Here is a 57,671-nt window from a genome sequence, read left to right on the forward strand (position 1 = left end):
CGAGCGACGCGCCGATCTCCACCAGGGACTACTCGACCTCGCCTGCAGCATCATCTGCCTCCGGCGCCTTCGAAAGTCATTCTGAAACGATCAGTTAGTCTGCGCCTCTGGTCATCTCGCACAGACACGGGTGAGCGGCCTGGGACCAGGCCGTGACGCCGGCCCTTTGCGGGTGAGCCGCCGAAGCATGATGCCAACCATCGCCCAACGGATCATAGTCTCCGAGTGAGCAGGGCTGGTCTCGTAGTCCTTCGCCAGGCGCCGGTGGGCGGTGAGCCACGACAGCGTGCGCTCTACCGCCCACCGCTTCGGCTGGACATGGAAGCCGCGCTGACCGGGGTCCTTGCGGACGATCTCCAGGTCACGGCCGAGGATTTGCGCGACCCAGTCGACCAGGCGGCCGGCGAAGCCCTGATCGGCCCAGATCTTCTGGACGCTTGGGTGGTCGAGGCGGGTCCACAGCAACGGGCGCCTCGCGCCGTCGCGGTCCTGGATGTTCGCCGCGACGACATGGACGGCTAGGAGAAGGCCGAGGGTGTCGGTGACGATGAACCGCTTGCGGCCCTTGACCTTCTTGCCCGCGTCGAAGCCCCTGGTGGTGGCCGGGACGGTGTCGGCGGTGCGGACGGACTGCGAGTCGATCAGCCCCGCGCTCGGATCGGCGTTGCGGCCATCGGCTGCACGGACCTGGTCCCTGAGGGCATCGTGGATCCGCTCGACCGTGCCATCGTCGTGCCACCAGGTGAAGTACCAGTACACGGTAGGCCACGGTGCGAAGTCCTTCGGCAGTTGCCGCCAGGCGCACCCGGTCCGCACCACGTAGAAGACTGCATCCACGATCCGCCTCCGCGGATGCTTCTCCCGCCGCCCACCCTTCGGCCCCACTCGCGCGTGCGGCAGCAACGGTTCCACCAGCGCCCACTGCTCATCCGTCAGGTCCGACGGATACCCACCCCCAACACCGCTCACAGGATGCTCAACGACTCCGCCAGCCCCGGGGAACGGCAGATCTCAAACACGGTCTCAGCTTGTCGTTTAACCTTTTGTGGTGGTTCGTCGGGGTTTGGTGCCCTTCTTGTGGTGCGCGGGCCGGGCGTACGCCTCTCCGGTGGCCAGGACTCTGCCGACCTCGTAGCGGGCGGCGGGCCGCTGGTTCTTTGAACCGGGCGGCCGACCCGGGCCGGGGCGGGTCGGTTTCGGCGCACGCGCTGGTGAGGGGGCCTTCGTGTGCAGGTTCCGGAACCCGCGCCGGACGCGGGCGGGGGTGAGCTTGTTCGGTTCCGCTGGCTTCTCCCAGGGGTGGCGGAGGTCGGCGACAAGCGGGCGGGCGAGGCGGAGCTGGGTATGAGCGGCGATCACCAGCCAGGTCCAGCGATCGGCCGCGGCCGAGTCGCGCAGGCGCGGGCGGGTCCAACCGAGGGTCTGCTTGAACAGGCGAAAGGTGTGCTCCAGGTCGAAGCGACGGAGGAACGACTGCCAGCAGCGGTCCACGTCAGCCGGGCTGGCGCCGGTGCGCGACCACCAGAGCCAGACCGGCCGGTTCACCCCGCCGCTGGGCAGCGTCTCGACAGCGAGCCGGATCACCGTGCCTTCGAGGAGCGGCAGTTCGCCGTCGTGGTCCAGCCAGGCCGCGCGGCGGGTCAGCCTCGGGTGGAGCCGGTCCCAGGCCCGGACAGTGGCGGTGCCGTAGCGGCGGGTCGCGGTGCTGGTGACCACCCGCTCCTCGCCCCAGGTGGCGGGGTCGCCGAACACGAACTCGCCGCCGTGCTTGGGCGGCCGGCCACCGGCCGGGTTCGCCGCCGCGAACTCGGCGCGGCTGGGCGCCGGGCGGCGCATCACCCGGTCCGAGCGGAGCCGACCGAGGACCTGCACCGGCAGGTCGCCAAGTAGGTGCGCGATCCGCGGGGCGTCGTAGCCGGCGTCCATCACCACCAGCACCTCCGGATCGCCCGCCGTCCACTGCCCCGCGCCGATCAACCGGGCCACCACGTCGCGGAGTTGGGCGGCGGTGATAGCCGCGACGTCGGCGCCGGGCTCCAGCCGCACCACGTCCAGCACCGCCGTCCACGACGTTCGCCCGGTCTCCAGCGCGACCACGAAGGAGTACGGCCAGCCCGGGACCATCTGGTGCTTGGCGTCACCGCGGCCGAAGGTGTGGCAGAACGAGCGATCCGGGCATGTCTGCGCGTCCGGCCGCAGCCACGGCGAGACGTCCACCGCCAGCACCAGGCGGCCGTCCGCGGCCCGCGGCAGTGGCAGGCCGGCCAGCTCCAACCGCAGTCGATCGACGTCCACCCGACCCCGGTTCAGCGCACCGTACAGGGCACCGTGCCCACGCCGGTGCTCAGGTGCGAGCGCCAGGCCGACCAGGGTCTTCACTGGCCCGTCGCTGCACAGCACCGCGTCCGTCAGCTCGAACAGCGCGTCGCGCCGCACGGTCAGGCAGTTGTAGAAGACCCCCCGGAAGCGTGACAGTTCCGCGAACGGCTCGCCCCGCATACCCTGCTGCACCACACTCATCACTGCGGCCTTCGCGTCAAGTCCTGTACCTCTTAAGCCGAGTTCAGGATCACGTGAAGGCTATGCCCACGTCCCGGAGACACCCGAACGAGTGATCACCGGGTCCGCTTGTTCGACGCCGAACGTAGGTGAGCATCTGCTCTCGCCGTCAGGGTAGCGGGGCCCACGGGTCGTCGTACTCCATCGGGTCAGGCTGTTCGGGGTGGAGCATCGTACGCAGGCAGCGCCGCAGCCCCGTCTCGCCGGATCCGCCAGCGGCGGCCATCCAGGGCAGGTCGTCCATGGTGCGGGCGCGCTCGTCGGTGGCAAGGCGGTCGACGGCTGCGCGCAGGTCGTCGGGAGCGGTTTCGTCGGTGAGGCAGAGCCATCCGATCGCGGCGGCCAGCCGGACTTCGGGGGCTCGGGTGTGGTCCTGCCAGTACTCGCGCAGCAGGACAGTGGTCGGCGAGTGGGGGCGGGCACGGGTGATTTCGGCGGTGGCGAGGAGCAGTGCGGCACAGACGTCCGAGGCCGGCTCGGCGGCGAACCGGGCGCGGAGGGCGGTGCGGACCGTGCCGTCGAGGTCGGTGACGGTGGCCAGGGCGTAGGCGGCACGGATCCGGGTCGCCGGGACGGGGTCGTGCAGGAGGGGCAGGAGGAGGGCGGCGTCGGCGGTGATCGTGGCCCGGGCCGCGGCGACCGACCAGCCCGCCGGGTAGCCGGTCACCTCGGAGCCGTAGTCGTCGTAGTCGTCCTGCCGAGGCCCAGCGCGGTGGAGCAGCAGTTCGGCGCGGGAGGCGACTCCGAAGTAGCGGGCGCGGGCCGGGGCGGGTACCTCGGCGAGCGCGGCGATGCGGTGGGGGTGGTGTGGGTCGGCGGCGATCCGGATCAGGAACGCAACGGCGAGTGCGGCAGCCGCCCGCATGTCGTTGGCGCACATGCCGCTCACCACACCCGCGCCAGCGGGGACGGGCGACCCACCGGCGCGGAGCAGGCAGACGGCCTCCCGGACATGGTCCCCCTGCGGGAAGTTCTCCCAGGGGACTTCGTCGAGCAGGAATCTGTCCTTGGCCTCGGGCCGGACCGCAGCCGCCACCGCGCGCACGTCGAACGGCCCGTCCGCGAACGAGGACAGCTCCGCCCCATTCACCAAGGCCCGGCACATCGCGTATGTCGGGTCAGTCCGCCAGTCGCTCATGCCCTGTCTTCCGCCGTCGAGTCCGATTGGAGCAGATCATGCCCGAACGGACCGACATCGATGGCACGGTACTTCCCTGGCACCGCTCGGGAACGCGGTGCTTCCCCGAACGGACCGCGCGAACGCGTGATCGTCAGGCTCACCAGTTCGTAGCTGGACGTTAAACGACAAGCTCAGAGCCGTCGATGCGCAAGATGCAGTTCCTGGCCCAAGAGGAGAACGTGGACCAGCCCTGGCCAACGGGCTTCCGGTTCGCCGACCGGACCCGGGCCCGTCACGCCGAGGTGCACACCCTGCTTGCCGCGGGCCACGGCAGACGCGCCGTCCAACGGCAGCTCGGCATGACCTACCGCACGGTCAAGGCCCTGGCCGACGCCGCGAACCCGGAGGAGCTCTTCCAGGGTCAGTGGCAGAACCGCCCATCCGTCCTCGACGACTACAAGCCCTACCTCGACGACCGCTGGAACGACGGCTGCACCAATGCCTGGAAGCTCTGGGAGGAGATCGTCCCGCTCGGCTGCAAGGGCAGCTACCAGCGCGTCAATGCCTACCTGCGGCAGAAGCGGACCTCGCCACGGCCGGTGACCGCCCAGCCGCCGTCGCCCCGTACCGTCGCCGGCTGGATCTTCCGGCGGCCCACGGCGCTCTCCGGGGTCGAGCAGCTCCAGCTCAAGACGGTCCTGGCCGGCTGCCCCGAGCTGGACGTCCTGACCCGGCACGTCCTCACCTTCGCCGTCATGCTGACGGAACGCCAGGGCGAACGGCTCCTGGAATGGCTCGCCGCGGTCCGCCAGGACGACCTGCCCAGCCTCTACACCCTCGCGTGTCCGAGACAGCAACCGGCGGCGTGGGCGCCGCCGGCGACAGGCCCGGTTCGGGAGCACCGCGGGTGGCCCTGGTCACCGGCGCGGGGCGCGGCCTCGGCGCGGCGATCGCCACCCGACTGCACGCGATTGGGCTGCGGGTCGCCTTGCTCGAGCGCGACGGAGACGCCGTGGCCGAAGTCGCCCGAGGGCTCGACCCCGGGCTGGGCAGCGCGCTGGCGCTGACCGTCGACGTGGACGACACCGCGGCGGTGGAAGCGGCGCTGGGGGAGGTCGAGGGCAGGTGGCACGCGCCCGACATCCTGGTCAACAACGCCGCCCGCACCGTGCCGGGATCGGTCTGGGACATCGCACTGGACGAGTGGGACGCCGTCATGACGACCAACCTCCGCAGCGTCCTCGTGCTGACCCGGCTCTGCGCGGCGCCGATGCGGCAACGCGGCTGGGGTCGCGTCATCAACCTGTCCTCCCTGGCGGGCCAGCAGGGCGGGACGCTCGCCGGCGCGCACTACTCCGCGGCCAAGGCCGGCGTCCTGGCGCTCACCAAGGTCTTCGCCCGGGAACTGGCCCCCTACGGGGTCACCGTCAACGCCGTCGCGCCTTCGGCCGTCCTCACTCCGGCCGTGGACGAACTCGGCGCCGCGGCGGTGGCCGAGGCGGCGAAGGGCATCCCCGTCGGACGCCTGGGCAGGCCGGAGGAGGTCGCCGCCCTCGTGGCCTACCTGGCGGGCGAGGACTCCGGCTTCGTCACCGGCGCCACCTTCGACATCAACGGCGGGACACACATGCGCTGATGACCTGAGGGGCGTGGCTGGGTATTGGGGTGGAACACCCCCGTGGCAGACCGGGACGGCCACCGGACGGCCAGCCGGTCGGTGGCCTCCCGGGGCGAGACGGCAACGGGAGAGGGCTCACCGGCTCCGATCCGGGAGCAGGGCCCGTACAGCAGGTGAGGCGGTATGGCCGCGCGATGTTGGCCCGACCGGATGGCGGCTGTTCGCCGTTCGGCGTGCCGGGTCGTCGGCGGACCGGGCGGGTCCCGGTGCGCGGGTTAGGTTCGGGCCCGTGACCGGCAACGACGCGGTCCTGGCGTTGATGGTGGTCACGGCGCTGGGCTTCGACTTCACCAACGGCTTCCACGACACCGGCAACGCGATGGCGACCTCGATCGTCACCGGCGCGCTCCCGCCGCGCGTCGCGGTCGCGGTGTCGGCGGTGCTGAACCTGGTCGGCGCGTTCCTGTCGACCGCTGTGGCGGCGACCATCGCCAACGGCCTGGTCGCCAGCGGGCAGGTGACCCTGACAGTGGTGTGCGCCGGTCTGACAGGCAGCATCCTGTGGAATCTGGCCACCTGGTTCCTCGGGATCCCCTCCAGTTCCTCGCACGCGCTGATCGGCGGGGTGGTCGGGGCGACGGTGGCGGCGGCCGGGGTCTCGGCGGTCAAATGGCAGGGGCTGGTCTCCAAGGTGGTCGTGCCCGCCGCGCTGTCGCCGTTCATCGCCGGCGGGGTGGCCGTGGCCGGCACCCTTCTGGTCTACCGCCTCACCCGTGGCGTGCCCGAGGGCCCGCGCGGGCGCGGGTTCCGGCTGGGCCAGATCGGCTCGGCCTCGATGGTCTCGCTCGCCCACGGCACCAACGACGCGCAGAAGACCATGGGCGCCATCACCCTGGCCCTGATCGCCAATGGCACCCTGCCGACCGGAGCGCGGGCACCGGACTGGGTGGTCGTCTCCTGCGCGGTGGCGATCGCCCTGGGCACCTACGTCGGCGGCTGGCGGGTGATCCGCGCGCTGGGCAAGGGGCTGGTGGAGATCGAACCGCCGCAGGGGATGGCCGCCGAGTCGGCCTCGGCCGCCGTGATCCTCTGCTCCACCGACTTCGGCTACTCGCTGTCCACCACGCACGTGGCCACCGGGTCGATCCTGGGCTCGGGGATCGGCCGGAGGGGCGCGGCGGTTCGTTGGCAGCTGGCCCGCCGGATGGCCACGGCCTGGCTGCTCACCCTCCCGGCCGCCGCGGCGGCCGGCGCGGTGGCCTACTGGGTCGCGAACGGGATCGGCGGAACGGCCGGGGTGGTGGTGATCCTCGTCGTGCTGGTGCTGGCGTCGACCGCCTTCTTCGCCGCCTCCCGCTACCCGCCGGTGACGCCGGAGAACGTCAATGCCGCATGGACCGGTTCGGTGGCCCCGGAGCCGGTCAAGGCCAAGGACGAGGTGGGCCCGTGAACTCCTGGGTCAACCTGGACGCGCTGTGGCGGATCGTCGTGGTGGGGCTGCTCACCGGCGCCGGCCTGCCCGCGCTGTTCGCCCTCGGCCTGCGCCTGCTCAATCCGACCCGTGCGGAGGGTTCGGCCGACCGGCCCACCGCCGGGGCGGTCGGCTACGCCCTGGCCGGACTGGTCTTCGCGGTGGTGCTTGCGGCGATCGGCTGGGGCATCTCCGTCATCGTCAACCACCGCTGACCGCCCGACGCCCAGGCCGTCGCCGGGCAGTTCGGTGTAGCGGGTGTTCCGGCCGTCGCCCGGGCGGATGCGGGCGACGCGAAGCGTGTTCATCAGGCTCCGTGAGACGTAGAACTCCTGTTCGGCATCCCAGTCGGGCCGGAAGTGAGGTACAGGGAGCCGGGGACCCTGTTCCAGCCGGACCACCGGTTGGAGTTCCGGTCCAAGAGGAGGTTGTAGTAGGCGTGGCCGTCGTCGCCGACGCGGAACATGACCAGGCGCTGGGTACGGGCGTCCACGTCGCCGACCGCCAGCGTGGGCGGGAGGCGGGTGCGGGCGTTGCCCGGCATCTGCCGCCAGGTGCCGTCGCCGTGCCGCCACCAGATCCGGTCGTCCTCGCCGCGGGTGGCCTCGTAGGTCCCGTTGTCGTGTCAGAGAGCACGGGGACCGCGCGGGGCCGCCCTCGTTGATCCAGCCGCCTTCGGTCGCCGCTACGGCGGGTGAGGCCGAGAGTCCGACCGCCAGGCCGAGTCCGGCCAACACCACTCCCGCCACGCGGGGTGCGCGAGCGACTGCGGCGCGGAGGACGGGCATGCGTTGCGATCCCGCACGCTGGCGCCGCCGGAGGCGTGCGGCGGTGCCGTGAGCGCACGGAGGCCTGCCTGCGGATGAACGCGACCGACCGGCCGGCCCGCCGGTCGGCTCCCGGGGTGTGGCTACCCGGCCGCGGCCAGGTGGGTGCCGAAGAAGTCGGCCAGTTTCGCGATGGCGGGGGCGACGTACCGCTCCTTGTCGTAGAGGTCGAACCGACTTCGGCGCACTCGCCCACCGGGAGCGCAACCTGATCCGCCTCACCTTCCTCTACGACGCCTACCGTGCCCTGTACGCGGACTGGCCCCGCGCGGCGCGCGACTGCGTCGCCACGCTGCGCATGGAGGCCGGGCGGCACTCCGAGGATCGTGAACTCGCCTCATTGATAAGTGAGTTGATGAACCGTGACGCGGACTTCCGGAAGTGGTGGGCCGACCATCGGGTGTGCGGCCCCCGGCAGCTCAGCAAGACCTACGTCCACCCGGTGGCCGGCCCGCTGACCCTCGATGTCCAGCAGTTCACCGTCGACACCCGGCCCGACCAGCAACTGATCGCCTACACCGCGCCTCCCGGCTCCCCGGCCCACGAGGGGCTGCGGTCCCTCCTCCAGCGGGTACCGGTTCCGCACGGATGACGTCGGAGCACGGAGCCCCTGCGGAGACGTTGTTGGAAAACGCCTATCCGGCAACGCCTACATCGGCCCGGACGGGCTCGGCAGCATCAAGGGCTGCCACCCCACGGTGCGTCGGCCCGGCAGAGCCGGTCTGGACGAGGCCAAGGCCAAAAACGTGTGGCGGGCGACCGACGGGCTGACCGGAACCAGCCGATGAACCACCTTGAAGCGGCCGCATGCCCGGGCTGCGGCGGGCATGCGGATGCTCCTGTCCGTCGGCGGCGCGGCAGGATGCCCAGGGTCCGGCCGGCCCGGTGGGGTAGTGCTCCATGTGTGCGACTTTCCGTGACGCCGAGAACTCGTACAGCAACTGCGTCCCTGTGTGCCGCCGAGGTCTTCCAGTCCCCGGATGCCGAGCGCATTCTTGGTGAGCTGCCGACAACGGCGTGGGCGGCGGAGCGGGGGCGATCATGGACTACCGTGCTGTGCTCGAAGAGGTCGCCGCCACGGCCCGGTCGGCTGCCGGGGTGGGAAGGGTCGCCGAATACATCCCGGCCCTGGCGGCAGCCGACCCGACGGCGTTCGGCTTCGCGGTCGCCGACCTCGGTGGGCAGGGCGGCGTCGACGGTGTCGGTGACTGGGAGGCCCCGTTCTCGATCCAGTCCGTGTCCAAGGTCTTCACGCTGGCGCTGGTGCTGGCGGCGGACGGAGAAGGCCTGTGGGCCAGGGTCGGCAAGGAGCCGTCCGGCTCCCCGTTCAACTCCCTCGCCCAGCTGGAGCGCGACCGGGGCGTGCCCCGCAATCCCTTCGTCAACGCCGGCGCCCTGGTGGTCACCGACCGCCTGCAGGACCTGACCGGCGACGCCAGCTCGGCCCTGCGCGACTTCCTGCGCGCCGAGAGCGGTGACCCGCGAGTCGACTTCGACCGGGGCATCGCCGCGTCCGAGCTCCGTCACGGCCACCGCAACGCCGCTCTCGCCCACCTGCTCGCAGACCACGACCGCCTCGCCAACCGGGTCCGTACCGTCCTGCACCACTACTACCTGCAGTGCTCGATCACCATGAACTGCCGGACCCTCGCGCTGGCCGCACGCTTCCTGGCCCGGCACGGACTGCGCGCCGACGGCACCCGCCTGCTCACCCGCAGCGAGGCCAAGCGCGTCAACGCGGTCATGCTCGTCGGCGGAACCTACGACGAGGCGGGTGAGTTCGCCCACCGCGTCGGCCTGCCCGCCAAGAGCGGCGTCGGCGGTGGCATCCTGGCCGTCGTCCCCGGCCGCTGCACCCTGTGTGCCTGGGGCCCGGCCCTGGACCCGCACGGAAACTCCACCGCCGCACTCGCCGCACTCGACGCCTTCACCACCCTCACCGGCTGGTCGGTCTTCTGAGGTCCGCGTCTGCGGGGCTACACCCGGTGGTACGGCTCACCGAGTGCGGTGCAGACTGCCGCCTGCGCCAGGGCCTGTTCGGCGGCGGCCGCTGCGGGGCGGCCAGCCCGAAGATGGTGGGGACCAGGATGGTCACCGGCCCCGCCCGGCCGCGTCGGTGTAGGCCACGCTGCTGTAGCCGGCGGCCTGGCCGTCGTGGCCCCACACGGTGCCGCAGGGGAAGACGGCCTTGCGCAGATCGAGCCCGTAGCCGTTCCCGGACGGGTCCTTCGGGTCCTCGGGGACGGTGGTCCTCATCTCGGCGAGCTGGGCGGCGGGCAGCAGTCGGCACGGACAGCAGGGCCTGGTCGAAGCCCGCTCAGTCGGCGGCGGTGGACACGATCCCGCCCGCGGCCCAGCATCCGCACGGTGATCGCGCTGCCGCCCGGGGCCAGGCCCGGCGGCCACCGGTCCACGCGAGCGCCCGGCGGGGTGGGGAATTGACGGCAGCACTGACAGCTGCCCTTGCTATCGGCACGGAATGCCCGATCTGCGTGGGATCGCGCGACGGTGGGTGGGTGGAAGGGCACCGAGAGGCCGGTGACGCGACGCGATCAGGGGCCGGGCGGCCCATCAATTACGGTGCGCATCACCGGCATTCGACAGCTGGCGCCGGCGGGCTTTCAGTCGCTGCTGACGATCCGGCGCAGGAATGTGACGGCTCTCGTGCCGGGCCGTGGGGCTACTCCGGTGCCGTCCGGACCGTCAGGGCGGCCTCGCGGACGTCCGGGTGGGGGTGGCGGCGCAGGGTGCGGAGGGTGGCGCGCCAGTGGGGGTGCCAGTTGGTGCGGGGGCCCAGGGCGTGGGTGAGGGCGACGGCGAACAGGCCGTGGACGCAGGTGGCGTGGGCGGTGAGTTGTTCGACCACGCGGTGCAGGACCGCCGGGTCGCCGGGGCGGCGGGTGGCGTTGAGTCGGTTGCGCAGGGCCTCGGCCGTGCGGGCGGCGGGTAGCGGGCGGTCGGCGTGGAGCGTGGCCAGCGCGTCGAGCTCGGTGAGCAGGCGGTCGTACGGCGCGTCGAGGTCCAGGGCGGCGGCCCGCAGGTGGAGGGCGAGGGGTGCGAAATCGGGGGCTGTGGACAGGAGTTCGGCTGCCTCCCGGGCCGCTGCCACGGCTGCCGCGGTGGGGCGGTCACCCACGCCCACGCCGAGTCGGGTCGCCAGGAAGTCGATCCGTTGCCGGGCCGGCCGGTCGCGGTCAGGCGTCGCGTCCAGCTCGTCCGCCGCTGTGTGCTCGCTCGCCAGCAGCGCCGTCAGCGCCTCGGCCAGTCGGCGGCCGGTGCCGCCGGTGGCCAGCACCACGAGGCCGCTCGCCGAGGACCGCCAGGAGGAGCGGTTGGCGAGGTCGACGGTGCCCGCCAGCAGGAGGTCCTCCGCCTCGGGGTACCAGGGCGCCCAGGAGACCAGCAGGTCGAGCGCGGCCTGGGCGGTCTCCGGGTCGTCACCGCTCGCCACCCGGCTCACCAGGGCGGCGTAGCGGGGGCGGTCGGCGGCGGGCAGGTCCAGCGGGCGGGTGCGCAGCACCGCGTACCGGGCGACGGGCGGGCCCGCCGCGGCGCCGTCGAGCATCCGCCAGGCCGCGGGCGCGGGGAGCAGCTTGACGGCGGCGGCCACGGCGGCCGCCCGTACGTCGCGGTGCTGTTCGGGCAGGTCGTGCACCTCGGTGAGGAGCGCGAGCGCGGTGTCCAACGGCAGCAGGCGGGCGACCAGGCGGACCAGTTCCTTGCGGCTGGTGACCTTCGTCCCGCCGCCGACGGCTGTCCCGGCGCTGCCGGCGGGCCCGGGCAGCAGCGTCGCCCGCAGCACGGGTGCCAGTCGCGAGGGCGTGACGAAGCCGGCGGCCCGCCCGGCCGCGTACAGGGCGACCCGGGCCCGGTCGTCGCCCGCGTGGGCCAGCAGCAACGGCAGTGCCTCGGCGGGCCGGTCCGTCCGGACCAGGGCCCCGAGCGCGGCCTCGGCGAGCACGGTGTCCGGGGACTCGGCGTACCGGTGGACGGTGGCGAAGCCGAGTTCGGGGATCGCCGCCAGGGTGCGCAGGTGCCCGGCCCGGGTGTGCACGGGCAGCGAGGCGTCGTCCGCCGCCCCGGCCAACAGGCGTGCGGCGGCCGCGCGTTGCCGGGGCACCCAGCACTCGATCCCGTCGGTCGGCGGCAGCCAGCGCGACCCCGCCGCCAGGAAGCGCCCGTACGGCGGGGTGGCGCCGAGCACGGTGTCGAGCAGGTCGGTGCGCTGTCGGGCCAGCACGACGAGCACCTGTGGCAGGACGGCGGCCGAGGGCTCCAGGTCCAGGACCCGGGCCACCCGCTCGCCCCGGGTCGCCGGGTCGGCGAGCCAGTGGCCGACGGCCTGCCGGACGGTCGCGTTGTCGCCGAACTGGACGGCTTCCCGGAGGAGTTCCTGCAGTTCGGGCAGGCGGTGGGCGCGTCGGCCGAGGGCCCCGGCCAGGGCGAAGGTCAGGGTGTGGTCAACCTTGTCCGCGCCGGCCGTCAGCCACGGTCGCAGCGCCTCGAAGACCTGGACCTCCTGGCCGCGCCGCAGAGTGGTGTCCAGTCGGCCCAGCGGAATGCTGCCGAGCGCCCCGGAGAGCTGCCGCAGGGCGGCCAGGGCCCAGCCCAGCAGGGCCTGTTCGCCGCTCGTGGCGTGCTCGCGCAGCACCCCGAGGGCGAGCTCGGAGAGTGCCTGGCGGGTGTGCCAGGAGGTGTCCCGGGCCTCGACGGCGTCGGTGACGATCCGGGTGAGGGCGTCGGCCGCCGCGCCGGTGAGGAGCGCGGGCGGGACGGCCGCCAGCGCGGCCAGGGCGGGGGAGCGGACCGGGTCCTGCTCGTTGCGCAGTCGCGCCAGCTCGTCGAGCAGCTCCCCGACCGCGGCCGCGTCGCCCGAGCGGGCCGCGTTGCGCACCAGCAGCGGGTAGGCCAGCGCCCGGTCCTCCGCGGCGGGCCGGCGGGTGGCCGCGAGCAGCCGGGGCCGGGCCTCGGCCACCGGCAGGTGGGCGACGTGGGCCAGCACGACGGACCACGCGGCGCCGCGCTCGGCGGCCTGTTCGGCCATCCGCCGGGCCTCGGCCTGCGCCCGACGGCGGGGCAGCGCGTCGAGCACGGCCTCGGACAGGTCGTGGTGGCCCTGGTCCCGGTCGGCGGTGGCGTGGTCGTAGAACGCCTCGCGGCGGGACGGCGGCAGGGCGCGCAGCAGCCGGGCGAGCCACATCGGGGCGGTGCTCCAGGCCCGGCCCAGGTCCGCCAGCTCGGGCGTGTCGAGCCGGACGGCCCGGGTCAGCGCGCTGCGGGAGATCGACGCGGTGGCGGCCCGCTCGGGCACGGTGATCAGTCGGATGGTCCGGCCGGGCGCGGCGGTCAGCAGCCGGCCCAGGCACTGCTGCACCGGCGCCGGCAGGCGGGTGGGGCAGTGGCGTTCCAGCAGGTCCAGCACCCGCTCCGGCCGGTTCCCGGCCACGGCTGCCAGGGCGTCCCCGTTGCGGTACCACCAGGCGGTGCGGGGGGACTCGGGCAACTCGTCGAGCTGCCGGGCCAGTTCGTCCAGCAGCAGGTCGGGGTGGCGGCGGGCCAGCTGGTGCCAGTTGGTGAAGGCCGGGAACAGTCCGGGCAGGAGCTCGGCCACGGTCCCGGGCCCGCAGCCGGGCAGCAGCCTGGCGGCCGCCGCGTCCCCCCAGGACTGTCGGAAGGAGTGCAGCAGCCGCTCCGCCAGCTCGGTGCGGCCGTGGGCCACGATCAGGGTGGTGAGCCGGCGGCGCAGCACGGCCGGCGCGTCGGCCAGCGCCGCGGCCAGCGCCTCGTCCGGGACGGGCAGGTGGAGCGCGGCCTTCAAGGCCTGACGGCTGACGGCCGGGTCGGGATCGGTGAGCCGGGCGGCGACGAAGGCGGCGTCCTCGGCGATGGTGGCGGCGACTCCGGCCAGTCCTCGACCGTAGGCGCCACGCGTGTCCAACTCGGCCAGCAGCGGGCGGAGTTGCTCCGGGTTGTTGCCGTGGCGCAGCTCCTTGGTCCAGGTGGCGAGCCGCCGCATCCGGGCCGGGTGGGCGAGCGGATCGAGCTCGGCGAGGAGGTGGTCGACGGTTTCGGCGGGAGTCTGCGGTGCGCTGGACATGCCCGTCATTCAACCTGCCTGCCGCCCCTGCCGTCGCACGGTTTTCGGGTGCGGCGGGCGCGGTGGGTGCGGTGGGTGCTGGGGGCGCGGCGGGCGCTGGGCGGGGCGGGCGGGGCGGGCGGGGCTGGTGGGGCCGGGTTCGGGACGGGCTCAGGTGGTCGACGGGGTCAGTGCGCCGGGCGCTTGGCGAAGACCTGGTGGTCCGCTGGCGCGGGCGGGGCGCTCGGGCCCGCCACCAGGTTGCGGCTGGTGGACTCGAACAGGACGGTGCCGCCGTGCGCGTCCACGTGCGGGGTGGTGGCTCGGCTGCTGTCCCGAGGGTCGGCGAACGCGGCGGAGGACGTCGGGTGCCCCCCGGCCGGGGGCGCCAGGTCAGGTGCGGTCCGCCCCGGGGGTGTCGAGGAGGTCGGTCACCAGGCGCTGGGCGTAGGTGGCGTCGAGGCCGGACGGGCGGAAGAGGATGCGGTACATCAGGGGGGCGACGACCCGGTCCATGGTCGTCTCGACGTCGGGGGCGGGTTCGCCGCGGTCGGTGGCGCGGGTGAGGATGGCGTCGAGCTGTTCGGCCGCGTAGGCGGAGCACTGGCCGGCGTTGCTGCCGTCCGGGTCGCCGAGCAGGGCGTCGCGGGTGTAGGCGCGGCCCGAGGGGGAGGCCATCTCGTCGAGGAACTGTTCGGCCCAGGCGGTGAGGTCGGCGCGCAGGTCGCCGTGGTCGGCCGGTGCGCCGTCGGGGCGCAGGCGTTCCACGGCGACGTCCGAGAGCAGCTCGGCCAGGTCGCCCCAGCGGCGGTAGATCGTCGACGGGGTGACCTCGGCGCGCTGGGCGACCAGGGGGACGGTGAGCGCGTCCCGGCCCACCTCGGTCAGGAGTTCGCGGACGGCGGAGTGCACCGCGGCCTGGACCCGGGCGCTGCGCCCGCCGGGGCGGACCATCTGCTTGCGGCTCATGACTCCACTTTAAAGCACAGTTCTTGCGTTTAGCGGAGATCTCTTTGGGGCCCTGAACCGAGTGCGAGAGTTCCGGTCCGGGTGGCACGAGGTCTGCGTGACTGAGCAATTCCCCTTCCTGTGGCCGCACGAGCCCGCCACCCTGGACTACCACGCAGCCGAGGCCGGCTCCTGGTGCCAGGCGGTGGACGTCCTCGGCCTCGGCGTACGCGAACACGTCCTCGATCGCCCTCGATGGTGTGCAGCCGGATCCCGGGCTGGTCGGGCACGGCGAACCCGCGCGCCGCCTACGCCTGCCGCCGCTCCCACTGCTCCTTCGTGATCTCGTACCGCACACCCCCGAGCTCGGAACCCTCGACCGCCATCATGAAGTCCGGCGTGGGGATGTTCTCCGCGAGCGTCATCCCGAGCTTCTCCATGACGTTACGCGAAGGGCGGTTCACGGTCATCGTCTCGGCCCAGACCATGCGGATGCCGAGCTCGGCGAACCCCTTCGCCAGCAGCGCCTGCGAGACTTCGGTGGCGTAGCCCCGGCCCCAGGCCGCCTGGCGCAGGCGATAGCCGAGTTCGGCCTCCTCACGCGGGCCGCTGCGCCGCGGACGCAGGCAGAACCAGCCGACGAACGCGCCGCCGTCCTTCTCGTGCGCGGCGAACAGGCCGAGGTCATGATTCCAGCGTTCGTAGCCGGCGAGGATGCTGGGGATGGCGAGGTCGCGGACCTCCTCCGGCGGGGTCGGAGCGCCGCCGTTCAGGTAGCGCATCACCGCCGGGTCGCTGTCCAGCTCGATCAGCAGGTCCGCGTCGGCGGCGGCGAAGGGGCGGAGGGTCAGGCGCTCGGACTCGAGGTAGGTGGTCACGTGAGGATCTTGGCCGAGACGGGTCGGACGGTCCAGGGAGTTTTCGTCCCGGGGTTTGGAGGTCAGGTTCCGCGCCAGATCGGCGTGCCGGCCACGGCGGCCCTGCTGTCCGTCGTCGAGGTGAGGCACGGGCCTGCCCGAACGTGATCACGAGGTCCCGGGGCCCGCTTCCGGCCCCGGGACGGGATATCCGATCTGCGTCAGATCATCGTCGAGATCGGCGAGGTCGACATCCGGGTTCAGCGCGGATACGACGCTCTGGGTGAGAGGCTGCAGCGCATAGACGTGACGAACGGCCTCGATGTCCACCGCGACCTCGTAGTACTCCTCTGCGAACTGTTGATACGCCTCGGGACGGCCATCGGTCAGAACGTCGAACAACCATTCCGCGCTGCCGCCGTCCTCCACCCCCGCCGGCAGGGCCTCGATGGCCCCGGCCCTCCACGCGGAGCCTGCCTGTTCACGCCAGAAGCACACGGTTGCCCGCGGTGTCCCGTCCTCTTCGCTGAACGCAGGCTCCGCAACGTGGTGGAGAAATGCCGCCGGCACCCCGTCGAACAACCCGGGCCACGGGACCGGGGGCGTGACCCGATACGGACTCATCGGCGACTCATGATCGAAGCCACGGGCATACGCGCCCGCCGGCGAGAAGACGATCGAGTAGTCATTGCCGCACCCGTCACGCATCGAGGCCATCTCCTCGGTCGGCGACCACCGGGAGTCGAACGAGTAGAACCGGGACCCCCAGTCCGGGCTCAGGATGGCGTCCAGGACGGCCATGGCGCGGGAGCGATCCCGAACGGTAGAGATCTCCGGCAGCTGACGGGTTACTTCATAGACGGACACGTGCCTTATCCAAGCCGATCCCGCTGACAGAACCCACACCGCCCACGTGACATCGCCGCCCGCTCCGAAGCCATGGTCGTGGCGATGACCAACCTCATGACCCGCCGACTCACCAGCGAAGCCACCCCCACCTGGCAGGGAACCTGACCTCAGAACTCAGGGACGAAGCGCCCGGTCAGCGGGGCTCGCTCAGCAGGTCGGCCCGGCTCGCGAGTGTTCGGGCGGGATGTGCCCGCTCCGGCTGCGTCCGCTCGTAGGCGTGGCCCACCCGCAGCAGGGTCCGCTCGCCGAGGGGGTGTCCGAGCAGTTGCAGGCCGATGGGCAGGCCCGCCGTGTCGTGGCCGACCGGGACGGACAGGGCGGGCACCCCGGTGATGTTCGCCGGGGCGGAGAGGCGGACGTAGGCGTCGGAGACGCCCTCGACCGTGCCGTCGGGCCAGGTGACGGTGGCCTGGCCGACCCGGGCCGCGGTCATCGGGACGGTCGGGGCGGCGATCACGTCGACCTCCTCCAGGACGCGGGCCCACTCGTCGCGCATCAGGGTCCGGGCGCGTTGGGCGCGCAGGTAGTCGCCGGCGCCGAGCAGCTCGCCGGCCTCCAGCAGGACCCGCACGTCCGCCCCGTACAGCTCGGGGACGGTGCGCAGGGTGCGCGCGTGGTACGCGGTGGCCTCCGGCACCATCAGGCCCCACTGGGTGGCCTGGAGGTAGCGGGTCAGCGGGATGTCGACCTCGACGAGCCGGGCGCCGAGCTCCGCCAGGTGGCCGACGGCCCGGTGGACGGCATCCGCCACCTCCGGGTCGACGTGGTCGAAGTAGTGGTTGGTCGGCACGCCGACGCGCACGCCCGTCAGGTCCGCGGCCCGCCCCGGGTCCCGCTGCGGCCGGTGGTCGACGGCGGGGGTGTCCAGCGAGGCGGGGTCGCGCGGGTCGTGCCCGGCGAGGGCGGTCAGGACGAGGGCGGCGTCCTCGACGGTGCGGGTGATCGGCCCGACGTGGTCGAGGGACCAGGACAGCGAGGTGACGCCGTGTCGGGGGACCAGGCCGTACGTCGGCTTGAGGCCGACCACGCCGTTGAGCGCGGCGGGCACCCGGATCGAGCCGCCGGTGTCGGTGCCGAGCGCGAAGGTCGCCGCCCCGGCCGCCACCGCGACGGCGGACCCGCCGCTGGAGCCGCCGGCGACCCGGGAGGCGTCCCAGGCGTTGCCGGTCTGCGGGGTGGTCAGGCCGTAGGCGAACTCGTGGGTGTGGGTCTTGCCGACCAGGACGGCGCCGGCGGCCCGCAGCCGGGCGGTGACCGTGCTGTCGGCGCTCGCGCGGTGCTCGGCCCGGACCCGGGAGCTGGCCGTGGTCGGCAGGCCGGCGACGTCGATCAGGTCCTTGAGGCCGACCGGGACGCCGTGCAGCGGCCCCCGGTGGTGGCCCCGGGCGATCTCCCGCTCGGCCTCGCGCGCCGCGGCGCGGGCCTGCTCCCCGGTGACCGTGACATAGGCCCCGACCTGCGGCTCCACCCGCTCGATGCGGTCGAGGACGGAGTCGACCAGTTCGACGGGGGACAGTCGCCGCTCCCGGATCTGCTCGGCGGCCTCGGCGAGGGTCAGCTCATACGGCTGCATCGTTCTTCTCCTTCTTCTCCTGCTCCGGCTCCTGCTCCGGCTCCTGGTGGCCCGCGTGCTCCTGCGTCGCGCGGTAGGCGCTGCCGGGCGGGGTGTCCCCGAAGTCCAGTTCGCGCAGGACGGCGACGACGGAGCGGATGTGTTCGGCGGTGGCCGCGACCTCGGTGTGGCGGTCGTCGGGCAGCGGGAGTCCGGCCAGGGCGGCCCAGCGGGCGGCCTCGGGCGGGGTGAGGGCGGGCGAGGACATGGAGGATCCCTCTTCCGGTCGGGCGGGAACGGCGGAGCGCCCCGCCGAGAAGCTAAAAGCTAACGGCTTGCTTTAGTGCGACTGTAGGTTCTATCGTCACTTAACGCAAACACATTGCTTTTACGGGAGGGAGTCCCATGTCCGGCCTTCTGTCAGGCCCCCTGTACAGCCGTCTGACCGGCCGTCTGTCCGGCCCCGTGGCGCGCGCCTCCGCCCACCGGAGGAACCGCGCGGCGACCTTCGCCCTCGACGCGTCGGTCCTGGCGGCCCTGCTGGCCGCATCCAGCGCCCCGACCCCGCTGTACCCCGTCTACCAGGACCGCTGGGGCCTCTCCGCGCTCGCCGTCACGGTCGTGTTCGCCGCGTACTCCCTGGCCCTGCTGTCGGCCCTGCTCACCACCGGCGCGCTCTCCGACCACCTGGGACGGCGCCCCGTACTGGCCGGCGCACTCCTCGCGGAGGCCGCCTCGATGCTGCTCCTGGCCTCGGCGGACGGCGCCGCCTCCCTGACTGCGGCCCGCCTCCTGCAAGGAGCGGCGACCGGCGTGGCCACCAGCGCCGCCGGCGCGGCCCTCCTCGACCTGGCCGACCCCCGGCACCCCGGACGCTCCGCCCTGACCAACACCATCGCCCCGGTCGCCGGCATGGCGGCGGGCGTCCTCGGCTCCACCCTCCTCGTCCGCTTCGCCCCGGCCCCCACCACCACCGTCTACCTGCTGCTGGCGGCACTCTTCGCGGCCCAGGCGATCGCCGTCGCCTTCACCGCCGAGACGGCCCGCCGCCAGCCGGGCGCACTGCGGTCGCTGCGCCCGCGACTCGCCCTCCCGCCCGCGGCGCGCCGCACCCTGCTGACCACCGGCACCGCCGTCGTCGCCGTCTGGGCCCTGGGCGGCTTCTACTCCTCCCTCGGTCCGGGCCTGGTGCGCCTGGCCGCCCCCGAGGCCCCGCAGGCAGCCCGCGGCATGGTCTTCTTCACCCTCAGCGCCACCGCGACCCTCACCGTGTGGGCCCTGCGCCGCGCCGACCCCCGCACCGCCGTCACCCTCGGCTGCCTGGCCGTCCTGCCGGCCGCGCCCCTCGCCCTGGCCGGACTGCACGGCGCCGGAGCCCCCGCCGTCCACGGCGGCGCGGCCCTGGCCGGCGCGGCCTTCGGTGCCGTCTCCCAGGGGACCCTGCGCCTGCTCCTCGCCCCGCTCGCCGAACGGGACCGCGCCGCGACCCTCGCCGCGTACTACGTCCTCAGCTACCTCTCCATGAGCCTGCCCGCCATCGCCGCGGGCGCCGCCACCCGGCAGTACGGGCTCGGGACCACCTCCCACGCCTACGCCGCCGTCGCCGCCCTGCTCGCCGTGGCGGCCCTCGCGGCCCTCGCCGGGTCACGGCGCCGGGCGGCCGCGGCCCACCCCGACCGCTGACGAACACCCACCGACGTACAGCCCACCGAAGAACAAAGGAACGACAGACCGTGCAGACCCCCTCCGCCACCCCCGCCCCCTCCTGGACCGTCGGCGACCTCACCGTCCACCGCATCGACGAAGTCCCGCTGCCGCCGGCCACCGGGCCGTGGCTGCTGCCCGACGCCACCCCCGAGGTGGTGGCCGGTCACGACTGGCTGCGCCCCGACTTCGCCGGCCAGGACGGCGTCCTCCACCTCGACAGCCACAGCTTCGCGTTCGTCGTGGACGGGCTGCGGGTGCTGGTCGACACCGGCATCGGCAACGGCAAGCAGCGCGCCAACCCGGCCTGGCACGACCTGCGCACCGACTACCTGGAGCGCCTCACCGCGGCCGGGTTCGCGCCGGAGAGCGTGGACCTGGTGGTCCTCACCCACCTGCACGCCGACCACGTCGGCTGGAACACCCGGTGGGAGGACGGCGCGTGGGTGCCGACCTTCCCCGCCGCCCGCTACCTCACCGCCCGCGCCGAGCGGGAGTTCTGGGCCGGGTACGACATGGACGAGGCCCGTGCGCAGATGTTCCGCGACTCGGTCCTCCCGGTCGAGCGGGCCGGACAGCTCGACCTGGTCGACGTCCCGGCCGAGGGCGTGCAGATCGTCCCGGGCCTGAGGCTGATCCCCACCCCCGGCCACACCCCCGGGCACATCGCCGTCGAACTGGCCGACCGCGGCGAGACCGCGCTGATCACCGGCGACTGCGTGCACCACCCGGTGCAGCTCGCCCACCCCGCGATCGGCGCCTGCGTCGACATCGAGCCCGAGCGCTCCGAGGCCACCCGCCGCGCCCTGCTCGCCTCCCTGGCCGGCACCGACGCCCTGCTGCTGGGCACCCACTTCGCCCCGCCCACCGCCGGCCGGGTCGTCGCCCACGGCGACGCCTACCGCCTCCGGCCCGTCCCCGCGGCCTGACCGGTCCCGCGACCTGACCGGTCCCGCGACCTGACCGGTCCCGGCGGCCCGACCGGGCCCGCGCTGTGCCGCTGCCGCTCGGCAGTCAGATGACTTAACAGGCCCCCGGGCCCGGAGGTCAGGCTGAATCGGCAGGGTTTCGGCGAAAGGGCGGTCAGGTGGGCTCGCAGGTGACGACCGCGTCGGTTCCGGAGGACGCGACGGCGACGCTCTGGAGCGCGGAGCTGTCACGGACACTGGTGCCGGTCGAGGTGGTCCCGCTCGCCGGGCGGCCGCTCGCGGGCCGGCTCGCGTCGCACCGGCTCGGGTACGTCCGGATCTCGACGCTGGAGGCCGACGCGGCACGGGTCTCCCGGACGGCGGCGCTGATCGCACGGGCCCCGCTGACGGAGCCGCAGGTGGGGGTCGGGGTGCAGGTGTCGGGTCGGGCCGTGCTGGAGCAGGACGGGCGGCGGGCGGCGGTGTCGGCGGGCGGGTTCGTGCTGTACGACACGGCGCGGCCGTACTCGGTCGACTACCCGGAGGGTTTCCACACCCATCTCTTCCACCTGCCGCGCCGGTTGCTGGGCGTGCCGGAGCACGAGCTGCGGCAGGTGGCGGGTACGGCCGTCACTCCGGCCGAGGGGTACGGTTCCGTGCTGGTGCCCTTCCTCAACGCCCTTGCCGCGTTCGCGCACTCCTATCCGGCCCCGGTCGGTGACCGGCTGCCCGGCAGTGTCGCCGACATGCTGAGCACGCTCGTCGCCCAGCTGGCCGCCGTGCGCACAGCCGAGGCGCCCGGCGCTCCGAACGAGCACCTGGTGCGCCGGGTACGGGAGCACATCGACCGGAACCTGGCCGACACGGAACTGTCGCCCGAGACGATCGCACGGGCCCACCACATCTCCGTGCGGTACCTGCACCGGCTGTTCGAGGGCGAGGGCGTGACGGTGAGCCGGCTCATCCAGCGGCGCCGGCTGGACGCGTGCGCCCGGGAGCTCGGCCGCCGGGGTCGCACCGCGCCGACGGTGTCGGCGGTCGCCCAACGGTGGGGCTTCGTCAACCCGGCGCATTTCAGCCGGGCCTTCCGGGCCGCCTACGGCGTCTCACCGCGTGAGTGGCGCGCGCTCCGGACCGCCGACACCGGCTGACGAACTGCCCGGCGCGGCCGGGATCCGTGCACGGACAGGCCACTACGGCCGCCGTTGCGGTCGTACGGTCGGGCGGCGTGCGCGTGGCGCGGGGCGGCGCGGCCGGGCACCTCGCCCGGCGGCCACCAGGTGCCCGGCACGCGACCCCGTGCCCGTCCGATCACGCCAGGAGCGACGAGTTGTCCGACACCACCCCCGCGCACCTCCGCCGACCGGTGCTCGACCGGGCGCTCCAGGAGTTCCTGGACACCTCCGCCGCAGCGGCGGCGGCGACGGAGCTCCCGGACCTCTCCCTCCTGGACCCGGACGAGGCGCGGGACGGCGGGGAGTCGACAGGCGGGGAGCCGGACGATCCGTACGGCACCACCACGGAATGGCTCGCCCTGCCCTGCGGACCCACCGGGCGGGTGCACGTCCAGGTGACCAGACCCGCCGGTGCCCCCGAGCCGAGCCCCGTCGTGCTGTTCCTGCCCGGCCTCGGCTGGTCGCTCGGCGATGCCGTTGTCTACGGTCGGCTGATCCGGGAGTTCGCGCTGGGAACCGACGCCGCCGTGGTGTACGTGGACTACGCCCGGGCACCCGGGGCTCGTTACCCGGTGGCCGTCGAGCAGTGCTACGCCGTGGCCCGTTGGATCCACGCGCACGGCCGTGAGGCCGGCCTGGCGGGAGACCGGATCGCCGCCGTCGGCGACTCCGCGGGGGGCAACCTGGTGGCGGCACTGACGCTGCTCGCCCGGCAGCGCGGGGACGTCCGGCTGGTGCACCAGGTACTGCTGTGCCCGGTGACCGCCGCGGACTTCGACACCCCGTCCTACCGCCGGTTCGCGACGGGGTACTTCCTGCACCGTGACCACATGCGCCGGTTCTGGGACGACTACCTGCCCGAGGTGGACCGACGGCGGGAGGCCACGGCCGCGCCGCTGCGGGCCACCCTGGACCAGCTCGCCGGGCTTCCCCCGGCGCTCGTGGTCACCGCCGAGGCCGACGTGCTGCGGGACGAGGGCGAGGCCTACGCGGCCAGGCTCCGTTCGGCGGGCGTCCCGGTGGTGGCGACGCGCTACCAGGGGGCCGTGCACGGCTTCCTCCTCCTCGACGGGCGCCATCCCACCAGCACCGCCCGGGCCGCGCTGATCCAGGCCGTCGACACCGTGCACGTGGCATTGCACCGCCGTTCCTGAGGCCGGTGCTCCTGGTGAGGCCGGTGCGACGCCGGGGCGGTGATGCGCGGAGAGTCAACAGCGGATACGCGCAGAGCGCACCACGCCGTGTTGCGGCGGCTAACGTCGGCGTCCGCCGCCGGGCCGCCCGGACCGCCCCGCCGCGAGTTCGGCCGCGAGGCGGGGCCAGCACTGTCGGCTCCGACGGCCGATCGATCCGGGAGGAACCCCGTGCCCACCGAACTCTCCACCACGTCCCTGTCCGCCGCCGACCGCGCGGAGTGCTGGCACGAGGCGGTGTCCCGTGCCTTCGTGCCGATGGCGGTGAACCTGCTGGAGGAGGAGCCGTCACCCGGAAAGATCGTCAGCCGCCAGCTCGGCCCGGTGCGGATCTCCCGTGTCCAGGCGGGGCCGCAGGTGGTGTCGCGCGGCAGGCACCTGATCGCCAAGGACGACCGGCGGTCACTCATCGTCAGCCTCCAGGAGCGGGGCAGCGCGATCAAGGAGCAGGACGGCCGGGAGGCGCTGATCAGGCCGGGCGAGTTCTCCCTCACCGATTCGTCCCACCTGTTCCGCAAGAAGCTCGACGGGGGATTCGCCTTCACCTCCTTCCAGTTCCCCCGCGCCGACCTGGACGTGCCGGAGCAGGACCTGCGGGCACTCACCGCGACGGCCTTCACCGGCAACGAGGGCATCGCCGCGCTGGTGGCGACCTATCTCGCCCGGATGGCGCGCGAGGCAGGCGGGTTGGACGAAGCCGTCGGCCGCCGGGCGGCGGCCACCGCGCTCGACCTGGTGGCGCAGCTCGTCGACGAGCGGCTCGAACGCGCCCGAGCGCGGACCCCGCGGAACGCGGCGTCACTGGAGCGCGTCAAGGACCACATCGTGCGGAACCTCTACGACCCGGACCTGTCACCGGCCGGGATCGCGGCGGCGAACTTCATGTCGGTCCGCTTCCTCCACAAGCTGTTCCAGCCCGAGGGAGTCACCGTCGGCGGGTGGATCCGGACCCAGCGGCTGGAGCACTGCCGCCGGGACCTGTTGCGGCCGATGGCCGGGGAGTTGGGCGTGGCGGGCGTCGCGAGGCGCTGGGGCTTCGCCAACTCCAGCCATTTCAGCCGCGCCTTCCGTGCCGCGTACGGCATGACACCCCGCGACTGGCAGCTCGGCGGCGGGCCGGTCGCGCAGCGCCCCGCCGTTGGCGCCTGAGGGGGCGGCACCGGCCACGACCTCGGCCCCGGCGCGGCGAGGGGTGCGCGGACCGACAGGAGGGCGTGCGCGCTCAGGACAGGCGCCCCGCTTGCGCGTTCCTAGCCTGATGACCACCACCAGCAGCGCGCAACCGAGAGGGCCCAGGAACAGGGGCCCAGGAACAAGGACTCAGGAATGACGAATCACGACACCCCGACCGTCGTGCTGGTGCACGGCGCCTTCGCCGACGCCTCCAGTTACGCCCGGGTCGTCCCTGAACTGCTCGCCGACGGACTGGAGGTGGTGGCACCGGCCGTGCCCAACCGCAGCCTGCTCGGCGACGCCGCCTACATCGCGTCCGTGGTCCGGGGCATCCCCGGCCCCGTCGTGCTGGTCGGGCACTCCTACGGCGGCGCCGTGATCACCGTCGCCGGCGCCGAGGAGAACGTCAAGGCACTGGTGTACCTGGCCGGTTACGCACTCGAGGAGGGCGAGAGCCTGGGCGAGCTGCAGGGCCGCTTCCCCGACTCCGAGCTCGCCTCGGCGCTGGTGTACACGCCCTTCCCGCTGGAAGGTGCGGACGGCGAGGGCACCGACGTCTCGGTCGAGGTCGACCACTTTCCGGCGATCTTCGCCGCCGACGTCGACCCGGCACTCGCCCGGGTCCTCGCGGTCTCGCAACGCCCGCTCGCCGCCGCGGCCTTCGGCGAGGCCGCGCCGGTCGCCGCGTGGCGGAGCAAGCCGTCCTGGGGGCTCGTCTCCTCCGCCGACCGGACCATCAACCCCGAGGTCCAGCGGTTCTGCTACCGGCGGGCCGGGATGACCACCGTCGAGGTCGACTCCTCGCACCTGGTCATGCTCGCCCACCCCGAGCCGGTCGCCGACCTGATCCGCACCGCCGTCCGCTCCATCACCCACTGACCGGGAGAACCACTGTGACCAGCCAACCGCGCCTCCACCAGCACACCCCCGAGATCCAGACCTTCGGCACCGTCACCCAGCTGCCGATCGCGCTCTCCCACGACGCCCGGCTCTACTCGTGCCAGCGGCTCAACCGCGTCCTCACCGACACCCAGTTCCTGTACGCCCTGTACAAGAAGCACCACTGGGGCATGCGCGGCCCGACCTTCTACCAGCTGCACCTGCTCCTCGACAAGCACGCCCAGGAGCAGCTGGCCTTGGTCGACGAGCTCGCCGAGCGGGTGCAGAGCCTGGGCGGCGTCGCGGTGGGCGACCCCCGCCACGCCGCCGAGATCACCGGTGTACCGCGCCCGCCGGACGGCGTCGAGGACGCGCCGGCGATGCTCTCGCGGCTCCTCGACGCCCACGAGGCCATCCTCGCGGAGGCCCGCGACGCGGCCACCCGCACCGCGCGGCTCGGCGACGACGGCACCCAGGACCTCCTGGTCTCCCAGGTCATCCGCACCGGGGAGGCCCAGGTCTGGTTCCTCGCCGAGCACCTCGTCGTCACCCCCGGGCCCGGGGCGTGAGCAGCGGGCGGGGCCCCGCCCCCCCGACCGGCCCCCCCCCCCCCCCCCCCCCCCCCCCCCACGCCCGACCGTCCGGCCCCACTCAGCCGCGGTAGGCCTCCAGCAGGCGCAGCCAGACCTCGCTGATGGTCGGGTAGGCGGGGACCGCGTGCCAGAGCCGGTCGAGCGGCACCTCCCCGGCGACGGCGACGGTCGCCGAGTGGAGCAGTTCCGCGACCCCGGGGCCGACGAAGGTCGCCCCCACCACGGTCTCGCGGTCGAGGTCGACCACGACCCTGGCCTGCCCGCGGTACCCGTCGGCGTACAGCGCGGCCCCCGCGACGTCGCCGATCCGGTAGTCGACGGCCCGTACGCGCCGGCCGGCCGCGAGGGCCTCGGCGAGGGTGGGCCCGACCGAGGCGACCTCCGGGTCCGTGAAGACCACGTGGGGCACGGCGGCGTGGTCGGCGGTCGCGACGCTGCGCCCCCAGGGCAGCAGATCGAGCCCACGCCCGGCCGCCCGGTCGGCGATCACGGCGCCGAAGACCCGGCCCTGGTACTTGCCCTGATGGGTCAGCAGGGCGCGGTGGTTGACGTCGCCGGCCGCGTAGAGCCAGTCGCCGGTCACGCCCACGGCCAGTCCGGTGTCGTCCACCTCGATCCAGTCGCCGGGCTCCAGCCCGACCGTCTCCAGTCCCAGGTCGCCGGTCGCGGGCCGCCGCCCGGTGGCGAACAGCACCTCGTCGGCCCGCAGTTCACCGTGCTCGCCGAGGTCCAGGACGACCCCGCCGTCCCGGGCCAGGCCGGCCACCGACACCCCGAAGCGCAGCTCGACCCCGGACTCCCGGAGTGCCTCGGCCACCAGCCGGCCGGCGAAGGGCTCCAGTCGCGGGAGGAGGGCCCCGCCCCGGACCAGCAGTGTCACCCGGCTGCCCAGCGCACTCCAGGCCGTGGCCAGTTCCACGGCGACCGCGCCGCCGCCGACGACGGCCAGCCGGCCGGGGGCCTCAGGCGCGCTGGTCGCCTCGCGACTGGTCCACACACCCGTGTGCTCGATGCCCGGCAGGTCGGGCAGGGCGGCACCGGTGCCGGTGCAGACGGCCACGGCGTGACGTGCGGTCAGGGTGCGGCGGCCGGAGCCGGGGAGGTCGACCACCACGCGCCGCTCGCCGTCCAGCCGGCCGTGCCCGCGGACCAGGGTGATCCCGGCGGAGTCCAGCCAGGCCACCTGGCCGTCGTCCCGCCACAGCGAGGCGAAGTCGTCCCGGCGCCGCAGCACCGCGTCGGCGTCCGGCCCGCCGGTGACGGCGGCCCTCGCACCGGGCAGCCGCTGCGCCTCCCGCAGTGCGGCCGGCGGCCGGAGCAGTGCCTTGCTCGGCATGCACGCCCAGTACGAGCACTCGCCGCCCACGAGCTCGCGTTCGACGATCGCCACGCTCAGCCCGCCGGCCCGCGCGCGATCGGCGAGGTTCTCCCCGGTCGGACCGGCGCCCAGCACCACGAGGTCGAACTCGTCGGTTCCGTTCATCTCTTCGCCCGTTCCCTCACACCATCTGATGGTCATGCGCCGGAAGTCCTGTGGTGGGCAGGTCCGGTTCCTGGACGACGCTAGGCATCCCGACCGCGTCGGCGTGTTCTCTGCGTGCCCGGCACCGTCCCCAGCAGGCACGGAGTGTCCTCGGCGTTCCGTCGTGCCCGGCGGCACCATGGTTCGCAGATGTCCGATGGACACGCTGTGCGCTGCGAGGCAACCGACGATGCGCTGCGAAGGCATCGAGGGCGCCACGGGCCGCCTAGGTTCGCCGGGAGGCAGGCGTACCGGCCGCGGAGCGCCCCGTGCCCCTGCCTCCCCCGCACCCGCCCGTTCCGCGTACCCTCCGGAGACCTCATGGCCCCAGCGGCCGCCGTAGAACTGTCCAGGTGGCAGTTCGCCATCACGGCGATCTTCCACATGTCCTTCCCGGCCCTCACGGTCGGCCTCTCCGTGCTGCTCGCCGTCGTGCAGACCGCCTACGTGCGCACCGGCAACCCGCTCTACCAGCAGATCTTCCGCTTCTGGAAGAAGATCTTCGCGGTCGGCTTCGGCCTCGGTGTCGTCGCGGGCACCGTGATGACCTTCGAGTTCGGCCTCAACTGGGGCGTCTTCGCCCATGCCGTCGGACCGGTCATCGGGGTCACCATCGGCATGGAGGTCATCACGGCCTTCTTCCTGGAGGCCGGCTTCATCGGCGTGATGCTCTACGGCGAAGGCCGGGTCCGCCCCCGGACGATGGCGTTCGCCTCCTGGATGGTGGCCTTCGGCACCCTGCTGTCCACCACCTGGATCATGTCCGCCAACAGCTGGATGCAGGATCCGGTCGGGTACACCGAGACGGCCGGCCAGTTCCGTCCGAGCGACTGGACCGAGATCCTGCTCAACCCGGCCTTCACCTACCGCTTCCCGCACATGCTGCTGGCCGTGCTGATCAGCGCGAGCTGGTTCGTCGGCGGCATCTCCGCCTGGTACCTGGCCAAGCAGCGGCGGGCGGCCCTGCCGTTCGCGCGCCGCTGCCTGTCCATCGCGCTCGGCGTGCTCGCCGTCCTGATGCCGGTGCAGCTGTACATCGGCGACGCCACCGCCATCTTCATGGCGCAGCACCAGCCCGCGAAACTCCAGGCGTTCGAGGGGAACTGGCGCACCGACAACAACGGGTACAACCTGGTCGTCGTCCCCGACACCGACCGGGGCACCAACGACCTGCGCGTCACCGTCCCCCACCTGGGCGCGGTGATCGGCCACGACCTCACCGGGGAGGCCCCGGTACCCGGTCTGCTGGAGACCCCGCCCGACCAGCGGCCCAACATGTGGAGCGCCTTCTACGGCTTCCGCGCCATGTACTTCACCGCCCTGGCCATGTTCGCCACCGCCCTCGCGGGACTGGTGCTGCGCCTGCGCAGGCGGCTGTTCGACTCCCGCCGCTTCCTGCGCTGGATGGTCTGGATGACACCGGCCGGCGTCATCGCCATCACCGGCGGGTGGATCACCGCCGAGACCGGGCGGCAACCCTGGGTGGTCTACGGCAAGCTGCGCACCGCCGACGCGCTGTCGCACCTGACCACCGCGCAGGCCGCCACCACCCTGGCCGCCTTCGTGCTCCTCTACGCGGCCCTGCTGGCCGTCTGGATCCGCTACATCGTCCGCACGGTCAAGGCCGGCCCCGACCTGCCCGCGGACCCCGCCGCGGCGACCGCCCCCGGAACGGAGGCCCCCGTTGCTTGAGTACGCCACCTACGCGCTCGTCCTGCTCTCGCTCGGCATGTACGTCGTCCTGGACGGCTACGACCTGGGCGTCGGCATGCTCAGCCTGTTCGCCAAGGGGGAGGACCGGCGGGAGTACGGCGAACTGATCGCCACCGCCTGGGACGCCAACGAGAGCTGGCTCGTGCTGGCCGGCGTCGCCCTGTGGGCCGGGCTGCCCGGCGTGTACGCGACGGTGCTGCCCGGGGTCTACCTGCCGCTGATCGGCATGCTCCTGGCGATCATCCTGCGCGGCCTGGGCCTGGAGTTCCAGAGCGCCGCCGCCGGCTACCGGCGCGGCTGGGCCCTGCTCTTCGGCGCCTCCTCCCTCGCCGCGACCCTCTGCCAGGGCCTGGTGCTCGGTGGCGTGCTGACCGGACTGGAGCAACGGGACGGGTCGTTCAGCGGCGGCGCCTTCGACTGGCTGACCTCCTACAGCGTGCTGTGCGCACTCGGCCTGGTGGCGCTGTACCTGGTGGCCGGCGCCGCCTGGCTGCAGGACAAGACCGAGGGCACCGCCCGCGAGCGGGCGGGCCGGGCCGGGCGCCCGCTCCTGGCGGCCACCGCCGTGGCCGCGCTGGTCCTCGGGTTCGGCCTGGAGGCCGCCGATCCGCAGCAGTTCCGGTTCGACGAGCCGCTGCGCGCGGCGCTGTTCTGGACCGCCGTCGCCGCGGCGGCGGCCGCGGGCGCGGTGGCCTGGCACGGCTTCGGGCGGCGGCCGGACTGGCGGCCCTTCGCGGGTGTGGTCACGGCCCAGGCCTGCGGCCTGCTCGCCCTGGTGGCCGCGACCGCCCCGGTGATCGTCCCGCCCGGACTGACGCTCCACCAGGCGTCCAGCCCGGCCGACTCACAGGCCTTCCTCGTGGTCGGCGTGGGGCTCTGCATGCCGGTGGTGCTCGCCTACAACGCGTACGCCTGGTGGGCCTTCCGTGGCAAGTTCACGCAGACCCCGGAGGCGCCGCTCGCCCCGCTGCGGGTGCGGGCGGGAGGGCTCCGCTCGGTCCGGCCCGAGCCGGGCGGCGTCGTGGTCGTCCTCCGGCGGGTGCTGCTCACCGTGCTGGGCGTCGGGCTGGCGGCCGTGTCCCAGGACGTCTTCGGCGGGGTCGCCGACTGGATCGACCCCGTCGGCATCGCCCTGCTCTCGACGGCGGCCCTGGTCGCCTGGCTGTGGGGTGACCGGCGGGACCAGCGGGACGGGGTCTTCGACCTCGACCCCGTCGACCCGGCGGCTCCGGCAGGTCCGGGTGACCCGGACGCGACCCGGGCCGGCGCATGAGCGCCTCGGCCGCCCTGCTGACCGAGCTCGGTGACGAGCGCACGGGGAGCCGGGACGACGCGGTGTCGGCCCGCCTGCACGCGTGGTCCGGGCCCGGACGCGGGGAGCTGCGCCGGGCCGGACTGCTGCGCGGGCTGGCCCCGCTGGGCACCGTGCTCTGGGCGGCGGGCCTGGCCTGGGCCGCGCAGCGCGGGCTCACCGGCCGGCCCGGCGGGGGCGTCTTGGCGGAGGTCCTGGTCGGTGCCGGGCTCGTGCCGGCCGGCCTCGCGCTCCGGTCCGTACTGCTGTCCGCCGCCGACGCGGCCGCCGCCTGCGGCGCCCGCCGGGTGCGTACGGCCCTGCGCGAGCGGCTGCTCGCCGCGGCCCTGCCCGCGCACGGCCCCGCCCACCCCGGTGTCGACGACGCCGCCCTCGCCGAGTCCCTGACCGGCGAGGTCGCCCGGCTCACCGAATGGCTCACCGAGTACGTCCCGGCCCGGACCACGATGCTCCTGGGCAGCGGCCTGACCCTCGCCGCCATCGCGGTCCGCAGCTGGTTCGTGGCCCTGATCCTGGTCGCCGCCACCCCGTTGCTGCCCGCCAACCTGAAGGTCATCGGCCTGGGCACGCAGGCCGCCGTGCACGCGCAGCTCACGGCGGTGCGCCGCCACGGCGCACGCCTGCTCGACCAGCTGCGCGGCCTGCCCACCCTGATCGGACTGGGTGCCCGGGACGCCGCCGCGAGCGCGCTGCGCGAGGACGACGAGGAGCTGGCGCGCCGCACCCAGGCGGTGCTACGGGTCGCCTTCCTCTCCACCGCCTGGGTCGAACTGCTGATCACCGGCACCCTCGCCGTGGTCGCGACCTACTGCGGCCTGGCGCTCCTCGACTACCTCCAACTGCCGCTGGTACCAAGCAGGATGGATCTGGACACCGCGCTCTTCGTCCTGGTCCTCACCCCCGCCTACTTCGCCCCCGCCCGCGCCCTGGCGCACGGCTACCACGCCCGCGCCGAGGCCCGGGCCGCTGCGGAGCTGATCGACGGGGTCCTCGCCGGCGGCGCTGCGGATCCGGACCCGCCCGGGCCGGCCCGGCGCAGCGGAGGCGCCATCGGCGTACGACTGGACCGCGCGACGGTCCGTCACCCCGATCGTGAAGACCCGGCACTGGACGGCGTGAGCATCCACCTCGCCCCCGGCACCCTCGTCGCCGTCACCGGGCCCAGCGGCGCGGGCAAGTCGACCCTGCTCGCCGTCGCCGCGGGACTGGCCGAGCCCACCGCCGGGACCGTCGCCCACGAGTGGGAGGGCACGTTCCACCCGCCCTCACCCGCATCGGCCGCCTGGGTCGGCCAGCCCGCGCACCTGCTGCCCGGAACCGTCCGGGACAACCTGCTGCTCGCCCGGCCCGAGGCCACCGACGCGGAACTCGCCGACGCCTTCGACGCGCTCGGCTTCGGCGACCTGCTCGACGACCTGCCGGACGGACTCGACACCCCGCTCGGCGAGCGGGGCAGCGGGCTCTCCTCCGGCCAGTCCCAGCAGCTCTCCCTGGTACGGGCCCTGCTCCGGGACGCCCCGTTGCTCTGTCTCGACGAGCCCACCGCCCACCTCGACCCGGTGGCGGAGGCCCGCGTGCTGGCGGCCCTGCGCACGCTGACCCGCGGCCGGACCGTGCTGCTCGCCACCCACAGCCCCGCACTGCTCCCACTCGCGGACCGCACGATCCGCCTCGACCGGGGAAGGGCCCGATGAACGCCTGGAACCTGCTGCGCCGTGCGGTTCCCCGCCGCGACCTGGCCGTCGGCATCGCGCTGGCAGCGGCGGCCGAGGTGAGTGCGGCGGCGCTGCTGGGCCTGTCCGGCTGGTTCCTGACGACCTGTGCGCTGGTGACGCTGCTGGCCGACACCACCTGGTCGTGGATGTACCCGTCGGGGGGTGTTCGTGCCCTCGCCCTGCTGCGCACCTCGCTGCGCTACCTCGAACGGCTGGTCAGCCACCGGGTCGTCCTCGCCACGACCGTGACCCTGCGCGGCCGCCTGGTCCGTGGCGCGGGCGATCTGAGCACGCGCGACCTCCGGGCCCGACGCGACGGGGCGCTGCTCGCCCGCCTGACCACCGATGTGGAGGCGGTGGCCGGCCTGCCCGCCCAGGTCATCGCGCCACTCGCCGGCTGCGCCGTCACCGCGGTGCTGGTGGAGGCGCTGCTGCTGGGGGCGAGCCCGCTGCTCGGCGCGGCCGAGCTCGCGGTGTTCGCAGGCGGCGTCTGGTGGGCGGTCCGCACCGGCCGCCGGGCCCGACGCCACCTCGCGAGCGCCGCCGACGCCCGAACCGGCGCCCGGACGGACCTGATCGCCGCCCGGGGCGCCTTCAACGAACTGCGCTGCCTGGACGCGATGCCGCAGACCCGAGGTGTCGTCGCGACGGCGCTGGAGCGCGAGGAGGCGGCTGCCGCCGCCGCGGCGGCCGAGCAGCGAACGGGCCGGCTGGGCCTGCGGCTGTTCGCCGCCCTCGGCCAGGGCCTCGCCCTGCTGCTCGCACTGCGGGCAGGCGGCTGGTCGCAGCCGGTGGCCGACGTCGTCGGCGAGGTGCTGCTGCTCACGGCGGTGTGGGACCTGCTGGACCGCCTTCCGCAGCTGCTCCAGGAGCTGGCCGCCGCCCAGGACGCGGCCGAGCGCCTCGGCCCGCTCGCCGGGACCCCCGCCGACCGGCGGCAGCCCACGCCCACGTGGGGCACTCCGGTGCTCACCGTGGCGGACCTGCCCACCGCCGACGGCGGACGGCTGCTCTCGTTCGTCGTAGAAGCTCCCTGCCTGGTCGTCGTCACCGGTCCCAACGGCAGCGGGAAGTCCACGCTCCTCGGGCAGTTGGCCGGACGGCTGCCGACCGCCTCCGGCCGGGTGAGGCTGGGCGGTTCCCCCGTCGCGGAGCTGCCCGCCGAGGCCGTCGCCGATGTGCTCACCCTGGTCGAGGCCGACGACTGGCTCGCCGACACGACCGTCTCGGCCAACCTGTGCCTGGCCGCGCCCCGCACCGACCGAGGGCAACTGCACGCCGCCCTGGCGGCGGTGGGCCTCGACGGCCTGCGCCTGGACACCCCGGTCGGCCCCGGCGGCCGGGCCCTGTCCCAAGGGCAGCGGCGCCGCCTCACCGTCGCCCGCGCGATCCTGCGCCGGCCGCGCATCCTGCTGCTCGACGAACCCACCGCCGGACTCGACGGCCCGACCGCCCGGGCCCTGCTGCGCGAGCTGCGCCGCGCGCTGCCCGACTCGGCCCTGGTCCTCGCCGTGCAGGACCAGGACCTCGCACTGCTCCCGTGGCGTCCGGACGCCACCGTCGCCCTGGCCGGCGTGACGGCTCCTCAGCCGGTCTGAGGAGCCGACGGAATCCCGCGCGGACCCGGGGGCGTTCCGGATCGGGACGGGGAACAGGTCGGCCGGGGTCTCAGTCGATGTGCAGGGTGAGCTGGGCGGTGTGCAGCTGCCCGGCTGCCTGGAACTGGAGGAAGACCCGCCAGTTGCCCGGTTCGGGGAGCAGGGCGTGGAACGTGAGCGTCGGCCCGCCGTGGTCACCGTTGACCGCGTCGGCCGGGTGGAGGTGGGCCAGCGCCTGGTCGGCCTCGTGGAAGGCGCTGAGGTGGGCGTAGGCGTCCAGGTACGGCTGGAGGTCGGTGACCGGTCGGCCGTTCCGGCTGATGGTCGCCGTCAACTGGGTTGCGCCGGACATCGGTCGGGCGTGCAGGGAGACGGTGTAGCCGTCGACCGTGGTGGAGTCGCTCGGGGCGGGCAGGGGCACCGGGACGGCCGTGCCGGGCACCGTGACGGTGCGGCTGAGGACGAGCTCGGCGGCGTGGGCGCCGGTGTTCGGGATGAAGTCGGCGTACAGCCGCCAGCTGCCCGGGGTGAGGGCCGCGAGGTCGGCGGTCCAGGTGCCGTCCTCGGCCATCTCCGGGTGCAGGTGCTGGAAGCCGGTGAGGTCGCTGCGGATCGCGTAGAAGTGCAGCTTCTTGGTCTGGTGGACGGCGAAGTCGGTGACCGGGGCGCCGCCCGGGCCGGTGACGGTGAACCGGAAGGCCGTCGGCCGCCCGGCGGGCACGCCGCAGGTCGCGGTGGAGAGCCGGTAGCCGTCCTGCTCGGCGGCGAGACCGCGGGCGAGCACCGGGGAGGTGGCCGCCGCCGCAGCCGGCGGGGGAGCGGAGGGGACGGACGGGGCCGACGGAGCGGCCGGGGCGGACGCGGCCATCCCGAGCAGGAGCAGCACGGGCACGCAGGAGGCGAGCAGCCAGCCCCGGGAGAAAGGACGAGGAGGCGGAGCGGTCATGGGCAGGCCCTTCCGGTTGCGGGCGCGTCGGAGGTGGACGCCGTCCGGGACCGAGGGGATTCGGTCCCACTGCACAGGAGAACGGTGACGTCGCGCGCGATAACCGAAAGTCGGCGTCCGCCGCACCGCCCCGCGGCCACCGGGTGATCCCCCGTCCTCGCCCGACGAGAGCCCGGGCCGACGCGAACCGGTGAGCCGAGGGGACGGCGTCCGTTGGTGGACGGAGCGCTGGTGACTTTGCTTGTTTCATGGCCCTGACCAGGGCGGATCCGGTGGCGGGGGCCTGACAGGTTGTAGCATCGGGTGCTCGCCGGACGGGGTCGGGCGGACCTGAGGGGGGCGGGAGTGGCGGACGGTGGGCCGGGCGGGGCACTGATCGGGCGGCAGCGGGAGACGGAGGTGCTCACCGCTGCCCTGGTGCAGGCCGTCGACGGCCGGAGCGGTTCCACGGTGCTGCTGCGGGGCGAGGCGGGGGTCGGCAAGAGCACGCTGCTCGGCTGGGTCGAGCGGGCGGCGCGCGAGCGCGGGTTCACCGTGTTGCGGGCGGTCGGCGCGGAGGCGGAGACGGACCTCGCCTTCGGCGCTCTCCACCAGGTCTTCTGGCCGCTGCTGCGGCAGTCCGGCGCCCTGTCGGCGCACCAGCGCGAGGCGCTGGAGAGCGCGTTGGGCGTGCGGTCCGGCACGCCGACCGGTTTCGCGGTCGGCGCCGCCGCGCTGGCGCTGCTCGACGAGGCGGTGCGGACGGCCCCGGTGCTGCTCGTCCTGGACGACCTGCACTGGATCGACTCGTCGAGCGCGACGGTCTTCGCCTTCCTGCACCGGCGCAGCGCCGACCTGCCGTTGGTGATCGTCGGGGCCGGGCGGCCGGACGGCCCGTCCGCCCGGAACTGGTCGGCGGAGGTCCTCGACGTCCGGGCGCTGCCCCGGGACGACGCGGCGCTGCTGCTGGGTGCCCACCATCCCGAGCTGGCGGCGTCCACCCGGGAGCGGGTCCTGACGGAGGCGGCCGGCAACGCGCTGGCGCTGGTGGAGCTGCCGCGCCAGCTGGCGTCCGCACAGCAGCGGGGACTCGCGCCGCTGCCGGAACCGCTGCCGCTGGGGCGGAAGCTGGAGCGGCTGTTCACGGACCGGCTGGAGACGATGACGCCGGAGGTCGGACGCCTGCTGCTGCTGGGCGCGCTGGCCACCGGACCGGAGTTCGGCGGGGCCGCGTGGCTGCGCGCGGTCGCGGACGACGGCGCGCGGGAGACCCTGGCACGGATCGAGGCGGACGGTCTGGCCCGGCTCGACGAGACAGGGCAACTGGCCTTCCGGCACCCCCTGGTGCGTGCGGCGGTGGTCTCGGCGGCCTCCGACGCCGAGCGCCGGGCGGCCCACCGCACCCTCGCCGCGGTGCTCGCGCCCGACGACCCCCGGCGGCTGAGCCACGAGGCCTCGGCCGCCTGGCTCCCGGACGAGGACCTGGCGCGTCGCCTGGAACGGGCCGGGCGCGAGCTGGCCGGGCGCGGGGGCGACGCGGAGGGCGCGCTCCTGCTCGAACGCGGCGCCGGCCTCAGCCCCGGCTCCTGCGACCGCGCCCGCCGGCTCACCTGGGCCGCGGTGATGGCGGCCCGCGGTGGTCAACTGCGGCACGCCGCGGCCCTGGTGGAGGAGCTGCGGACCAGTACGGTGCCCCCGGACGTCGCCCCGCTGTTCGGGTACGCGGTGGTCTACGCCGACCAGAGCCACCACGTCGACTTCGAGTCCTCCGCCACGCTGCTGCCCGCGGCCCTCGACGCGTTGACCGAGCCGGGCGCCGACACCTTCGGCGGCCTCACGGAGCAGGTCTTCTTCAAGCTGCTGCTGGCCGCCGGCTACACCGACGACCCCCGGATCTGGCGGGCCCTGGAACGGCACCGGGACGGCGTCCCGGAGGTGGGGCGGCTCTGCCTGCGGGCCTGGACCGACCCGGGGCCGGACGCGGCCGCCGCCCTGCGGCGGGCGGCCGAGGCGATGACGGAGGAACAGGAGGCCGGTGCCGCCTGGCTCGTGCTGTGGACGGCGTCGGCGCTCGACTGCCCCGAGAGCGATCTCTGGCAGCGCGTCGCCGGGCTGCACGGCTACGCCACCCAGGGCTCGGTGGCGAAGGCCAAGGCCCACCAGGACTTCCTGCTCGGGCACTGGGACCAGGCCGCCGTCAGCCTGCGCGAGGCCGAGATCGCGGACGAACTGGGCTACCACACCAATGCGTTGATGTTCCGCCAGTACCATGCCCACTTCCTGGCCGGGCGCGGCGACGAGGCCGGGCTGAGGGCGGTCGACGAGGTCGTCCGGCCCGTCGCCACCCGGGCCCGGCTGCGGTACGTCCTCGACCGGCTGACCCACCTGCGCGGGCTGGCCGCGCTCGCCCACCGGCGCTACGAGGAGGCGTACGGGCACTTCTGCGGGCTCACTCCGCCCGGACTGCCGCCCGCGGGCCCGCCCTGGTACCACGCGCTGGTCCTCGACCTGGTGACGGCGGCCGTGCACACCGGACGGCGGGACGAGGCCCGGGCCCACCTGGCGGCGGCGCGCGCGGCCCGCTCCGCGGAGATCTCCGACCGGCACGCCTTCCTGTTCGCGGCCGCGGTCGCGCTGGCAGCCGAGGACGACGAGGCCGAGGAGGCCTACCGGGCCGCGTACGCCGTGCCGGGGGCGGAGCGTTGGGCGTTCGACCTCGCCCGGCTGCGGCTCGCCCACGGTTCGTGGCTCCGGCGGCGCCACCGGGCCGGGGCCCGGGGAGTGCTGCGGGTGGCGCAGCACGTGTTCCGGCGCCTCCGGGCCGACCCGTGGACGCGGTACTGCGAGGAGGAGCTCCGGGCCGCGGGAGACCAGGTGGCGCTGCCGCCGGGCGGCCCGGCCGCGGAGCCCGGCGGCCTCACCGGCCAGGAGCTGAGGATCGCCCGGCTGGCCGCGACCGGCCTGACCAACCGGGAGATCGGGCAGCAGCTCCAGCTGTCGCCTCGCACGGTCGGGGCGCACCTTTACAAGATCTTCCCGAAGCTCGGGATCACCTCGCGGGCCGCGCTCGCGCACGCCCTCGGCGGCGGCTGAGCCGCCTGCCGCAGCACGGCGGACGCGGCGGAACCGGCCCACCCCGTCGGGGTGGGCCGGTCACCGGGGAGGCGGGTCACCGGGCGGTGTGGATCTCCGCGAGGTAGCCGCCCGGGAACCGCACCATCGCGCTGTCCCGGCCGCCCGCCGTGACCGGCCCCCAGAGCACCGTGGCGCCGGCCGCCTTCGCCCGGTCCAGGGTGGCGCCGAGGTCGGCGACGCCGTAGCCGGTCAGCTCGCGGCCGAACGGGTGCGGCAGGTGGCCGTCCGTCACAGTGACCGCGGTGGTGCCGAAGCCGGAGGTGAGGCGCAGCAGCCGGTACGTCGTGCCGGGCAGGCCGATCGCGGCGCCGTCGGCCCGCCGGTCGTCGGAGGTGATCCGGCCGCCGGTGAAGGCGAGGTAGCTGTGCAGGAAGGAGCCGACCGCGTCGGGGGACAGGTAGAGCCGGTTCTCCGGCACGCTCGCCAGGTCCGGGTAGGACGGCGGGGTGGTGTGCACGTAGAGCTGGGCGCTGATGCCGCCGGGGAACTGGACGACGGCGTCCCGGCCGATCGGGTCGGCGAACGGGGCCACCGTCACCGACGCCCCCTCCGAGCGTGCGGCGGCGACGGCCCGGTCGAGGTCGGTGACCAGCCAGCCGGTCCGCTCGGTGCCGAACGGATACGGGACGGGCGTGGTGTAGTCGAACACCGAGAGCGTGCCGACGGGGGAGAGCACCAGCTCCGAGAGCGTACGGCTGGGGGTCGGCGTCACTTGGGTGGCGTTGGGGCCGATCGTGGTGCCGCCGAAGGTGGCGACCCAACTGGCCACGAAGGCCTGCTCGGTGCCCGGTTCGACGTAGACGTGGGTGGAGTCGTACTGCGGTCCGACGGCGAACTGCCGGTGCGTGCCGGGTGCGCGAGCCGCGTCGCCGTAGGCCGCCGAGGCGGTGGGAACGGCGGTCAGCGCGGTGATCGCCGCGGCCAGCGGGACCAGCCGGCGGGCGAAGCCCTTCATCATGGGGAGGATCCTTCCGGTCGGGGTGTGTCGGGGCGTGTCGCGGTCAGGCCGTCGGCGGTGCCCAGTGGGCGTCCGGGGCGGAGACCCGGTGGGCGGTCAGCGCGGTGGCCAGGAGGAGCAGGGCGGCCAGGGCGAGGGCCGAGGCGGGCTGCCCGTGCAGGACCAGCGCCGCGCCCGCGAGTCCGCCGAGCAGCATCGCGAGGGCGGAGAGGATCCGCCGCCCCGGGCGCGGGGCCGTGCCCCCGGCCGGGGTCGAGTCGGCGGCGAGGCCGGTCAGCGTGAGGGTGAGCACGGTGGTGGTCAGGTCGGGCACGCCCAGGCGCCTGGCCACGGCGTTCTGCAGGCCCATGCCGAGGCCGAGCAGGACGATCAGCGCGTAGTTCTTTTCGTTGCCCGCGCCGCCGTCGGCCAGGGCCGCGGTGACGGCGGCAGCGGCCGTCAGGACCGTCTGGATTCCGGCGGCCCGGGCCAGCAGCCGTCCGCGGTGGCCCGCCAGGCGGCTGCCGAGCCGCCCGCCGGCGAGCGCGCCGGTCAGGAAGGCGGCCAGCGAGACCAGCGAGGCGGGGGCCGACAGCCCCGGGGCGCCTGCGAGCGAGAACCCCAGGAAGACCACGTTGCCGGTCATGTTCGCCACGAAGACGTGCCCGAGGCCGAGGTAGCTCACCGCGTCGACCACGCCGGTGGCCATGGTCAGCAGCAGCATCAGCGGGGGCAGCGGCCCGTGCCGGTCCGTGCGGGGCGGGGCGAGCGTCCGGCGGACGTCAGCCAGCAGTGCGCGCACCGGCCGTCACCCCCTCCGCCGTCGGCGGGCGGTGCAGGACGGCCCGGGTGAGCAGCCCGCTGGCCGGGCCGAGCGCGGCGCAGGCGACCGACAGCCACAGCGGCCAGGCGGTGAGGCCGACCGCGTGGTCGGCGGACCAGCGGCCCGGCCCGGTGAGGGCGAGCGACCCGGCGACGACGACCAGCACCAGCGGGTACTCGTAGCCGTCGTCCTGCACCCACAGTCCGTGCGGCCGTTTGACGGTGATCGCCACCGTCATCACCCCCATGGCGACCATGGCCGCCAGCGGGGTGAGCGCGCCCAGGGCCAGGAACAGGCCCGAACCGATCTGCCCGGCGCCCGCGGCGAGCGCGGTCAGCCGCCCGCCGGCGAAGCCGTCGTGCCGGAACTCCTCCGTCCCGCCCGCCAGGCCGTTGCCGCCCAGGCGGTGGCTCACCTTCTGTACCCCGTGGCCGGCGATGAGCAGGCCCACCACCACGCGGAGGATCAGCAGTCCGGTATCCGTCATGTCCTGTTCCTGGTCCCTGAGTTCCTGGTTGCTGTGTTCCGGTGTCCCTGAGCCGGGGTCAGCCGGCGGCGTGCTCGCCGATGACGGCCTGGGCGTAGACGACCCCGAGGCCGTAGGCGCCGGCGTGCTCCTTGACGATCTCCATCACGGCGCCGTAGGTCTCCGTCCGGGCCCAGTCGCGCTGGAGCTCCAGCAGCACCTGCACCCAGGTGACCGGCACGGCGCCGGCCTGGGTCATCCGCTGGATCGCGTGCTCGTGGGCCTGGGGGGAGACGCCGCCGGAGGCGTCGGTGACGACGTAGACCTCGTAGCCCTGGTCGATCATCGAGAGCACGGGCAGGACCAGGCAGACCTCGGTCCACAGCCCGGCTATCACGACCTTGCCGCGCCCGGTGGCCTTGACCGCCTCGACGACCGCCTCGTCCTCCCAGGCGTTCATCGAGGTGCGGTCGAGGATCTTCGCCTCCGGGAAGACCGCGCCCAGCTGCGGCAGCAGCGGGCCGGAGAAGGACTCCGCGGCGACGGTGGTGAGCACGGCCGGGACGTCGAAGGCCCTGGCGGCCTTGGCGAGGCCGACGGTGGCGTTGATGATCGCGGTCCGGTCGCCGCTGCCGGTGCCGAAGAACATCTGCGGCTGGTGGTCCACGAACAGCACGACGGCGTTGTCCGGCGTCAGCAGGTCGGGGCTCGGGGTGGCGCTGACCTGGGTCAGGTCGACCATGGTGGTGGTCCTTTCGGTGCGGGCCGGAGGAGTCCGGCGCGTTTCGGGAGGTCCTGCGCACGGTGGTCCGTGGCGGAGGTTCGGGGGAGCGGTGCGGTCAGAGCACGAAGCAGGGGTCGAAGGGCTGCTGCCGTTCGGCCGCCAGGCCGCGTTCGACGCGCCAGTGCCGGTGCAGTTCCGACTCGGCGACGACCTGTCCGAGCAGTTCCGCCTGGCGGGCACCCGCGCCGGAGGCCTGGTAGCCCCCGAAGCGGGCCACCGGGCTCCAGGCCGGGCTGACCGGCGGGAGTTCCTCGTCCATGCCCTCGTACTCGGCCGCGGCGTGGACGATCCGGCCGCCGACGACGGTCAGCACGGACTCGATGTGCGGGATGTCCTGCTCGGGCACGGTGAAGTAGTCGTCGGTCAGGACCGCCAGGTCGCCGTAACAGCCGGGCCGCAGCACGCCCTTGACGTCCTGCTCGCCGGTGAGCGCGGCGCCCGCCGTGGTGTACATCGCGAGTGCGGTCGCGCGGTCGACCCGGTTCTGGGCGGGCCGCAGCGCCCGGCCGCCGACCGTGCGGCCGGAGACCAGCCAGTGCAGGGCGACCCACGGGTTGTACGAGGAGACCCGGGTGGCGTCCGTCCCGGCGGCCACGGTCAGGCCGCGGTCCAGCATCGCGCGGATCGGCGGGGCCTCGGCGGCGGCGCCGGGGCCGTAGCGGCGCTCGAACACCTCGCCCTGGAAGGAGAGCCGGTTCTGGACGGACAGCGAGCCGCCGAGCGCCGCGATCCGGTCGAGGCTGTCCGGGGAGACGGTCTCCGCGTGGTCGAAGAGCCACCGGTTGCCGGCGGGGAACAGTCCCTCCGCGGCGAGCTTCTCGAAGACCGCGAGGTCGCGCCGGATCGTCTCGTCGTAGGTCGCGTGCAGCCGGAAGCCCCAGCCGTGTTCCATGAGCAGCCGGACGGCCTGCTCGAACTCGCCCTCGTAGTCGCCGAGTTCCGGGCGCGGCTCGGCGAAGTTCTCGAAGTCGGCGGCGGCCCAGGTGAGGTTCTCGCCGGCGCCGTTCAGCCGCAGCCACGCGTCGCCGTCCCCGGGCCGGACGGTCCCGATCCAGCGGGTGAGGTCGTCGAGCTCCTGGCCGGCGGTCTGCGGGAACAGGTGGTAGGCGATCCGCAGCGAGAGCTGTCCGTCCCGGGCGAGTTCGGTCACCGTGCCGTAGTTCTCGGGGAAGTTCTGGAAGCCTCCGGCGGCGTCGATCGCGGAGGTCAGCCCGAAGCGGTTCAGCTCGCGCAGGAAGTGCCGGGTGGACGTGCGGCGGTCCTCGCCCTCCAGGGCCGGGGCCTTGGCGAGCGTCGAGTAGAGGATCAGGGCGCTCGGGGCGGCCAGCAGCATGCCGTTGGGCTCGCCGCCGCGACCCCGGACGATCTGGCCGCCCTTCGGGTCCGGGGTGCGCGCGGTGAAGCCGGCGGCCTTGAGCGCGGCGCGGTTGAGGACCGCCGACTGGTAGAGGTGCAGCACGAACACCGGGGTGTCCGGCGCGGCCTCGTTCAGCTCGGCGGGGGTCGGCAGCCGCCGCTCGGCGAACTGCTCGGCGGACCAGCCGCCCACGACGCGCACCCACTGCCCCTTCGGGGTGCGGGCGGCCTGCTCCCGGAGCATCGCGAGCGCCTGGCGCAGCGACCGCACGCCGTCCCAGCGCAGCTCCAGCACGTAGTTGAGGCCGCCTCGGATCACGTGCAGGTGCGCGTCGTTGAGGCCGGGCACCACGCGTCGGCCGAGCGCGTCGACCACGGTGGTGGACGGGCCGATGACCGGGGCGACGTCCGCGTCCTCCCCGACGACGGTGATCACGCCGTCGCGGACGGCGAGGGCGCCGGCCCGGGGGCGGCGGGCGTTGCCGGTGTGGATCCTGGCGTTGCGGACGACGACGTCGGCGGCGTCCTCGACGGCACGGGGCGTCAGCCCGCCGACCGGCATTGCAGGCACCTCGGAGGCCTCCTGTCACAGGGTTGGGGTGGCCGCCCGGGGGTGGGCGGCGGAGGGCGGCGGCCGGGCGGGCCGGGCGTTGGCCCGACGTGCCCGATCACATGACAGAACGTTAGATCCCTTGTGTGGAGCGGAGTTTGCGCAGAGTGCACCATCTCCGTTCCATCGGTGCACCGACGGAACGGTGCCGTACGGGCCCCGGAACGGCCGGGGCCCCGGCCCCTCCGCCGTCCGGTGGGACGGGGAGAGACCGGGGCCGGGGCCGGGACCGGCCGTGCGGTCACTTCGCGAGGAAGGCCAGCAGCGCCTCGTTGACCTCCTCGGCGTGGGTCCACAGCAGGCCGTGCGGCGCGCCCTCGATCTCCACGTACTCGGCGGAGGGCAGGGCGCGGTGGAACGGCCGGCCGGTGCTGTCGATCGGCAGGATGCGGTCGGCGGTGCCGTGCACGATCAGGGCCGGCACGTCGATGCGCGGGATGTCCGCGCGGAAGTCGGTGTACCAGGTCGACGGCGCGGCGGCGGAGGCGTGGGAGCCGCTGGCGGCCGCGGTGTTCCAGCTGTTGCGGACGGCCTCCTCGCTGATCCTGGTCCCGAGGTTCTCGTCCAGGTTGTAGAAGTCGCGGAAGAAGGCGGTGAAGTAGGCGTAGCGGTCGGCCTTCACGGCGTCGACGATGCCGTCGAAGAACTCCTGCGGGGCGGCGCCGTCCGGATTGTCGGCGGTCTTGAGCAGGCAGGGCTCCAGCGAGCCCAGGAACGCGACCTTGGCGATGCGCGCGGAACCGTACGCGGACACGTAGCGGGCGACCTCGCCGGTGCCCATCGAGAAGCCGACCAGGACCGCGTCGTGGAGGTCGAGGGTGTCCAGCACGGTCTTGAGGTCGGCGGCGAAGGTGTCGTAGTCGTAGCCGGTCGTGGGCTGCGAGGACCGGCCGAAGCCCCGGCGGTCGTAGGTGATCACCCGGTGGCCGGCGGCGAGCAGCGCGGCGCTCTGCCGCTCCCAGGAGTGCCCGTCGAGCGGGAACCCGTGGATGAGGACGACCGGCTGCCCGGAACCGTGGTCCTCGTAGTACAGCTCGACGGGCGTGGAGTTCTCCTGGCCGACGGTGATGAACGGCATGGGCGGTGCTCACTCTCTCTTGCGTGCAGCGTGCAGCGTGCAGCCGACGGTCGGTGCGGCTGCGGTGCACGACACGCTAGGGCCGGTCCTGCCGGGCCGGTTGCCGCTGAGCGCACCGCGTGTTGCCCGGGAGCGCCGCCGAAGGTGCCCGGGCCCCGGCGGTCAGTGCAGGGCGCGGATCGCCGGGCTGGTGGCGACCAGGGCGGCGCAGGTGAGGACGGCGCCGCCGGAGGTCAGGAACAGGGGGGTCGTGCCGTACGGGAGCAGGGCGCCGGCCAGGACGTAGGAGAACGGGTCGAACGCCACCGTGGCCAGGACGACGAGGCTGAGCACCCGGCCCAACAGGGGCTCGGGCACCCGCTCCTGGAGGGTGGACACCACGACCACGCCGAGGAAGCCGGAGCCGAGGCCGATGAGCGAGGCCACGGCCGTCGCGGTGAGGACCTGGGTGACGGCGGCGAGGCCGACCATGCCCGCGCCGATCGCGGCGACGCCGCCGACCACGGTCCGGCCGCGCCGGGCGGGCGGTCGCCGGCCGGCCGCCAGGGAGCCGGCCAGCGAGCCGGCGCCGAAGCCGGAGAGCACGATGCCCAGGGCGCCCGCGCCGCCGAGGCGTTGGTCGGCGAGGACGGCGCCGCCCACCAGGACGGGGCCGACGACCGCGAGGTTGATCAGGGCGATGGCCGCGAGCATGCCCCGGACCACGGGCTCGCGCCAGGCGTACCCCAGCCCGGTGGTGAGGGCGCGCAGGTTGCCGGGCTGCTCGTCGCCGTCGCCCTTGTCGTCGCGGTCGCCGGTGCGCCGGACCACCCGGGCGAGGGTGCTGAAAGCGGCGGCGGCTAGGGCGGCCATCGCCGTGATCCCGCCGAGCGTGGCGGGGAAGCCGGCCGCGGCGATGCAGCCGGCGGCCACCGCCGGGCCGACCAGGTCGCCGCCCGACTCCGCGCCCTGCACCAGGCCGTTGACCCGGGCGAGCTGCTCGGTCGGCACGACGGCGGGCAGCAGCGCCAGCGCCGCGGGGAAGTACGCGGCGTCGGCGGCGCCGAGCAGGCCGCCGAGCAGCGCGACGGTGGTCAGCGACGGCGCGGCGAAGGTGACCAGGGCGCCGAGGGTGAGCAGCACGGCGACCCGGAGCCAGGCGGCGGCGGCCACCACCCGGTCGGGGCCGAGGCGGTCGACCAGTACTCCGGCGGGCGGCAGGAGTACCGCCCGGGGCAGTGCCACGGCCACCAGGACGAACCCGGTGGCGAGGCCGGGTTCCGCCCGGTCGAGCACGAAGAGGGTCAGCCACACGATGAACAGCGCGTCGGTCACGGCCGCCAGTCCCTGGCCGACGACCAGGCGCCGCAGGTGCGACCGGCCGAGCCGGCCGTGGCGCTCGCCGATCGTCACTCTCCGCTCCTCCGTGGTCGGGACGGTCAGGCGATGTGGGTACCGCCGTCGACGGTCAGGGTGGTGCCGGTGACGTAGGACGCCGCGTCGGAGACGAGGAAGACCAGTGCGGCGGCGAGTTCCTCGGGCCGCCCGAGGCGGCCGGAGAGCACCCGGGGCAGCACCGCCTCCAGGTAGCCCTCGGCGTAGCCGTCGGTCATCGGGGAGGGGAACAGGCCGGGGGCGAGGGCGTTGACCCGGATGCCCCGGCCGGGGGTCCACTGCTGGGCGAGGTCGCGGGTGAGCCCGAGGAGCCCGGCCTTGGACGCCGAGTAGGCGGCCTGCGGCAGGCCGCCGGTGACCAGGGCCAGGATGCTGGAGACGTTGACGACGGCACTGCCGGGCCGCATCACCGCGCCGGCGGCCTGGGCCATCCAGTAGGCGCCGTTGAGGTTGGTGTCGACGACCTCGCGGAACTGCTCCGGGGTCTCCTCCTCCGCCGGGTGTTCGCTGCTGATCCCGGCGTTGTTGACGAGGACGTCCAGCCGTCCGAAGGTGCGGACGGTGGCGTCGACCAGGGCGCGGCAGTCGGCCGGTTCGGTGACGTCGGTCCGTACGGCGAGGGCCCGGCGGCCGAGCTGCTCGACGGTCGCGCGCACGGCCTCCAGGCGTTCGGCGCGCCGGGCGGCGAGCACGAGGTCGGCGCCGGCCTCGGCCAGCGCGGTCGCGAAGGCGATGCCCAGGCCGGAGGAGGCGCCGGTGACCACGGCGACGCGGCCGTCCAGCCGGAAGCGGTCGAGGACGTTCACCGGCGCCCGGCGACGTAGTTCACCGCGTCGCCGACCGTCCGCAGGTCCTTGACCCGGTCGTCGGGGATCTTCACCTCGAACCGGTCCTCGACCGCCACCGCGATCTCCATCATGGCCAGGGAGTCGACGTCGAGGTCGTCGGCGAACGAGGTCTCGGCGCTCACGTCGGCGGAGTCGACGCCGAGGACCTCCTCGATGATCTCGGCGATGGCGTCCAGGATGTCGTGGTCGTTCGTCACGGGTTCCTCCGGAGGGGGACGGGGGTGCCAGGGGGCGGTCAGACGCCGAGGCGGCGGCGGTAGTCGACGAGGGTGCGCAGGAAGCCGTCCACCTGCTCCTCGGTGTGGCCCGCGTGCGGGAACAGGCGCAGCAGCGCCTGGTTGCGCGCGACCGCCGGGTAGGAGAAGACGGGCACGAGGTAGCCGTCCTCGACGAACCACTCCCGCATCTGCAGGGCGGCGGCGTCGTTCCCGATCGGCACCGAGAGCATGTACGACTCGGTGGGCGTCGTCGCCGTGCCGGCCTCGTGCATCCGCCGGCGCAGGCGGGCGGCATGGGCCAGGTAGTCGTCGACGATCCGGGGATCGCCGGCCAGGGCGGCGATCGTGCGGTCGGCCGCGTGGGCGGTCGGCGGCTGGATGGCGGCCGTGAACATCGAGGTGCCGGAGAGGAGTTCGAAGGCGTCGACGGCCGCCGCCGGACCGGCGATCGCACCGCCCTCCAGGCCGACGGCCTTCGACAGCGACACCATCACGAAGTCGGCCCGTTCCCGGATCGCGGCCGCCTCCCGGGCGTAGGGGCGGTGCTCCGGCCCGTAGACCATGAAGCCGTTCGCGTCGTCGATCATGCTGACGGCGCCGTGCCGGTCGCACTCGTCGAGGATCTCCACGATCGGCCCCATCGTGCCGTCGGCCGAGTAGATGCTCTCGGCGATCACCACCGTCTTGCGGGCGCGGACCCGGCGCAGGATCCGGGCCAGGTCGGCGACGTCGTTGTGCCGGAAGGCGTGCACGTGGCGGCCGTAGTCGAGCCCCTGGAGGCCCTTCCAGATGCTCCAGTGGACGTCCCGGTCGACCACGAAGACGGTGTCGTGGTTGCGGACCTCGATCCCGTCGTCGAAGTGCGCGGAACTGCTCATGGCGTGCACGAATCCGATGTTGGCCAGCAGTCCGGTGGCGAAACTGATGGCGCGTTCCTTGCCGGTGTGGCGGGCGATCGTCTCCTCCAGCACCTGGTGCGGGCGGCAGATCCCCTGGGTCATCCGGGAGCCGCTGGTGCTCAGCCCGTGGGCGAGCGCCCCCTCGGCGAAGTGGCGCCGCACCGGGAGGTGGCGCTCCAGGTCGAGGAAGCTGATGCTGGCGAAGTTCACGAGCTCGCGGCCGTTGCGGACGACGGTCGGGCCGACCGGGCCGTCCACGACCGGCGGGCGGTACGCCGTGTCGTGGGTGTTGGCCTCGACGAAGGCGGCGAAGGCCCACGGGGCCAGGCGGTCCGCGGGCGGTGCGGTGCTGCGGGGCGCGGTCATGGTGAGGTCCCTCCTGCACGGTGGGCGCGGGGCGGCAGGGGTGGTGGCGGTGCTGCTGGTGTTGCTGCTGGTGCGGGCGGTGCGGGCAGTGCGGGCAGTGCGGGCGGTGCGGGCGGTGCGGGCTCCAGGGCGGCGGCGAGGTGGCCGAGCGAGGCCGTTCCGGCCAGTTCGTCCGACGCGATCCCGGTGAGGCCGGACCGGCGGAGCAGCGCCAGCAGACGGGGGACGGCGACCAGGGTGACGCCGTGGTCGGCCAGACAGCGGTTCAGGTCCACGGCGTCCGGGCTGCCGGGTCCGCCGGGTCCGCCGGGGCCACCAGGTGCGGCGGCGGCGGCGGCGACGGCGGCGGCCAGCGCCCGTTCGGCGGCCGTGCCGGGCGGGCGGCGCGGGACCCGCAGCGCTTCCGTGCGGGTCGTGGTGGTGGCGCCGGGCCCGGCCGGGGAGAGCACGTAGCGGCCCGGGGCCAGCAGGCCCGGCACCTCGTCGAGGTGGTCCAGCACGTGGCGGTGCAGGTCCTGCGGGGTGACGCCGGGGGCGGTGCGGGCGCGGGCGACGAGGTGCGGCTCCTCGTCCGCCCCCGTCACCTCCCCGCCGGGCGCCACCGTCACGTCGAGCACCCCGGGGCAGGCGCGCAGCACCGCCGCGACCGCGGCCGGGCGCACCCAGCCCTGCGGGGCGCGCCACCACCCGGGGGCGGCCGGTGCGGTCGGGCGCGCCGGGACGGGGCACTCGGCGCCGTCGGCCGCAGCGCGCAGCAGGGCGCACAGCCGGACGGGCAGGGCGGCGGCCTGCCCGGCGTCGAGCAGGTGGTCCCCGACGGTGACGTCGAGGGTGACGGCCCCCGCGTCGAGGGCGAGGTCGACGTAGAGCGTGTCGCAGGGCTCGTCGGGCGCGCTGCGGAGCCAGCCGTCGCCCGACCCGTCCGGCGAGGTGCCCGGCGCCGGGACCGGGGGGTCGAGGTACCCCGGGACGAGGTAACCGCGCGGCCAGGAGTAGCAGTTGTACTCGATGGTGGGCACCGTCCTGACCCCGCGGCGACGGTCCGTCCGCGCCTGGGCCGCGACCAGTTCGGCGGGCCGCCAGTGGCCGTACCGGTAGGCCGTCGCGGAGGCGGCGGCGACCGAGGCGACCACCTCGCCGAAGGCCGCGCCCGGACGCAGGTCGATCTGCACCGGGACGGTCAGGGCCCGGACCCCGATGCTGCTCCGCACGGCGGCCCGGGCCCGGTTGGAGACCACCACCGAGGCGAGGAAGCGGAGTTCGCCGGTACGCGCGGCGACGTCGTGGGCCAGCGCCGCCAGCACGACGACCTCGGGGCTGACCAGGTGGCGCCGGGCGATGTGGCGCAGGTGCCGGTAGGCGCCCACCGAGCGGTGCTGGAGGCGGTGGCGCCCGGCGCCGTCCGGGGACCCGCCGTCCGGGGACCCGCCGAACGGGGCCAGTACCCCGGCGGGGTTGTCCGCGAGGCGCGTCAGCCACTCCCGCTCCGCCGCGCGGGCCCGCTCCGGCGTCTGGGCGGCGAGCGCGTCGAGCGGCTGCGAGGCCGTCCCCAACGGTGCCGCCGCGCCGCGCAGTTGATCGTGCAGCTGGTCGAGCAGCACGGCCAGCCCCCACCCGTCGATCAGCACGTGGTGGGCGGCGATCAGCACCGCCCGCGGCTGCCCCGCCGTCAGCAGCACCCGGGCGAGCCAGGGCGGGTTCCGCTCGGGGTCGATCGGGCGGGCGGCCAGGGCCGCGGTGGCGGCCTCCAGGGTGGCGGCGTCGACCACCGGGACGTCCAAGTGGTCGACCGGCAGCGGCGCCCGGTCCGCGCGGTGCACGTGCTGGACCGGGCACAGCGGATCGACGGTGGTGCGCAGCGCCTCGTGCCGGGCGGTCAGGGCGGCGAGCGCCGCGTGGACGTCGGCGAGGGAGGCCGACGGCGGGACGTGGCAGTGGTCGGCGAGCGGCGTCGGGTTCACCCGTCGGGCCGGGGGCACGGTGCGCTCGAACCAGTGCCACTCCTGGACCCAGGTCAGCGGCCCGCTGCGGGTGACGGTGCCGGCGCCGGTCGCGGTGCCGGCGGTGGCGATCTCCGGGCGGCGGTGCACGGTCGGCCCTCAGACCGCTCGGACCACGAGGGCGGCATTGTGGCCCCCGAAACCGAAGGAGTTGCTGAGCGCGATCCGCAGGCGCTCGTGGTGCTGCGCCCGGTGCGGCACGAAGTTGATCTCCGGGTCGATCGGCTCGTCGCAGTTGACGGTCGGCGGGACGTCGCCCGTGCGCAGGACCTGGATCGAGGCCACCAGCTCGACGGCCCCGGCGGCACCGATCATGTGCCCGGTCATCGACTTGGTGGAGCTGACCGGGATCCGGGTGACCCGCTCGCCCAGCACCCGGCGCAGCACCGCCGTCTCGGTGGCGTCGTTCAGCAGCGTCCCGGTGCCGTGCGCGTTGACGTAGTCCACGTCCGCCCCGGTGATCCCCGCGTCGCGCAGTGCCGCCTCGACGGCGAGGCACGCGCCCCGCCCCTGCGGGTGCGGCGCGGTCCAGTGGTGGGCGTCCGAACTCGCCCCGTAGCCCGCGAGTTCGGCCAGCGCCGTGGCGCCCCGACGCTCGGCCGTCCCGGCGGCCTCCAGGACCAGCACGGCGGCTCCCTCGCTCATCACGAACCCGTCGCGGTGCGCGTCGAACGGCCGGCAGGCCGCCGTCGGGTCGTCGTTGCGCCGGGACAGCGCACGGGCGTTGCCGCTGCCCGCGAGGTCGACGGCGGTGACGCAGGCGTCCGCGCCGCCGGCCAGGACGACGTCGGCCTCGCCGGTGGCGATCATGCGCATCCCCGCGCCGACCGCGTCCGCGCCGCTGGCGCACGCCGTGCTCTGGGCCCGGCTCGGCCCCCAGGCCCCGATGCGCATGCTGATCTCCCCGGCGGCGCTGTCCATGGCGGTCGTGACCTGGGCGAACGGGCTGATCGCCCGCGGCCCCCGGGCGCGCAGGGTGTCGGCGGCCCGGTAGATCGACCCGACCGGGCCGTAGCCGCTGCCGATGACCACGGCGACCCTCGGCGCCAGGCCGTCGTCGACGACCAGCCCGGCGTGCCCGCACGCCTCCAGCGCCGCGGCCAGGGCGTACTGGGCGTACGGGTCGGTGCGGCGGCGGACCGCCGGCGGCATGTAGCGGCCGGGCACGAAGCCGCGGACCTGCCCGCCGATCCGGACGTCCAGACCGGTCACGTCGATCGCGTCCACGGCGGCGATGCCGCTGCGCCCGACCAGCATCGCCGTCCAGGTCTCCTCGGCGCTGTGGCCGAGCGGGGTCACCGCCCCGTACCCGGTGACGACCACTCGGCGCCGGTACCGGCCGTACCCGGCGTCAACCCGCGGTCCGGTGCCGGTCATTGGGGCACCACCCCGGCGTCGCGGACGGCCGGGAGGACGTCGTCGGGGGAGACCGGCACCAGGAGAACGGCGGTGCCGCCCCGGGCGCAGAACCGGCGTGCGGTGCGGAGTTCGGCGGTGAGCGCGGCCTTGTCGCGCAGCACCCGGCAGTGGACGTCCGGCCCGTCCACGGCGGGCGGCGGCGAGTCCGGGCGGGTGAAGGCATGGCGTCCGGGGTCGAGGCCGAGGCGGGCGCGCTGGGCGTCCAGCCAGCCGTAGCCGCCGTTGCACAGCACCACGTACAGCACGCCGCCGTGGCTGCGGGCGGTGGCGGCGATGTCCGCGCGGGCCGCGAGGAAGGCGCCGTCCCCGACGAACGCGGTGACCTCGTGGTCCGGGGCGGCCCGCTTGACCCCGATGGCCGCGGCCGCGCCGAAGCCCAGCGGGGTCTGCTCCGAGGGCACCACCGACCCGCCGCCGACCCGGAAGGGGAAGCCGTAGGACCACATGTCCTGCAGCCCGTTCTCCTGGACCAGCACGCGGGGCCCGTCGGCGGTGGCGTCGAGCGCGGCGAGCAGCTCGGCGACGCGGATCCCCGGCAGGGTCGCCGCGCGGGCCAACTCGGCCGCCACGTCCAGCTCCAGGGCCTTGCGGGCGGAGACGACCGCGTCCGCCCACGCGCCGGTCGCCTCCGCGCGCCCGGCCCCGCCGTCCTCCTCCAGCGCGCGCGTCCAGCCGAGCACGGCGTGCCGGGCGTCCCCGAGCACGCGCGGGCCCGGGAACTCGGCCGACAGCCCGCCCGGGTCCAGGTTGACCTGGACCACCGGGACGGACGGCCACGGCTCCCCGCCCTCGACGACCGTCTCCTCCAGCCGGCCGGCGAGCGACACCACCAGGTCGCAGGAGGCCCACAACTCCCGGGCGGGGCGCCCGGCGTAGAGGCCCGCCACGCCGCAGAACAGCGGGTGGTGCTCGTCCACGGCGCCCCGGCCGGAGGCGGTGGTGAACAGCGCCGCGCCGAGGCGGTCGGCGAGGCGCTCGACCGCGCCGCCGCCGTTGCGGTGCCGCATCCCGCCGCCCACCAGCAGCACCGGACGCCGGCTCGCGCGCAGTGCCGCCAGGGCCGGGCCCGGCGCCGTCCGGGGGAGCGGCTCGGCGTCGAACAGCGGTTCCGGCAGGCTCGGCCGCGCTCCGGGGACGAGCACCTCGGCCGTGCGGACGTCGTCGGGCACTTCCAGGTACACCGGCCCGGCCGGCGGCCCCACGGCCCGGGTCAGGGCCGTCACCGTCGCGGGGACGACCCGGTCCGAGTGCCCCACCCGGTGCGCCCAGCGGACCAGCGGCGCCGTCACGGCGACCTGGTCGAGTTCCTGGAACCCGCCACTGCCCCGGCGGCGTTCGGGCGTTCCGGCGGCGAGCACCAGCACGGGCGCACCGGACTCGCGCGCCTCCAGCAGCCCGGTGGCCGCGTGGGTGACGGCCGGGCCCTTGCCCAGCGCGCAGACCGCGAGCCGGCCCGACTGCAGCGCGTACCCGGTGGCCATGTACATCGCGTTGCGCTGGTCGCGGCACGGGACGAGGTCCAGGCCGGCGGCGTCGAGGGCGCGCAGCAGCTCCAGGTCGTCGCCGGGCAGTCCGAAGCAGGTGTCCACCCCGTGCGCCACCAGCAGCTCGACGATCGCCGACCAGGCGTCCGGGTGCCGCCGGTCCACCCGGCTCACTCCCCGACCGCCGTGACGGGGACCGCTGGGGCGGGGACGGCCGGGGCGGGGACGGCCGGGGCGGGGACGGCCGTTGGGAGGACCCGCGCCACGGCCTGCGACATCAGCAGCGGCTCGGCGCGCCGTTCGCCGCCGTAGGAGAGGTAGTTGGCGCGCAGCCCGAAGCCGCCGAACGGACGGTTGCCGTCCTCGGCGTCGAGCAGGGTGTGGTTGACGCAGGTGCGGTGACGCCTGGTCAGGACCTCCACCGTCGCCGGATCGTTCCCGTACACCATCGCGCCCAGTGCGCGCTCGCCGAAGTAGGGGCTCGCCAGCCGTTCGCGCAGCAGCCGCGCGCTGGGGTAGGCCACCACGTTGAACACCGGGGCGAACATCTCCTCCAGCGGGAGCTTGTCGTCGAAGCCCCAGAGCAGCACGGTCGGTTCGACCTTGCGGGACGGCAGGTCGATGCGCCCGCCGTGCCGGATGCGGCGGGCGTGCCGCACCAGGTAGTCCGAGCAGTCGATCAGCGCAGAGTCGTAGAAGAGCGGGCCGTAGTCGGCGGCCGGGTCGCCGTTCGGACCGAAGCGCAGGGACGCGAGCTCGGCGGACAGCCGGTCGACGAACTCCTCGGTGCGGCCCTTCGGGGCGAACACGACGTCGGGACCGAAGCAGTCCTGGCCCGAATTGTAGAGCCGGATCCGCATGACGTCGTGCACGGCGAGTGCGAGATCGGCGTCGGGCGCGATCACGAAGGGGTTGATGCCGTGGCCGAAGAAGAGGAACAGCTGGTCCTCCGCCAGGCCTTCCCGAATGGTCTCGGCATTGGCGTAGTCACCGGTGAAGACGATCAGGTCGGCCTCGCGCACCGGTCCCGTCACGAACTTGCGCTGGCTGAGCCCGGAAAGGGTGATCGGCAGGCCGTGGACCGGTGCCAGCAGATCGTGCAGGCGCTGCATCTGGCCCCGGATTTCGGAGGACGGCCGGAAGGTTATTCTCTCGCTGTAGAGGGACGCCACCAGCATGTAGAGCGCATAGGAATAGAGCGGGATGTTGGAGGGCGTGAAGACCGCCGCCCGGGGCACGTGGCCGGGCCGGACGCGGCGGACCTCCTGTTCCGCGCCGTCGAGGGCGGCGAGGAAGGAGCGGATCTCGGTGGCGGCGGTGCGGTGGGGCGAGACCTCGGTGAGGATCCGCAGCACCGCGTCCTCGTGGTCGGCCACGTACCGGCGCACCGCGCGCAGCGCGTCGACCCGGTCGGGGAAGGGGATGCGGTAGTCGTCCGGGGTGGTGGGCGGTGCCGTGGTGTCGGCGGTCGTCCGGTGCGACGCGGGCAGCGAGGTCATGGCGATCTTCTCCAGAACGGCCCGGTCGGGCTTTCCCGTGTTGGTGAGCGGCAGCGAGGGAAGCACCACGACCTGGTCGGGCTGCTCGTAGCGGGCCAGCAGCGGACGCAACAGCCCTTTCCAGTGGGCGGATTGGTGGCCGTCCGGGTCCTCGACCACGAACACCAGGCGGCAGCCCAGGCGGGCGTCGGGCACGGCGACGACCTCCGTCCGCGCCCCGGCCGCCCCGGCCCGCTCGGCGAGGTGGTCGGGGTAGAGCGTGTGCCCGTCCCGGTGCACGGCGTGCTTGCGCCCGATCGGGAAGACCCGGCCGGCGTCGTCGAGCAGCCCGATGTCCCCGGTGCGGTGCACCGCACCCGGGACCGGGACGATCTCGCCGTCCTCGCCGAGCAGACCCGTCATCAGGCCCGCGCTGCGGACCACGAGCTCGCCGAGCCGACCGCCGGGGAGCAGCCTGCCCTGCTCGTCGTGGACCTCGACGACCACCCCCGGCAGCGGGGTGCCGCAGCCGACCGGATCGGCGGGCGGCGCCAGCGCGACGTTCCCCAGCTCCGTCGCCCCGTAGCCGTCGAGCAGGTGCCGGCCCGTACGGGCGTGGAAGCGGGCCGCCAGGCTGCGGCCCAGCGGGGCGCCGCCCACGCACCAGGCCCGTACCGTCCCCAGCGCGCCCACCAGCGCGGGGCGGCGGTCGAGCAGGTTGAGCAGGCTGTAGTAGGTCGACGGCGCCGCGTCCACGATGGTGAGGCCGTGCTCCAGGCCGACGGCGAGCGCGTGGTCCAGACGGGTGCTCGGCCCGTAGACCACCAGGGTGCCCCCGCCCAGCCACCAGCAGAGCACCAGCGAGAGACCGTACTGGTGCGAGTACGGCAGCACGGGCAGGAAGACGTCGTCGGGCCGGTAGCCCATGCGGTCCGCGCTGAGCGCGAGGTTGTCCAGGATCGACCGGCCGGAGCGCACGATGCCCTTGGGGCTGCCCGTCGTGCCCGAGGACCACGAGATCGCGGCATCCCGCCGCCGCGCCCAGCCCGCGGGATCGGGCTCGGCCGCCGGCACCGTCGCCGCACCGCTCCGCGGCGACGCCGCCTCGACCGCGCCGTCGCCGAGGTCGAGCACCACCCGGGCCAGCTGCCGGATCCGGGCCCGCTGGGCGGGGGTGGCCCGGTGATCGGCCAGCACCACCGAGGCGTCGAGGTGGACGAGCGCGAGCAGCACGACGACCCATTCCGGCGAATTGGCCCCGCTCAGCATCACCCGCGAGCCCGGCCGGACATTTCTGTGGGCGAGGAGTTCGGTGGCACCGAATACCCGGGCCAGGATTTCCTCGGTCTCCCAGATGCGCCCCTCGGGCGATATCAAACGCCTGGAAATGGGCAACTCGTGCTCCTCGGTACCAGGTGGTCGAAAGCGACTATCGCATACCCGGTGAACGCTGTCGAGGGCCACTGTGAAAGCCATGGCAGGTACGGGGCGTAAGAATGCCCGAGTGACGAAAGAGAAATACGGTGAGCGAATTTCCCACGACGGGAATGATCCCAGTCATTTTGCTTTTTCGGTTTCTTTTCCGCGTGTTCGCCGACTGCCCGGCCCGGATCCTGGCCCCGCCCGGATCCTGGCCACGGCCGGGAGGCGGCGGGCGGGGCCCTCTGGAATCCTGGTTCGGGGGTGTGAACCGGTGGGGCACCGAGCGAGGAGGCCCGGGATGTCCGGACAGTTCGAGGCGGTCGTCGAGGTCGACCGCCCGGTGGAGCAGGTCTTCGACTGCCTCGCCGACGGGCGGCACGACCCCGAGTTCAGCCCCCGGGTGCTGGAGATCGCCAAGGAGCCGGACGGGCCGACCGCCGTCGGCACGGTCTTCCGCAGCACGGTGAAGGACGCCGGGATGAAGACCTCCCGGGAGTTCCGGATCACCGCCCTGGACGCGCCGCGCACGGTCCGCTGGATCGAGCAGAGCCGGAACCTGATCACCGCCGAGGGCGGTTACGACCTCGAACCGCTGCCGGACGGCCGGACCAGGGTCCGGATCTTCAACGTGCTCGAAGGCCACGGCATCGGCAGGCTCCTGCTCGGCCCGGCCCTGCGCGCGGCCCGCAAGGACGCCCCCGACCTCGGCCGCCGGATCAAGGCCGCCGTCGAGCGGTCCGGCTGAGGGCCCCGCGATGGAACTGGGCCTCTCGGGCAAGGTCGCCCTCGTCACCGGGGCCAGCAAGGGCATCGGCCTCGCGGTGACCCAGGCACTCGCCGCCGAGGGCGCGCACGTGGCGGCGGTGGCGCGCAAGGTCACCGGCCCGCTGGCCGACCTCGCCCCGCGGGTGCATCCGGTGTCGGCCGACCTCGCCACCGTGGACGGCCCCGCAGCGGCGGTGGGGGAGGCGGTCTCCCGGTTCGGCGGGCTGGACATCCTCGTCAACAACGTCGGTGCGGTGCGGCCCCGGCCGGGCGGCTTCCGGTCCGTCACCGACGACGACTGGCTCCAGGCGCTGACGGTCAACTTCCTCGCCGCCGTCCGCACCACCCGGGCCGCCCTGCCGTACCTGATCGACCGCGGCAACGCCTCGATCGTGACGGTGAGTTCGATCAACGCCTTCCTGCCCGACCCGGCCGTCATCGACTACGGCGCGGCCAAGGCGGCGCTCACCAACTTCTGCAAGGCCCTCTCCAAGGAGGTCGGTCCGCTCGGGGTGCGCGTCAACACCGTCAGCCCGGGCCCGGTCGCCACCGGGCTGTGGCTCGGCGAGGACGGTGTCGCCGCGACGGTGGCGAAGGCCTCCGGCACGGACCCGGAGACCGTCGCCCGCACCGCCGCCGCGCAGTCCGTGACCGGCCGCTTCACCCGTCCGGAAGAGGTCGCCGACCTCGTCCTGCTGCTGGCCGCCGACCGCAGCGGCAACGTCACCGGGAGCGACTTCGTCATCGACGGCGGCCTGGTCCAGACGCTCTGAGCTCCCCGGGGCCGGAAGTGCCGTGGGGTCAGCGGAAGTAGTGGCCCGCTTCGAGGTCTTCGAGGAGGCCGGGGCCGATGGGGTGCCAGGCGAGGAGGTCGCGGGTCAGGGCGCTGGAGGCGGGCTGGTCGACGGCGAGAATGGCGCCGAGGAAGCCGAAGTCCTCGGCCGGGGCGGGGGCCGTCGGGAGGTCGAGGTGGCGGCCTATCACCTCGGCGATGGAGCGGGTCGGCACGCCCTCGTCGCCGACGGCGTGCAGCATCGAGCCCGACGGGGCCTGTTCGGCGGCCAGGCGGAACAGGCGGGCGGCGTCGCGCACGTGCACGGCCGGCCAGCGCTGGGAGCCGTCGCCGACGTAGCCGGAGAGGCCCTTGGCGCGGGCGACGGCGACCAGCTGGGCGATGAAGCCGTGGTCGCCGTCGCCGTGGACGGTGCGGGGCAGTCGGACGACGGACGGGCGCACGCCGCGCGCCGCCAGGGCGAGGACGGCCGCGGCGTTCTCCTCGCGGCCCGCCCCGAGCGATCCGGGGGCGCTGCGGTCGTGCTCGGTGGCCGCCCGCCCGGGTGCCGCCGGCGTCCCGTGGGCGACGACCAGCGGCTTGCCGGACCCTTCGAGGGCCTCGCCGAGGGCCTCGGCCGCGCGGGCGTCGGTCCGGATCGAGGCGTCGAAGGCGGTGAAGTCGTGGACGAAGGCGAGGTGGATGACGGCGTCGGCGGCGGAGGCCCCGGCCCGCAGGGCGTCCAGGTCGCCGAGGTCGCCGCGCAGGACCTCGGCGCCGGCGGCGGCGACCGTGGCGGCCGAGGCGTCGGACCGGGCCAGCCCGGTGACCCGGTGGCCGGCCTTGATGAGTTCGGGGACGACGGCGGAGCCGATCCAGCCGGACGCGCCTGTGACGAACACCTGCATGACAGAACCTCCGGAAGAGTGATGTCAGTGACTGTCGTCAGGCTAGCAGTGATGTCAGTGGCTGTCATCGCGTACGATCACCGCATGGGCAGATGGGAGCCGAACGGGCGCGGACGGCTGGCGGAAGCGGCGCTGGCGCTCTTCGCCGAGCAGGGATTCGAGCGGACCACGGCCGCGGAGAT

48 protein-coding genes (1 of these 48 running past the window's edge) are annotated in these 57,671 nt (G+C 74.4%); 21 read left to right on the forward strand and 27 right to left on the reverse strand.

What is annotated here, in order from left to right:
- Positions 1-111: 111 nt before the first annotated feature.
- From ACFV8H_RS06280 to ACFV8H_RS06290, 3 genes are all read right to left on the reverse strand, one after another.
- Positions 112-969, reverse strand: a complete 858-nt coding sequence (locus ACFV8H_RS06280) for an IS5 family transposase (protein ID WP_380396920.1) — start codon at positions 967-969, stop codon at positions 112-114.
- A 66-nt stretch (positions 970-1,035) separates the two neighbouring features.
- On the reverse strand, positions 1,036-2,520 hold the full coding sequence (locus ACFV8H_RS06285) for an NF041680 family putative transposase (RefSeq protein WP_380396922.1): 1,485 nt from the start codon (positions 2,518-2,520) through the stop codon (positions 1,036-1,038).
- Between the two features lie 148 nt (positions 2,521-2,668).
- Positions 2,669-3,649, reverse strand: a complete 981-nt coding sequence (locus ACFV8H_RS06290; RefSeq protein WP_380397216.1) for a hypothetical protein — start codon at positions 3,647-3,649, stop codon at positions 2,669-2,671.
- A 233-nt stretch (positions 3,650-3,882) separates the two neighbouring features.
- Between ACFV8H_RS06290 and ACFV8H_RS06295 the strand changes: the two genes are divergently transcribed.
- From ACFV8H_RS06295 to ACFV8H_RS06320, 6 genes are all read left to right on the forward strand, one after another.
- Positions 3,883-4,746, forward strand: coding sequence for a hypothetical protein (locus ACFV8H_RS06295; RefSeq protein WP_380396923.1), 864 nt, complete (start codon positions 3,883-3,885; stop codon positions 4,744-4,746).
- Positions 4,641-5,315: an SDR family oxidoreductase gene (locus tag ACFV8H_RS06300; protein WP_380397218.1), complete on the forward strand. Its 675-nt coding sequence runs from the start codon at positions 4,641-4,643 to the stop codon at positions 5,313-5,315. Before ACFV8H_RS06295 ends, ACFV8H_RS06300 begins: the two co-directional genes overlap by 106 nt.
- 271 nt (positions 5,316-5,586) lie before the next feature.
- On the forward strand, positions 5,587-6,747 hold the full coding sequence (locus ACFV8H_RS06305) for an anion permease (RefSeq protein ID WP_380396925.1): 1,161 nt from the start codon (positions 5,587-5,589) through the stop codon (positions 6,745-6,747).
- Positions 6,744-6,983, forward strand: coding sequence for a hypothetical protein (locus tag ACFV8H_RS06310; RefSeq protein ID WP_380396927.1), 240 nt, complete (start codon positions 6,744-6,746; stop codon positions 6,981-6,983). Before ACFV8H_RS06305 ends, ACFV8H_RS06310 begins: the two co-directional genes overlap by 4 nt.
- Positions 6,984-7,806: 823 nt before the next feature.
- A complete protein-coding gene (locus ACFV8H_RS06315; protein ID WP_380397220.1) occupies positions 7,807-8,187 on the forward strand; it encodes a hypothetical protein in 381 nt (126 codons plus the stop codon).
- Positions 8,188-8,636: 449 nt separating this feature from the next.
- Positions 8,637-9,554 carry a glutaminase gene (locus ACFV8H_RS06320; protein WP_380396928.1) on the forward strand — a complete coding sequence of 306 codons (918 nt, stop codon included), beginning with the start codon at positions 8,637-8,639 and terminating at the stop codon, positions 9,552-9,554.
- 132 nt (positions 9,555-9,686) lie between these two features.
- Here ACFV8H_RS06320 and ACFV8H_RS06325 read toward each other — a convergent pair whose 3' ends face one another.
- The 7 genes from ACFV8H_RS06325 to ACFV8H_RS06355 all read right to left on the reverse strand — a co-directional run bounded on the left by ACFV8H_RS06325 (position 9,687) and on the right by ACFV8H_RS06355 (position 18,205).
- The gene (locus ACFV8H_RS06325) at positions 9,687-9,851 is read right to left on the reverse strand and encodes a hypothetical protein (RefSeq protein WP_380396930.1); all 165 of its coding nucleotides are present in this window, start codon (positions 9,849-9,851) and stop codon (positions 9,687-9,689) included.
- A gap of 424 nt (positions 9,852-10,275) precedes the next feature.
- A complete protein-coding gene (locus tag ACFV8H_RS06330; protein WP_380396932.1) occupies positions 10,276-13,692 on the reverse strand; it encodes a hypothetical protein in 3,417 nt (1,138 codons plus the stop codon).
- Positions 13,693-14,064: 372 nt separating this feature from the next.
- Positions 14,065-14,640: a TetR/AcrR family transcriptional regulator gene (locus tag ACFV8H_RS06335; protein ID WP_380396933.1), complete on the reverse strand. Its 576-nt coding sequence runs from the start codon at positions 14,638-14,640 to the stop codon at positions 14,065-14,067.
- A 287-nt stretch (positions 14,641-14,927) separates the two neighbouring features.
- Positions 14,928-15,497 carry a GNAT family N-acetyltransferase gene (locus ACFV8H_RS06340; RefSeq protein WP_380396935.1) on the reverse strand — a complete coding sequence of 190 codons (570 nt, stop codon included), beginning with the start codon at positions 15,495-15,497 and terminating at the stop codon, positions 14,928-14,930.
- A 147-nt stretch (positions 15,498-15,644) separates the two neighbouring features.
- Positions 15,645-16,343 carry a hypothetical protein gene (locus tag ACFV8H_RS06345; protein WP_380396937.1) on the reverse strand — a complete coding sequence of 233 codons (699 nt, stop codon included), beginning with the start codon at positions 16,341-16,343 and terminating at the stop codon, positions 15,645-15,647.
- Positions 16,344-16,518: 175 nt separating this feature from the next.
- On the reverse strand, positions 16,519-17,958 hold the full coding sequence (locus ACFV8H_RS06350; RefSeq protein WP_380396939.1) for an amidase: 1,440 nt from the start codon (positions 17,956-17,958) through the stop codon (positions 16,519-16,521).
- Complete coding sequence (locus tag ACFV8H_RS06355; protein WP_380396941.1) at positions 17,945-18,205, reverse strand: hypothetical protein; 261 nt, start codon at positions 18,203-18,205, stop codon at positions 17,945-17,947. Before ACFV8H_RS06355 ends, ACFV8H_RS06350 begins: the two co-directional genes overlap by 14 nt.
- 137 nt (positions 18,206-18,342) lie before the next feature.
- Here ACFV8H_RS06355 and ACFV8H_RS06360 point away from each other — a divergent pair, with 137 nt between their 5' ends.
- From ACFV8H_RS06360 to ACFV8H_RS06390, 7 genes are all read left to right on the forward strand, one after another.
- Positions 18,343-19,620, forward strand: coding sequence for an MFS transporter (locus tag ACFV8H_RS06360; RefSeq protein WP_380396943.1), 1,278 nt, complete (start codon positions 18,343-18,345; stop codon positions 19,618-19,620).
- Between the two features lie 50 nt (positions 19,621-19,670).
- Positions 19,671-20,570, forward strand: coding sequence for an MBL fold metallo-hydrolase (locus ACFV8H_RS06365; protein ID WP_380396945.1), 900 nt, complete (start codon positions 19,671-19,673; stop codon positions 20,568-20,570).
- A gap of 170 nt (positions 20,571-20,740) precedes the next feature.
- Complete coding sequence (locus ACFV8H_RS06370) at positions 20,741-21,700, forward strand: helix-turn-helix domain-containing protein (RefSeq protein WP_380396946.1); 960 nt, start codon at positions 20,741-20,743, stop codon at positions 21,698-21,700.
- 179 nt (positions 21,701-21,879) lie between these two features.
- The gene (locus ACFV8H_RS06375; RefSeq protein WP_380396948.1) at positions 21,880-22,878 is read left to right on the forward strand and encodes an alpha/beta hydrolase; all 999 of its coding nucleotides are present in this window, start codon (positions 21,880-21,882) and stop codon (positions 22,876-22,878) included.
- 210 nt (positions 22,879-23,088) lie between these two features.
- Positions 23,089-24,066 carry a helix-turn-helix domain-containing protein gene (locus tag ACFV8H_RS06380; protein ID WP_380396950.1) on the forward strand — a complete coding sequence of 326 codons (978 nt, stop codon included), beginning with the start codon at positions 23,089-23,091 and terminating at the stop codon, positions 24,064-24,066.
- Between the two features lie 177 nt (positions 24,067-24,243).
- Entirely contained in the window at positions 24,244-24,969 is a 726-nt protein-coding gene (locus tag ACFV8H_RS06385) for an alpha/beta fold hydrolase (RefSeq protein WP_380396952.1), read from the forward strand.
- Positions 24,970-24,983: 14 nt separating this feature from the next.
- Positions 24,984-25,538, forward strand: coding sequence for a Dps family protein (locus ACFV8H_RS06390; protein WP_380396954.1), 555 nt, complete (start codon positions 24,984-24,986; stop codon positions 25,536-25,538).
- Between the two features lie 82 nt (positions 25,539-25,620).
- Here ACFV8H_RS06390 and ACFV8H_RS06395 read toward each other — a convergent pair whose 3' ends face one another.
- Positions 25,621-27,045, reverse strand: a complete 1,425-nt coding sequence (locus ACFV8H_RS06395) for a dihydrolipoyl dehydrogenase family protein (protein ID WP_380396956.1) — start codon at positions 27,043-27,045, stop codon at positions 25,621-25,623.
- 360 nt (positions 27,046-27,405) lie between these two features.
- Here ACFV8H_RS06395 and ACFV8H_RS06400 point away from each other — a divergent pair, with 360 nt between their 5' ends.
- From ACFV8H_RS06400 to ACFV8H_RS06415, 4 genes are read left to right on the forward strand one after another with little or no spacing between them, the layout of a single operon-like run.
- Entirely contained in the window at positions 27,406-28,776 is a 1,371-nt protein-coding gene (locus ACFV8H_RS06400; RefSeq protein WP_380396957.1) for a cytochrome ubiquinol oxidase subunit I, read from the forward strand.
- Positions 28,769-30,070, forward strand: coding sequence for a cytochrome d ubiquinol oxidase subunit II (locus tag ACFV8H_RS06405; protein WP_380396959.1), 1,302 nt, complete (start codon positions 28,769-28,771; stop codon positions 30,068-30,070). The genes ACFV8H_RS06400 and ACFV8H_RS06405 overlap by 8 nt, the downstream gene beginning before the upstream one ends.
- Positions 30,067-31,803, forward strand: a complete 1,737-nt coding sequence (locus tag ACFV8H_RS06410; protein WP_380396961.1) for an ABC transporter ATP-binding protein/permease — start codon at positions 30,067-30,069, stop codon at positions 31,801-31,803. The genes ACFV8H_RS06405 and ACFV8H_RS06410 overlap by 4 nt, the downstream gene beginning before the upstream one ends.
- Positions 31,800-33,422 (forward strand): ATP-binding cassette domain-containing protein, encoded by a 1,623-nt coding sequence (locus ACFV8H_RS06415; protein ID WP_380396963.1) that lies wholly within the window; start codon positions 31,800-31,802, stop codon positions 33,420-33,422. The genes ACFV8H_RS06410 and ACFV8H_RS06415 overlap by 4 nt, the downstream gene beginning before the upstream one ends.
- 70 nt (positions 33,423-33,492) lie before the next feature.
- Here ACFV8H_RS06415 and ACFV8H_RS06420 read toward each other — a convergent pair whose 3' ends face one another.
- On the reverse strand, positions 33,493-34,368 hold the full coding sequence (locus ACFV8H_RS06420; protein ID WP_380396965.1) for a hypothetical protein: 876 nt from the start codon (positions 34,366-34,368) through the stop codon (positions 33,493-33,495).
- Between the two features lie 345 nt (positions 34,369-34,713).
- On the opposite strand from ACFV8H_RS06420, the gene ACFV8H_RS06425 reads away from it, so the two are divergent.
- A complete protein-coding gene (locus tag ACFV8H_RS06425; protein WP_380396966.1) occupies positions 34,714-37,440 on the forward strand; it encodes a BREX system ATP-binding domain-containing protein in 2,727 nt (908 codons plus the stop codon).
- 76 nt (positions 37,441-37,516) lie between these two features.
- On the opposite strand, the gene ACFV8H_RS06430 is transcribed toward ACFV8H_RS06425, so the two are convergent.
- The 14 genes from ACFV8H_RS06430 to ACFV8H_RS06495 form a co-directional block, all read right to left on the reverse strand.
- The gene (locus ACFV8H_RS06430; protein WP_380396968.1) at positions 37,517-38,440 is read right to left on the reverse strand and encodes a VOC family protein; all 924 of its coding nucleotides are present in this window, start codon (positions 38,438-38,440) and stop codon (positions 37,517-37,519) included.
- A 43-nt stretch (positions 38,441-38,483) separates the two neighbouring features.
- Complete coding sequence (locus tag ACFV8H_RS06435) at positions 38,484-39,221, reverse strand: YoaK family protein (RefSeq protein ID WP_380396970.1); 738 nt, start codon at positions 39,219-39,221, stop codon at positions 38,484-38,486.
- Positions 39,202-39,729, reverse strand: a complete 528-nt coding sequence (locus tag ACFV8H_RS06440) for a DoxX family protein (RefSeq protein WP_380396972.1) — start codon at positions 39,727-39,729, stop codon at positions 39,202-39,204. Before ACFV8H_RS06440 ends, ACFV8H_RS06435 begins: the two co-directional genes overlap by 20 nt.
- Before the next feature lie 58 nt (positions 39,730-39,787).
- Complete coding sequence (locus ACFV8H_RS06445) at positions 39,788-40,450, reverse strand: hydrolase (RefSeq protein WP_380396974.1); 663 nt, start codon at positions 40,448-40,450, stop codon at positions 39,788-39,790.
- A 97-nt stretch (positions 40,451-40,547) separates the two neighbouring features.
- A complete protein-coding gene (locus ACFV8H_RS06450; protein WP_380397222.1) occupies positions 40,548-42,410 on the reverse strand; it encodes an amidohydrolase in 1,863 nt (620 codons plus the stop codon).
- A gap of 289 nt (positions 42,411-42,699) precedes the next feature.
- The gene (locus ACFV8H_RS06455) at positions 42,700-43,536 is read right to left on the reverse strand and encodes an alpha/beta fold hydrolase (RefSeq protein ID WP_380396976.1); all 837 of its coding nucleotides are present in this window, start codon (positions 43,534-43,536) and stop codon (positions 42,700-42,702) included.
- Positions 43,537-43,698: 162 nt separating this feature from the next.
- Complete coding sequence (locus ACFV8H_RS06460) at positions 43,699-44,928, reverse strand: MFS transporter (RefSeq protein ID WP_380396978.1); 1,230 nt, start codon at positions 44,926-44,928, stop codon at positions 43,699-43,701.
- Positions 44,929-44,954: 26 nt separating this feature from the next.
- A complete protein-coding gene (locus tag ACFV8H_RS06465) occupies positions 44,955-45,716 on the reverse strand; it encodes an SDR family NAD(P)-dependent oxidoreductase (RefSeq protein ID WP_380396980.1) in 762 nt (253 codons plus the stop codon).
- Entirely contained in the window at positions 45,713-45,955 is a 243-nt protein-coding gene (locus ACFV8H_RS06470; protein ID WP_380396982.1) for an acyl carrier protein, read from the reverse strand. Before ACFV8H_RS06470 ends, ACFV8H_RS06465 begins: the two co-directional genes overlap by 4 nt.
- Positions 45,956-45,993: 38 nt before the next feature.
- Complete coding sequence (locus ACFV8H_RS06475) at positions 45,994-47,241, reverse strand: aminotransferase class I/II-fold pyridoxal phosphate-dependent enzyme (protein ID WP_380396984.1); 1,248 nt, start codon at positions 47,239-47,241, stop codon at positions 45,994-45,996.
- A complete protein-coding gene (locus tag ACFV8H_RS06480; protein ID WP_380396986.1) occupies positions 47,238-49,331 on the reverse strand; it encodes a condensation domain-containing protein in 2,094 nt (697 codons plus the stop codon). Before ACFV8H_RS06480 ends, ACFV8H_RS06475 begins: the two co-directional genes overlap by 4 nt.
- A 9-nt stretch (positions 49,332-49,340) precedes the next feature.
- On the reverse strand, positions 49,341-50,618 hold the full coding sequence (gene fabF / locus ACFV8H_RS06485) for a beta-ketoacyl-ACP synthase II (protein ID WP_380396987.1): 1,278 nt from the start codon (positions 50,616-50,618) through the stop codon (positions 49,341-49,343).
- A complete protein-coding gene (locus ACFV8H_RS06490) occupies positions 50,615-52,309 on the reverse strand; it encodes a thiamine pyrophosphate-binding protein (protein ID WP_380396989.1) in 1,695 nt (564 codons plus the stop codon). Before ACFV8H_RS06490 ends, fabF begins: the two co-directional genes overlap by 4 nt.
- A gap of 5 nt (positions 52,310-52,314) precedes the next feature.
- Entirely contained in the window at positions 52,315-55,017 is a 2,703-nt protein-coding gene (locus ACFV8H_RS06495; RefSeq protein ID WP_380396991.1) for an aldehyde dehydrogenase family protein, read from the reverse strand.
- Between the two features lie 325 nt (positions 55,018-55,342).
- Between ACFV8H_RS06495 and ACFV8H_RS06500 the strand changes: the two genes are divergently transcribed.
- Together ACFV8H_RS06500 and ACFV8H_RS06505 are read left to right on the forward strand one after the other, a co-directional pair.
- Entirely contained in the window at positions 55,343-55,789 is a 447-nt protein-coding gene (locus tag ACFV8H_RS06500) for an SRPBCC family protein (protein WP_380396993.1), read from the forward strand.
- A 10-nt stretch (positions 55,790-55,799) separates the two neighbouring features.
- Positions 55,800-56,582 carry an oxidoreductase gene (locus tag ACFV8H_RS06505; protein ID WP_380396995.1) on the forward strand — a complete coding sequence of 261 codons (783 nt, stop codon included), beginning with the start codon at positions 55,800-55,802 and terminating at the stop codon, positions 56,580-56,582.
- A 28-nt stretch (positions 56,583-56,610) separates the two neighbouring features.
- Here the strand turns inward: ACFV8H_RS06505 and ACFV8H_RS06510 are convergent, their stop codons facing one another.
- Positions 56,611-57,489 carry an SDR family oxidoreductase gene (locus tag ACFV8H_RS06510; protein WP_380396997.1) on the reverse strand — a complete coding sequence of 293 codons (879 nt, stop codon included), beginning with the start codon at positions 57,487-57,489 and terminating at the stop codon, positions 56,611-56,613.
- Between the two features lie 84 nt (positions 57,490-57,573).
- Here ACFV8H_RS06510 and ACFV8H_RS06515 point away from each other — a divergent pair, with 84 nt between their 5' ends.
- On the forward strand, positions 57,574-57,671 hold the 5' portion of the coding sequence (locus tag ACFV8H_RS06515; RefSeq protein WP_380396999.1) for a TetR/AcrR family transcriptional regulator. The gene runs 487 nt beyond the window's last position; 98 of the gene's 585 nt are visible here — the first part of the coding sequence; the start codon lies at positions 57,574-57,576; the stop codon falls past the right edge of the window.

Source organism: Kitasatospora sp. NPDC059827 (assembly GCF_042731675.1).
Taxonomy (GTDB): domain Bacteria; phylum Actinomycetota; class Actinomycetes; order Streptomycetales; family Streptomycetaceae; genus Kitasatospora.

Excerpts from the sequence above, each read along its gene's own strand:
- ACFV8H_RS06410 (WP_380396961.1), top strand. The coding sequence starts at position 30,067 with ATGAGCGCCTCGGCCGCCCTGCTGACCGAGCTCGGTGACGAGCGCACG.
- ACFV8H_RS06500 (WP_380396993.1), top strand. The coding sequence starts at position 55,343 with ATGTCCGGACAGTTCGAGGCGGTCGTCGAGGTCGACCGCCCGGTGGAG.
- ACFV8H_RS06445 (WP_380396974.1), bottom strand. The coding sequence starts at position 40,450 with ATGGTCGACCTGACCCAGGTCAGCGCCACCCCGAGCCCCGACCTGCTG.
- ACFV8H_RS06350 (WP_380396939.1), bottom strand. The coding sequence starts at position 17,958 with ATGCAGCCGTATGAGCTGACCCTCGCCGAGGCCGCCGAGCAGATCCGG.
- ACFV8H_RS06455 (WP_380396976.1), bottom strand. The coding sequence starts at position 43,536 with ATGCCGTTCATCACCGTCGGCCAGGAGAACTCCACGCCCGTCGAGCTG.
- ACFV8H_RS06415 (WP_380396963.1), top strand. The coding sequence starts at position 31,800 with ATGAACGCCTGGAACCTGCTGCGCCGTGCGGTTCCCCGCCGCGACCTG.
- ACFV8H_RS06325 (WP_380396930.1), bottom strand. The coding sequence starts at position 9,851 with ATGAGGACCACCGTCCCCGAGGACCCGAAGGACCCGTCCGGGAACGGC.
- ACFV8H_RS06395 (WP_380396956.1), bottom strand. The coding sequence starts at position 27,045 with ATGAACGGAACCGACGAGTTCGACCTCGTGGTGCTGGGCGCCGGTCCG.
- ACFV8H_RS06330 (WP_380396932.1), bottom strand. The coding sequence starts at position 13,692 with ATGTCCAGCGCACCGCAGACTCCCGCCGAAACCGTCGACCACCTCCTC.
- ACFV8H_RS06335 (WP_380396933.1), bottom strand. The coding sequence starts at position 14,640 with ATGAGCCGCAAGCAGATGGTCCGCCCCGGCGGGCGCAGCGCCCGGGTC.
- ACFV8H_RS06430 (WP_380396968.1), bottom strand. The coding sequence starts at position 38,440 with ATGATGAAGGGCTTCGCCCGCCGGCTGGTCCCGCTGGCCGCGGCGATC.
- ACFV8H_RS06450 (WP_380397222.1), bottom strand. The coding sequence starts at position 42,410 with ATGCCGGTCGGCGGGCTGACGCCCCGTGCCGTCGAGGACGCCGCCGAC.
- ACFV8H_RS06385 (WP_380396952.1), top strand. The coding sequence starts at position 24,244 with ATGACGAATCACGACACCCCGACCGTCGTGCTGGTGCACGGCGCCTTC.
- ACFV8H_RS06285 (WP_380396922.1), bottom strand. The coding sequence starts at position 2,520 with ATGAGTGTGGTGCAGCAGGGTATGCGGGGCGAGCCGTTCGCGGAACTG.
- ACFV8H_RS06505 (WP_380396995.1), top strand. The coding sequence starts at position 55,800 with ATGGAACTGGGCCTCTCGGGCAAGGTCGCCCTCGTCACCGGGGCCAGC.
- fabF (WP_380396987.1), bottom strand. The coding sequence starts at position 50,618 with ATGACCGGCACCGGACCGCGGGTTGACGCCGGGTACGGCCGGTACCGG.
- ACFV8H_RS06475 (WP_380396984.1), bottom strand. The coding sequence starts at position 47,241 with ATGACCGCGCCCCGCAGCACCGCACCGCCCGCGGACCGCCTGGCCCCG.
- ACFV8H_RS06440 (WP_380396972.1), bottom strand. The coding sequence starts at position 39,729 with ATGACGGATACCGGACTGCTGATCCTCCGCGTGGTGGTGGGCCTGCTC.
- ACFV8H_RS06510 (WP_380396997.1), bottom strand. The coding sequence starts at position 57,489 with ATGCAGGTGTTCGTCACAGGCGCGTCCGGCTGGATCGGCTCCGCCGTC.
- ACFV8H_RS06420 (WP_380396965.1), bottom strand. The coding sequence starts at position 34,368 with ATGACCGCTCCGCCTCCTCGTCCTTTCTCCCGGGGCTGGCTGCTCGCC.
- ACFV8H_RS06295 (WP_380396923.1), top strand. The coding sequence starts at position 3,883 with ATGCGCAAGATGCAGTTCCTGGCCCAAGAGGAGAACGTGGACCAGCCC.
- ACFV8H_RS06355 (WP_380396941.1), bottom strand. The coding sequence starts at position 18,205 with ATGTCCTCGCCCGCCCTCACCCCGCCCGAGGCCGCCCGCTGGGCCGCC.
- ACFV8H_RS06360 (WP_380396943.1), top strand. The coding sequence starts at position 18,343 with ATGTCCGGCCTTCTGTCAGGCCCCCTGTACAGCCGTCTGACCGGCCGT.
- ACFV8H_RS06320 (WP_380396928.1), top strand. The coding sequence starts at position 8,637 with ATGGACTACCGTGCTGTGCTCGAAGAGGTCGCCGCCACGGCCCGGTCG.
- ACFV8H_RS06400 (WP_380396957.1), top strand. The coding sequence starts at position 27,406 with ATGGCCCCAGCGGCCGCCGTAGAACTGTCCAGGTGGCAGTTCGCCATC.